The sequence below is a fragment of the Rossellomorea sp. KS-H15a genome (assembly GCF_024195245.1).
GTDB lineage: Bacteria > Bacillota > Bacilli > Bacillales > Bacillaceae_B > Rossellomorea > Rossellomorea vietnamensis.
On sequence record NZ_CP096886.1, the window covers coordinates 3,470,866 to 3,528,536 of the forward strand.

The 57,671-nt window shown below is 45.1% G+C and carries 60 protein-coding genes, 1 other RNA gene and 2 other annotated features (2 of these 63 only partly in view); of the genes, 8 read left to right on the forward strand and 53 right to left on the reverse strand.

Annotated elements, in window-relative coordinates; genetic code table 11:
- The 3 genes from M1J35_RS17790 to M1J35_RS17800 all read right to left on the reverse strand — a co-directional run.
- A protein-coding gene (locus tag M1J35_RS17790) for a DNA internalization-related competence protein ComEC/Rec2 (protein WP_254651840.1) crosses the window boundary here: on the reverse strand, positions 1–1,916 show its 5' portion. It extends 337 nt beyond the left edge of the window; only the first 1,916 of its 2,253 coding nucleotides appear in the window; it begins with the start codon at positions 1,914–1,916; the stop codon falls past the left edge of the window.
- Between the two features lie 16 nt (positions 1,917–1,932).
- Positions 1,933–2,496 carry a ComE operon protein 2 gene (locus tag M1J35_RS17795; RefSeq protein WP_224519481.1) on the reverse strand — a complete coding sequence of 188 codons (564 nt, stop codon included), beginning with the start codon at positions 2,494–2,496 and terminating at the stop codon, positions 1,933–1,935.
- 77 nt (positions 2,497–2,573) lie between these two features.
- Positions 2,574–3,236, reverse strand: a complete 663-nt coding sequence (locus M1J35_RS17800) for a helix-hairpin-helix domain-containing protein (protein ID WP_254651841.1) — start codon at positions 3,234–3,236, stop codon at positions 2,574–2,576.
- 52 nt (positions 3,237–3,288) lie between these two features.
- Between M1J35_RS17800 and comER the strand changes: the two genes are divergently transcribed.
- Positions 3,289–4,110 carry a late competence protein ComER gene (gene comER / locus M1J35_RS17805; RefSeq protein WP_254651842.1) on the forward strand — a complete coding sequence of 274 codons (822 nt, stop codon included), beginning with the start codon at positions 3,289–3,291 and terminating at the stop codon, positions 4,108–4,110.
- 116 nt (positions 4,111–4,226) lie between these two features.
- On the opposite strand, the gene M1J35_RS17810 is transcribed toward comER, so the two are convergent.
- The 8 genes from M1J35_RS17810 to M1J35_RS17845 form a co-directional block, all read right to left on the reverse strand.
- Entirely contained in the window at positions 4,227–4,967 is a 741-nt protein-coding gene (locus tag M1J35_RS17810) for a class I SAM-dependent DNA methyltransferase (protein ID WP_254651843.1), read from the reverse strand.
- Positions 4,968–5,321 (reverse strand): ribosome silencing factor, encoded by a 354-nt coding sequence (gene rsfS, locus M1J35_RS17815; protein ID WP_034757434.1) that lies wholly within the window; start codon positions 5,319–5,321, stop codon positions 4,968–4,970.
- A gap of 4 nt (positions 5,322–5,325) precedes the next feature.
- On the reverse strand, positions 5,326–5,892 hold the full coding sequence (gene yqeK, locus M1J35_RS17820; protein ID WP_224519478.1) for a bis(5'-nucleosyl)-tetraphosphatase (symmetrical) YqeK: 567 nt from the start codon (positions 5,890–5,892) through the stop codon (positions 5,326–5,328).
- Positions 5,885–6,406, reverse strand: coding sequence for a nicotinate-nucleotide adenylyltransferase (locus M1J35_RS17825; protein ID WP_305882319.1), 522 nt, complete (start codon positions 6,404–6,406; stop codon positions 5,885–5,887). Before M1J35_RS17825 ends, yqeK begins: the two co-directional genes overlap by 8 nt.
- A 62-nt stretch (positions 6,407–6,468) precedes the next feature.
- The gene (gene yhbY, locus M1J35_RS17830; RefSeq protein ID WP_034757429.1) at positions 6,469–6,762 is read right to left on the reverse strand and encodes a ribosome assembly RNA-binding protein YhbY; all 294 of its coding nucleotides are present in this window, start codon (positions 6,760–6,762) and stop codon (positions 6,469–6,471) included.
- A gap of 1 nt (position 6,763) precedes the next feature.
- Positions 6,764–7,552 carry a shikimate dehydrogenase gene (gene aroE / locus M1J35_RS17835; protein WP_254653791.1) on the reverse strand — a complete coding sequence of 263 codons (789 nt, stop codon included), beginning with the start codon at positions 7,550–7,552 and terminating at the stop codon, positions 6,764–6,766.
- 52 nt (positions 7,553–7,604) lie between these two features.
- Positions 7,605–8,645, reverse strand: coding sequence for a ribosome biogenesis GTPase YqeH (gene yqeH, locus M1J35_RS17840; RefSeq protein WP_254653792.1), 1,041 nt, complete (start codon positions 8,643–8,645; stop codon positions 7,605–7,607).
- Between the two features lie 56 nt (positions 8,646–8,701).
- Positions 8,702–9,223, reverse strand: a complete 522-nt coding sequence (locus tag M1J35_RS17845; protein WP_224519474.1) for a YqeG family HAD IIIA-type phosphatase — start codon at positions 9,221–9,223, stop codon at positions 8,702–8,704.
- Between the two features lie 437 nt (positions 9,224–9,660).
- Here M1J35_RS17845 and M1J35_RS17850 point away from each other — a divergent pair, with 437 nt between their 5' ends.
- From M1J35_RS17850 to sigK, 3 genes are all read left to right on the forward strand, one after another.
- Positions 9,661–9,801 carry a sporulation histidine kinase inhibitor Sda gene (locus M1J35_RS17850; protein ID WP_034757416.1) on the forward strand — a complete coding sequence of 47 codons (141 nt, stop codon included), beginning with the start codon at positions 9,661–9,663 and terminating at the stop codon, positions 9,799–9,801.
- 318 nt (positions 9,802–10,119) lie between these two features.
- Entirely contained in the window at positions 10,120–10,659 is a 540-nt protein-coding gene (pssA, locus tag M1J35_RS17855) for a CDP-diacylglycerol--serine O-phosphatidyltransferase (RefSeq protein ID WP_034757414.1), read from the forward strand.
- Between the two features lie 413 nt (positions 10,660–11,072).
- The gene (sigK, locus tag M1J35_RS17860) at positions 11,073–11,789 is read left to right on the forward strand and encodes an RNA polymerase sporulation sigma factor SigK (protein ID WP_034757411.1); all 717 of its coding nucleotides are present in this window, start codon (positions 11,073–11,075) and stop codon (positions 11,787–11,789) included.
- 461 nt (positions 11,790–12,250) lie between these two features.
- Here sigK and M1J35_RS17865 read toward each other — a convergent pair whose 3' ends face one another.
- The 6 genes from M1J35_RS17865 to M1J35_RS17890 form a co-directional block, all read right to left on the reverse strand.
- Entirely contained in the window at positions 12,251–12,391 is a 141-nt protein-coding gene (locus tag M1J35_RS17865; RefSeq protein WP_254651845.1) for a YrzI family small protein, read from the reverse strand.
- 365 nt (positions 12,392–12,756) lie between these two features.
- A complete protein-coding gene (locus M1J35_RS17870; protein ID WP_224519473.1) occupies positions 12,757–12,996 on the reverse strand; it encodes a YrhC family protein in 240 nt (79 codons plus the stop codon).
- A 96-nt stretch (positions 12,997–13,092) separates the two neighbouring features.
- A complete protein-coding gene (locus M1J35_RS17875; protein WP_034757402.1) occupies positions 13,093–14,229 on the reverse strand; it encodes a bifunctional cystathionine gamma-lyase/homocysteine desulfhydrase in 1,137 nt (378 codons plus the stop codon).
- Positions 14,230–14,231: 2 nt separating this feature from the next.
- The gene (locus M1J35_RS17880; protein ID WP_254651846.1) at positions 14,232–15,155 is read right to left on the reverse strand and encodes a PLP-dependent cysteine synthase family protein; all 924 of its coding nucleotides are present in this window, start codon (positions 15,153–15,155) and stop codon (positions 14,232–14,234) included.
- Positions 15,156–15,297: 142 nt separating this feature from the next.
- A complete protein-coding gene (mtnN, locus tag M1J35_RS17885) occupies positions 15,298–15,990 on the reverse strand; it encodes a 5'-methylthioadenosine/S-adenosylhomocysteine nucleosidase (RefSeq protein WP_254651847.1) in 693 nt (230 codons plus the stop codon).
- A gap of 15 nt (positions 15,991–16,005) precedes the next feature.
- Positions 16,006–16,644, reverse strand: coding sequence for a class I SAM-dependent DNA methyltransferase (locus M1J35_RS17890; protein ID WP_254651848.1), 639 nt, complete (start codon positions 16,642–16,644; stop codon positions 16,006–16,008).
- A 187-nt stretch (positions 16,645–16,831) separates the two neighbouring features.
- Here M1J35_RS17890 and M1J35_RS17895 point away from each other — a divergent pair, with 187 nt between their 5' ends.
- Positions 16,832–17,038 (forward strand): DUF2536 family protein, encoded by a 207-nt coding sequence (locus M1J35_RS17895; protein WP_034757389.1) that lies wholly within the window; start codon positions 16,832–16,834, stop codon positions 17,036–17,038.
- A 50-nt stretch (positions 17,039–17,088) separates the two neighbouring features.
- On the opposite strand, the gene M1J35_RS17900 is transcribed toward M1J35_RS17895, so the two are convergent.
- From M1J35_RS17900 to cymR, 22 genes are all read right to left on the reverse strand, one after another.
- Positions 17,089–17,802 (reverse strand): YrrS family protein, encoded by a 714-nt coding sequence (locus M1J35_RS17900; protein ID WP_254651849.1) that lies wholly within the window; start codon positions 17,800–17,802, stop codon positions 17,089–17,091.
- 128 nt (positions 17,803–17,930) lie between these two features.
- Positions 17,931–19,688: a peptidoglycan D,D-transpeptidase FtsI family protein gene (locus M1J35_RS17905; RefSeq protein ID WP_254651850.1), complete on the reverse strand. Its 1,758-nt coding sequence runs from the start codon at positions 19,686–19,688 to the stop codon at positions 17,931–17,933.
- A gap of 90 nt (positions 19,689–19,778) precedes the next feature.
- Positions 19,779–20,255, reverse strand: a complete 477-nt coding sequence (greA, locus tag M1J35_RS17910) for a transcription elongation factor GreA (RefSeq protein ID WP_224519467.1) — start codon at positions 20,253–20,255, stop codon at positions 19,779–19,781.
- 171 nt (positions 20,256–20,426) lie between these two features.
- Positions 20,427–21,062 carry a uridine kinase gene (udk, locus tag M1J35_RS17915; protein ID WP_060670737.1) on the reverse strand — a complete coding sequence of 212 codons (636 nt, stop codon included), beginning with the start codon at positions 21,060–21,062 and terminating at the stop codon, positions 20,427–20,429.
- A 5-nt stretch (positions 21,063–21,067) separates the two neighbouring features.
- Positions 21,068–22,345, reverse strand: coding sequence for a peptidase U32 family protein (locus M1J35_RS17920; RefSeq protein WP_254653793.1), 1,278 nt, complete (start codon positions 22,343–22,345; stop codon positions 21,068–21,070).
- Between the two features lie 33 nt (positions 22,346–22,378).
- Complete coding sequence (locus M1J35_RS17925; protein ID WP_254651851.1) at positions 22,379–23,308, reverse strand: peptidase U32 family protein; 930 nt, start codon at positions 23,306–23,308, stop codon at positions 22,379–22,381.
- Complete coding sequence (locus M1J35_RS17930; protein WP_254651852.1) at positions 23,305–23,952, reverse strand: O-methyltransferase; 648 nt, start codon at positions 23,950–23,952, stop codon at positions 23,305–23,307. The genes M1J35_RS17925 and M1J35_RS17930 overlap by 4 nt, the downstream gene beginning before the upstream one ends.
- A gap of 192 nt (positions 23,953–24,144) precedes the next feature.
- Positions 24,145–25,287, reverse strand: a complete 1,143-nt coding sequence (mltG, locus tag M1J35_RS17935) for an endolytic transglycosylase MltG (protein ID WP_034757370.1) — start codon at positions 25,285–25,287, stop codon at positions 24,145–24,147.
- Positions 25,288–25,450: 163 nt separating this feature from the next.
- Positions 25,451–25,741 carry a DUF1292 domain-containing protein gene (locus tag M1J35_RS17940; RefSeq protein WP_034757367.1) on the reverse strand — a complete coding sequence of 97 codons (291 nt, stop codon included), beginning with the start codon at positions 25,739–25,741 and terminating at the stop codon, positions 25,451–25,453.
- Positions 25,742–25,755: 14 nt separating this feature from the next.
- Positions 25,756–26,172, reverse strand: a complete 417-nt coding sequence (gene ruvX, locus M1J35_RS17945) for a Holliday junction resolvase RuvX (protein WP_254651853.1) — start codon at positions 26,170–26,172, stop codon at positions 25,756–25,758.
- Positions 26,173–26,175: 3 nt separating this feature from the next.
- The gene (locus tag M1J35_RS17950) at positions 26,176–26,442 is read right to left on the reverse strand and encodes an IreB family regulatory phosphoprotein (RefSeq protein WP_034757362.1); all 267 of its coding nucleotides are present in this window, start codon (positions 26,440–26,442) and stop codon (positions 26,176–26,178) included.
- An 83-nt stretch (positions 26,443–26,525) separates the two neighbouring features.
- Positions 26,526–29,159: an alanine--tRNA ligase gene (gene alaS / locus M1J35_RS17955; protein ID WP_254651854.1), complete on the reverse strand. Its 2,634-nt coding sequence runs from the start codon at positions 29,157–29,159 to the stop codon at positions 26,526–26,528.
- A gap of 61 nt (positions 29,160–29,220) precedes the next feature.
- Positions 29,221–29,434 (reverse strand) — a binding site (T-box leader).
- 75 nt (positions 29,435–29,509) lie between these two features.
- Positions 29,510–30,589: an AI-2E family transporter gene (locus M1J35_RS17960; protein ID WP_254651855.1), complete on the reverse strand. Its 1,080-nt coding sequence runs from the start codon at positions 30,587–30,589 to the stop codon at positions 29,510–29,512.
- A 131-nt stretch (positions 30,590–30,720) separates the two neighbouring features.
- Complete coding sequence (locus tag M1J35_RS17965) at positions 30,721–30,852, reverse strand: YrzQ family protein (RefSeq protein ID WP_079531766.1); 132 nt, start codon at positions 30,850–30,852, stop codon at positions 30,721–30,723.
- A gap of 15 nt (positions 30,853–30,867) precedes the next feature.
- The gene (locus M1J35_RS17970) at positions 30,868–31,053 is read right to left on the reverse strand and encodes a hypothetical protein (RefSeq protein ID WP_034757353.1); all 186 of its coding nucleotides are present in this window, start codon (positions 31,051–31,053) and stop codon (positions 30,868–30,870) included.
- 194 nt (positions 31,054–31,247) lie between these two features.
- Positions 31,248–32,255, reverse strand: coding sequence for a biotin synthase BioB (gene bioB / locus M1J35_RS17975; protein WP_224519462.1), 1,008 nt, complete (start codon positions 32,253–32,255; stop codon positions 31,248–31,250).
- Positions 32,256–32,270: 15 nt separating this feature from the next.
- Positions 32,271–32,867 (reverse strand): biotin transporter BioY, encoded by a 597-nt coding sequence (locus tag M1J35_RS17980; RefSeq protein ID WP_254651856.1) that lies wholly within the window; start codon positions 32,865–32,867, stop codon positions 32,271–32,273.
- 134 nt (positions 32,868–33,001) lie between these two features.
- Positions 33,002–35,401, reverse strand: a complete 2,400-nt coding sequence (locus tag M1J35_RS17985) for an SF1B family DNA helicase RecD2 (protein ID WP_254651857.1) — start codon at positions 35,399–35,401, stop codon at positions 33,002–33,004.
- A gap of 17 nt (positions 35,402–35,418) precedes the next feature.
- Positions 35,419–36,090: a tetratricopeptide repeat protein gene (locus tag M1J35_RS17990; RefSeq protein ID WP_224519459.1), complete on the reverse strand. Its 672-nt coding sequence runs from the start codon at positions 36,088–36,090 to the stop codon at positions 35,419–35,421.
- Between the two features lie 142 nt (positions 36,091–36,232).
- Complete coding sequence (gene mnmA / locus M1J35_RS17995) at positions 36,233–37,348, reverse strand: tRNA 2-thiouridine(34) synthase MnmA (protein ID WP_034757338.1); 1,116 nt, start codon at positions 37,346–37,348, stop codon at positions 36,233–36,235.
- A gap of 50 nt (positions 37,349–37,398) precedes the next feature.
- Positions 37,399–38,541 carry a cysteine desulfurase family protein gene (locus tag M1J35_RS18000; RefSeq protein ID WP_224519458.1) on the reverse strand — a complete coding sequence of 381 codons (1,143 nt, stop codon included), beginning with the start codon at positions 38,539–38,541 and terminating at the stop codon, positions 37,399–37,401.
- A gap of 13 nt (positions 38,542–38,554) precedes the next feature.
- The gene (gene cymR / locus M1J35_RS18005) at positions 38,555–38,974 is read right to left on the reverse strand and encodes a cysteine metabolism transcriptional regulator CymR (RefSeq protein ID WP_034757332.1); all 420 of its coding nucleotides are present in this window, start codon (positions 38,972–38,974) and stop codon (positions 38,555–38,557) included.
- Positions 38,975–39,178: 204 nt separating this feature from the next.
- On the opposite strand from cymR, the gene M1J35_RS18010 reads away from it, so the two are divergent.
- The gene (locus tag M1J35_RS18010) at positions 39,179–40,453 is read left to right on the forward strand and encodes a replication-associated recombination protein A (RefSeq protein ID WP_254651858.1); all 1,275 of its coding nucleotides are present in this window, start codon (positions 39,179–39,181) and stop codon (positions 40,451–40,453) included.
- 121 nt (positions 40,454–40,574) lie between these two features.
- A complete protein-coding gene (locus M1J35_RS18015) occupies positions 40,575–41,294 on the forward strand; it encodes a protein-glutamine gamma-glutamyltransferase (RefSeq protein WP_254651859.1) in 720 nt (239 codons plus the stop codon).
- A 104-nt stretch (positions 41,295–41,398) separates the two neighbouring features.
- Here the strand turns inward: M1J35_RS18015 and M1J35_RS18020 are convergent, their stop codons facing one another.
- From M1J35_RS18020 to M1J35_RS18065, 10 genes are all read right to left on the reverse strand, one after another.
- Positions 41,399–42,349, reverse strand: coding sequence for an ABC transporter permease (locus tag M1J35_RS18020; RefSeq protein ID WP_061811276.1), 951 nt, complete (start codon positions 42,347–42,349; stop codon positions 41,399–41,401).
- Positions 42,342–43,268 carry an ABC transporter ATP-binding protein gene (locus M1J35_RS18025; protein WP_254653794.1) on the reverse strand — a complete coding sequence of 309 codons (927 nt, stop codon included), beginning with the start codon at positions 43,266–43,268 and terminating at the stop codon, positions 42,342–42,344. The genes M1J35_RS18020 and M1J35_RS18025 overlap by 8 nt, the downstream gene beginning before the upstream one ends.
- Entirely contained in the window at positions 43,265–43,978 is a 714-nt protein-coding gene (locus M1J35_RS18030; RefSeq protein ID WP_254651860.1) for an ABC transporter ATP-binding protein, read from the reverse strand. Before M1J35_RS18030 ends, M1J35_RS18025 begins: the two co-directional genes overlap by 4 nt.
- A 2-nt stretch (positions 43,979–43,980) precedes the next feature.
- Positions 43,981–44,355 (reverse strand): GntR family transcriptional regulator, encoded by a 375-nt coding sequence (locus M1J35_RS18035; protein ID WP_159362285.1) that lies wholly within the window; start codon positions 44,353–44,355, stop codon positions 43,981–43,983.
- Between the two features lie 3 nt (positions 44,356–44,358).
- Complete coding sequence (locus M1J35_RS18040) at positions 44,359–45,138, reverse strand: hypothetical protein (RefSeq protein ID WP_254651861.1); 780 nt, start codon at positions 45,136–45,138, stop codon at positions 44,359–44,361.
- A gap of 160 nt (positions 45,139–45,298) precedes the next feature.
- The gene (locus M1J35_RS18045) at positions 45,299–46,063 is read right to left on the reverse strand and encodes a tRNA threonylcarbamoyladenosine dehydratase (protein ID WP_061811271.1); all 765 of its coding nucleotides are present in this window, start codon (positions 46,061–46,063) and stop codon (positions 45,299–45,301) included.
- 199 nt (positions 46,064–46,262) lie between these two features.
- Positions 46,263–46,452, reverse strand: a non-coding RNA gene (gene ssrS / locus M1J35_RS18050) — 6S RNA.
- A 70-nt stretch (positions 46,453–46,522) separates the two neighbouring features.
- Positions 46,523–48,289, reverse strand: coding sequence for an aspartate--tRNA ligase (aspS, locus tag M1J35_RS18055; protein WP_254653795.1), 1,767 nt, complete (start codon positions 48,287–48,289; stop codon positions 46,523–46,525).
- A gap of 32 nt (positions 48,290–48,321) precedes the next feature.
- On the reverse strand, positions 48,322–49,596 hold the full coding sequence (gene hisS / locus M1J35_RS18060; RefSeq protein ID WP_034757308.1) for a histidine--tRNA ligase: 1,275 nt from the start codon (positions 49,594–49,596) through the stop codon (positions 48,322–48,324).
- Between the two features lie 75 nt (positions 49,597–49,671).
- Positions 49,672–49,901 (reverse strand) — a binding site (T-box leader).
- Positions 49,902–49,971: 70 nt separating this feature from the next.
- The gene (locus M1J35_RS18065) at positions 49,972–50,148 is read right to left on the reverse strand and encodes a hypothetical protein (RefSeq protein WP_034757305.1); all 177 of its coding nucleotides are present in this window, start codon (positions 50,146–50,148) and stop codon (positions 49,972–49,974) included.
- Positions 50,149–50,310: 162 nt separating this feature from the next.
- On the opposite strand from M1J35_RS18065, the gene M1J35_RS18070 reads away from it, so the two are divergent.
- Positions 50,311–52,113 (forward strand): N-acetylmuramoyl-L-alanine amidase family protein, encoded by a 1,803-nt coding sequence (locus M1J35_RS18070; protein ID WP_254651862.1) that lies wholly within the window; start codon positions 50,311–50,313, stop codon positions 52,111–52,113.
- 51 nt (positions 52,114–52,164) lie between these two features.
- Here M1J35_RS18070 and dtd read toward each other — a convergent pair whose 3' ends face one another.
- The 4 genes from dtd to recJ form a co-directional block, all read right to left on the reverse strand.
- Positions 52,165–52,608, reverse strand: coding sequence for a D-aminoacyl-tRNA deacylase (dtd, locus tag M1J35_RS18075; protein WP_254651863.1), 444 nt, complete (start codon positions 52,606–52,608; stop codon positions 52,165–52,167).
- A 13-nt stretch (positions 52,609–52,621) separates the two neighbouring features.
- Positions 52,622–54,811, reverse strand: coding sequence for a RelA/SpoT family protein (locus M1J35_RS18080; RefSeq protein WP_254651864.1), 2,190 nt, complete (start codon positions 54,809–54,811; stop codon positions 52,622–52,624).
- Positions 54,812–55,065: 254 nt separating this feature from the next.
- Positions 55,066–55,578: an adenine phosphoribosyltransferase gene (locus M1J35_RS18085; protein WP_060670793.1), complete on the reverse strand. Its 513-nt coding sequence runs from the start codon at positions 55,576–55,578 to the stop codon at positions 55,066–55,068.
- Positions 55,569–57,671, reverse strand: partial view of a single-stranded-DNA-specific exonuclease RecJ gene (gene recJ / locus M1J35_RS18090; RefSeq protein ID WP_254651865.1) — the 3' portion only. It continues 261 nt past the right edge of the window; 2,103 of the gene's 2,364 nt are visible here — the last part of the coding sequence; its start codon lies off the right edge, out of view; its stop codon occupies positions 55,569–55,571. Before recJ ends, M1J35_RS18085 begins: the two co-directional genes overlap by 10 nt.

A 57,671-nucleotide genomic window follows, 5' to 3' on the forward strand; every position in this document is an offset into this window, starting at 1 on the left:
AGAACAATGGAGTCATTATTCCCTTCATACTCTTTATCAAGGGGGGATACGATATGCAGCCCATCACGGTCTCCACGCCAGTTATCCCGATACATCACTTCTTTGACAGGAATCCTTTTTTCCTGCGCCATCTTAACAATCCGGTCCACCTCCACCTTCTCCCCGCTGCCGGGACTGATCAATAGTTCTCCTACTTTCATTTCGTTTAATACTGCTTCCGCTCCGCCTATATGATCAAGATCTCCATGAGTTAAAATCAATGCATCAACGGTCGTAATTCCTTTGCTTTTTAAAAAAGGCACCAAAATGTCCTCCCCTACCGAAAAACGGTTCTTTTTCTCCTCCCATTCTTCTTTCGGGAACGGGATTTCCCCTCCTGCATCAATTAAATAAGTGCCGTGATTGTATGGCAGATCGATCAGGGTTGCATCCCCCTGACCCACATCAATGAAGACAACTTCTCCATAAGGATGGTAGTTGTTCAAGACGAGGTGTAGGAAGGTAAAAAGAAAAAGCATACCGATGGAAAGGTATTTTCCCTTCTCCATCCCAACGAATACGAAATAAATCAGTATGAGATACCCCAGGAGAAGAAAAACATTCGGCCTCCCCATCACCAAGGTGCTAAATGGTAAAGAAGCAACGGCAGAGGATAACCATTGAATTCCTTCCAGCAGAATTTGATAAGAGAACATGGCCCATCCGGCCGATACTACTGAAATGAAGAGATAGAAGAGGATGGCCATCGGAAGGATGATGATGGAAAAAAGCGGGACGTAAAAGAGATTCGTCAAAAAACCGATCAGAGAGAACTCATAGAAATGATAAATCACGAAGGGAAGTGAAGACAATTGGGCCACCATTGTGACGGTGACCATTTGTTTGAAGGAAGAAGAACTCTGTAAAATGGTCTTGGAAGAAAGCACAAGTGAAAAACTGACGGCGAATGAAAGCTGAAAGCCCACATTGAATACCGAGAAAGGTTCGTATAAGACAATGAGGAGGAATACTGTGGCCAGGCTATCGATTACACCGATATTCCTGGAGGTTTGTTTGCCGATGATGAGGATGATCAGCATGAAGGATGCCCGTACAACAGAGGGAGAGCCACCGGTCAATACGATATAACATAGAAGAAATAGAATGCCTGACAAGGATGCTGCTTCCCTTGTCAGGCCAACCCTTAATAAAAGGTAATGAAGTATCGCAAACAAGAGTCCCACATGAAGACCTGAAATGGCAAGGAGATGAACGACACCGAGCTCCCTGAATGCCTTCATGGTATCCTCTGTAATCATCCCTGTCTCACCGAACAGTAATGCCTGAGTGATACCAACCGTTGAAGGGGGAAACTCCCGTTCAATTCTTTTCAACCCCTGAAATCTAAGCTGTGTAAGGCCATTTTTCCAGGTACTTCGATCCACACATCCCTCGAATCCCTGTACTTCAAGGATCCAATACACCCCTTGATGGGACAGATAGTCTTTATAATCGAAGGAATTTGGATTTTTACCGTGTTGAGGTTCTGCCAGCTGTCCTTTTACTTTGCAAACAAATCCGGGACTCACTTCTGCAAACCGCCTTTTTTCCTCTTCGGTATCAAAATAATAACGAATCAGGATTTTCTCATTTTCTACTTTTGCAAATGAAACAAAGGTGCTTCCGTCAATGGTGGGGATATCATCTATAAATACTTGATGGTTGGACGGTTCAGACTGAGGGGGGAAATTTGATTTCTGGTTTTCCTCATGTAAAAAGGAGTGAAAGAAGGAAACGGTCACCAGGAGGAATGAAACGAAAAGGATGGGTAGGGGCATTTTTCTGAGGAAAAGGGAAAGGAAGAGGAGAACAAGGACGACAGCACCCCAAAGGAATTGAAGTGCCAGCAAAGTCCCTGATAGAACCGACAACGCCAAATAAACGCATAGGCCCCTACTCATTAAAAAGCTTTATGTATTCTTGCTCATAATGACGAATCTTCTCCTCCGGAAGTCCCTGCTGCCGCAGATCTTCTATCAACTGGATCATGAGTGTTGCCTTTTCCTTGTGTTTTACATCGATACTGCTTTCCTGGAAAGGTACTTTTTCCACATGGACGCCTGCCTTCTCGAACAGCTCGATGGCGTAAGGATGATTTTTATAATCTTTTGCATAGTAAACCGTTTTGATGCCTGCCTGGATGAGCGCCTTGCAGCATTGAAGGCAAGGAAAGTGCGTGACATATATGTCCGCATCCTCCGTCCCGACCCCGAACTTAGAACATTGCAGGAGTGCATTCATTTCTGCGTGGATGGTCCTCACACAGTGATTATCAATGACATAGCACCCTTCATCTATACAATGATCTCCACCGGCTATGGAGCCGTTATAACCTCCTGCTATGATCCGCTTATCCCGGACGATGGTTGCTCCCACCGCCAGTCTCGTACACGTGCTGCGGAGGGCCAGCAGTTGACTCTGAGCCATGAAATATTGATGCCATGCGATTCTTTCCATCACCATTCTCCCTTCCTTTGTTCTGCTCTTTATTTTAATGCTTGTTTAAGTGTATAAAGACTTCCTGCCTTCGTCAATCATTGGACAAAAATATGTTCTTTTAATTTCTCGAACGTTTTTTCTCCAATTCCTGAAATGTTTGTTATTTCTTCAATAGAGTTGAACGGACCATGTTCTTCACGGTATTGGATGAAGGTGGCGGCTTTCGATGGTCCTATTCCGGGAAGGGTTTCGAATTCGGCTTGTGAGGCTGTATTGATATTAAGTTTATCCTCGCCCGATTCTGTCCCTTGAGAAACAGGGGCAGGAAGCGACTGCGGCGATGTTTCCATTTCACCGATTTTTGGGACATAGATCATCATTTCGTCCGTAACTTTCACGGCAAGATTCATCAATTTTTTGTCTGCATCCTTTGTGAATCCCCCGGCCCTGTCTATGACGAACTTAAGCCTGTCCCCCTGCTTCACTTCATAAAGACCGGGCTTCACCACCTCTCCCTTAACGTCCACATACACTGTTTCACGACTCTTCTCTATTTCAGGCGTTTCTGGCTTTTCTGGCTTTTCATGCACTTTCACTTCTGCTGCTGCAGTAAAGGAAGGTTCTTCAACATGAGGTTGTGAAGCATTTTTCAATATATACCCAATCAGGAAAACGGCACAAATCGCGAAGATCACAAGGATCGTTCGGTACTTTTCGATTAAGGACTGCATGGAAATCACCTCTGGTGGAATATTCATTGCAAGGAATTCATACCTTTTAGGAGAGAGTGGGAAAGAAGGAGGGCTGAACATGAAAATAGGTATCATCGGAACGGGAAACATGGGGAAAATCATTATTGAAGCTCTCATTGAATCACAGGCGATTTCTCCTTCACATCTTCATATTACGAATCGTTCATTAAAAAAAGCCGAGGATATAAAAGAGAAATTCCGCAACGTGAACATAGGTCGCACGAATGAAGACGTCATTTCTTCATCTGATCTGGTCTTCATCTGCGTCAAGCCGCATGATGTATATGATGTGATTCAAGAGAATAAGAAAAACTTCACGAAGGACAAATGTGTCGTTTCCATCACAAGCCCGGTAAGTGTGAATCAGTTGGAATCCTTATTACCCTGTTCCTGCGCACGATTCATTCCAAGTATTACGAACCGCGCACTGAGCGGTGTGTCCCTTCTAACATATGGAAGTCATTGTTCAGATAAATGGAGACGGGAAGTAACGAAGATTGCCGGACATATCTCTACTCCAGTCGAGATTGATGAAAATGTAACTCGGGTAGCATCTGATATCGTCAGCTGCGGGCCGGCTTTTTTCAGTTATGTGACGCAGCGGTTCATTGATGCTGCAGTGGAAGTGACAGAGATCGATCATGAAACCGCAACTGTCCTCGCATCTGAAATGCTGGTCGGTCTTGGGGATCTGTTAAAGAAGAATATTTATACGTTGCCGACACTTCAAGAAAAGGTTTGTGTAAAAGGAGGGGTGACCGGGATCGGGATTTCTGTAATGGAAAGAGAACTGGGAGATGTTTTCGAGAAACTTTTTGAAGCCACACAAGAAAAATTCGTGGATGATATTGAAGGAACCAAATCACAATTCGGGGTCTAGAGTGACTCCTCTTTTTATACTTCGACATAAATTGATTTATTCCTTCTTTTTTCTATCGTCCTGCCGTAAACGAAGATAAGCCGGGTCGTCCTCATTCTGAGGCGACCCGGCTTTTGTTATTTCTTTTTACACGCAAAGAAGATTCTCTCACTCTTGTCTGTCGGAGATTCTTCCGTAAAATCCGCAGTGATATTCAATACCTCGAAGCCGTTGCCCGCGAGCCACTCCTTTATCATAAGGATTGGATAGGTACGCTGCTTGTGCAGCTCTTCCACTCTCTCGTACTGTCCGGTTTCTTCATCTTCCACGAAAAAAGTCAGTTCATGTTCCACACTATTGGGAACTTCACCGGGGAAGCAATCCCATATATAGGATACATGATCATCCGTAAGGGTAAAGGTTTGGTTCATGAATATCTGCGTCATTTTGAAAATGGAATGCACATCAAAAAGGAATAGCCCATCCTGCTTCAGGTGTCCATATACCCCTTTAAATGTGCTCTTCACGTCACTCTCGTCTTTTAGGTAATTCAATGAATCACAAAAAATCGTAATGATGTCGTATTCACCAAGGGAATCGAGCCTCGACATATCCTGCTGAAACCACTGGATATGGACATTCTTTGCCGATGCCTTTTCCTGGGCGATGGTGAGCATGTCCTGAGACAAGTCGACCCCCGTCACATCATATCCGTCCCGTGCAAGCCTCAATGATAATTCCCCGGTTCCACAAGCGATATCAAGAACCCTCTTCCCCTGGTGACGTATTGCCTGGCGGTTCACATACTCCAACCAGCCATCGTATGGGACGTCCTGCATTAAATAATCGTATACATAAGCAAAACGCTCATAACTCATTTACAGGTTCTCACCTTGTCCAACCTCGACGAATGATGCATCTCCCCATAATCGTTCAAGATTATAGTAACCTCTTTCTTCTTTATGGAATACGTGAGCGACGACATCTCCTAAATCAACCAGGATCCAGCGTGCCTGATCGAATCCTTCCAGTCGTTTCACTGTGTATCCCTTTTCTTCTGCTGCGTCTTTCAATTCACGCGCGATCGCCTGTACCTGTTTGTCTGAATTACCGTGACAGATCAGGAAATAATCCGCAATCAACGAAACACCTTTCATATCCAATACAACAATATCCTCAGCGCGTTTATCATCAGCCGCTTTAAATGCTAATTCTACTAAATTTTGTTCCATTCCTTCATCTCCTCTGATTTAATGTCAGTTCATTGTAAAAGCGAAATGTATCCGGATAGATCGCTTGATTTTTTTTCATAAGAAACGTGATCGTATTCTGAAGAGCTTTTATGAGTGCCAGGTCCAATGATTCCTTGGCAAGCTCCCTCACTTCTTCCACACCTGGGAACCTGCGATTCGGCTCAATATAGTCGGCTAAATAAACCACCTTGTCGAGTACCGTCATCCCCTCTTTCCCGGAAGTATGGAAGCGGATGGCATCCAGGATATCACGGTCTTCTATCCCGATCTCGCGTTCGACCAGGATAGCTCCTACAGGCGCGTGCCATAACTCGCCATTATACAGTAATAGATCCTTTGAAAGATTCTCCCTTTCAATGATCCCCTGCATTTCCTGTTTATCCCGGAACTTTGCATAGTCATGAAAAATCGCAGCTGTTTCAGCCTTTTTCTCATCGGCTCCATACCGTTTCGCAAGCTCTATGCTCGTCTCCATGACTCCACATGTGTGAATGTAGCGATGTTCTGTCAAATGCTTTTTAACCAGCTCCAGCGCTTTTTCCCTATTCATATAACTTCTCCTCCTTGATCAATCGATACACATCGTCCGGAACCAAATAGCGAACCGTTTGTCCCTTTTTTACAGTGTCACGAATGTATGAGGAAGAAAGATCGACGGCCGGCACTTCAATCAATTGTACGTCATAGGGTGTCTCATGGGAATAATCTGGTCGATTGACCCCGATGAACTTCACCATATTCTGCAACTCTTCGATTTTATACCATTTCGGGAGATACTCGATCATATCCCCGCCTATGATAAACGAAAATTGGGTATTCTCTTCTCTTTCCATCAAAAGCTTGATGGTGTCATATGTGTAGGAGGCACCCTGTCTTTCGAGTTCGATCCGTTCAATCGAAAAACGGGGATGCCCCTTGATGGCTGCCTCCAGCATCCGAAGACGCTGGTCCACGGTTACCCTTTCATCCACCTGTTTATGGGGAGGTACATGGTTTGGCAGAAAGCGGATTTCATCTAATTGTGCCTTTTCCAACACTTGATCTGCAATGACCAAGTGACCCATATGGGGAGGATTGAAAGTACCTCCCAGAAGTCCAACCTTTTTTTTTATCATCGTATCGATCCTTATCTTGGCAGGATTAATTGCTTATTTTCTTTCGATTCTTTGTACAGGACAATCGTATTTCCGATAATCTGGACAATTTCAGCTCCTACACCTTCCGAAAGCTCTTGTGCAACCTCTGTCTTATCCATATCACAATTTTGAAGGATGCTGATTTTCATCAATTCCCTCGTCTCGATTGCTTCTCCAATCGTTTTGATCATATTATCGTTGACTCCGCCTTTTCCTACCTGAAAAACCGGATTTAAGTGATGTGCTTCTGAACGTAAAAACCTTTTTTGTTTACCTGTTAACATGTTAACCTCCTAGTTGTTGTAAAACGGTGTCCCTCATAATGGAATAGGACGGAAAGATTCCTGTCCATTTCTTAAATGAGAGTGCTCCCTGATAAACGAACATATCAAGCCCGTTCTGAGTCAGGGCACCTTTTTGCTTCGCCTGTTTCAATAATGTTGTTTCCAGTGGATTATAAATGATATCCGAGACGATGCTTCCCTGCTTTAATTTATTGACCTTTATAGGACTGTCTTCAATATGAGGAAACATGCCGATGGATGTCGTCTGGATGATGACATCATAATCGTGCAATTCGTTCTCAGCAGCTTCAAGGGAAAGGAACGAAGAATCTAACGGAAACGGGCAGGCATCCATCATCTTCTTTGCCCTGCCCGGGGTACGGTTGGTTACATCGATCTTCCCCACACCCGAAGAGGCAAGTGTATAATAGATGGCCCGGGCTGCACCACCGGCCCCGATGATCAGCATCGACTTGTTTTCCAGACCCTCACCGGCTACCTTCTTCAAGCCTTCAACAAATCCAAGACCGTCTGTATTATACCCAATCAGCTTGCCATTTTCATTTGCAATCGTGTTGACAGCCCCGATGGCTTTTGCCAATGGATCAATCCCATCGAGGAGAGACATGACATGTTCTTTATGAGGAACCGTCACGTTCACTCCCTCAATACCCAAAGCTTTGATTCCACGGATGGCGTCGGGTAGCTGCTCTTTCTTCACATGAAATCGAACGTATTCAGCATTGATTCCATTATCTTTAAACGCGCTATTATGCATCAGGGGCGACATTGAGTGAGCAATCGGATCCCCAATCACACCATAAAGAGCCACAGAAACCCTCCTAGATCAGTGATTTTCTTAAGAATACGCTGACACCTTTCGGGACGTGAGCGGCAATCGTCGCTCCAGCATCATTGACGGTGATCCATCCCAAACCTGAGAAAACGATATCCGTTTTCGGTTCTTTGATCCTGAACTCGTGCCTTACAAGTGGAGGGAACGTATCCATATCGTCTTTTCTTGGTGGCTGCAATAATTCCCCCGCATGATTTTTATAGAGTTCTTCCGCCTTTTCAATCTTCGTCCGATGGATGGACAGCTCATTTGAGAAATAGCAGGTAAACGGCTGACGCTCACCCGCCATGAAATCAAAACGGGCCAATCCGCCGAAGAACAACGTTTGTTCCGGATTCAACTGGAACGTCCTTGGCTTGATTTCTTTTTTAGGCGTAATGATTTTCAAATCCTGTTTATCTACAAAGTGGGCCATCTGATGATGATTGATGATGCCGGGTGTATCAATCAATGATTCTTCATCATCCAATGGAATTTGAATCATATCAAGAGTCGTACCAGGGAAATGGGAAGTCGTGATGACATCCTGCTCTCCCGACACATGTTTGATGATGCGATTGATGAACGTGGATTTCCCTACGTTCGTACATCCAACCACGTAAACATCTTTTCCATTCCGATATTCCTCGATCGCTTCGATCGCTTCTCCGATCCCCTGTCCCTTGGCTGCACTCACCAATTGAACATCAATCGGTTTCAATCCAAGTTGACTCGCTTCATGCTTCATCCAATGAATCAGCTTAGAGTGCTTCACCGACTTAGGCAAGAGGTCCACCTTGTTTCCTATCAGAAGAATCGGATTGGATCCTACGAACCTGTGTAGTCCCGGCAGCCAGCTACCATTAAAGTCAAAGATGTCCACCACTTTGACTATAAGCCCTTCAGAGTCACCAAGCTCATTCAGTATTTTCAGGAAGTCATCATCGGTCAACGGAACATCCTGGACTTCATTATAATGCTTTAATCTGAAACAGCGCTGACAGATGATTTCTTCTTTTTGAAGAGCCGAAGGAGGGGCATAGCCCATGCCTTCTTTATTTTCCGTCTGAATTTCAACGCCGCAACCTATACATACAACTCCACTCACTGTTTATCCTCCCACTCAAGCATGCCTTTACGCTTGAAAAACTTCATGATTCTGCGTTCTACCTGACGATTGAATTTTGTAAAAAAACCATCCGATTGAGCCACAGGTACGACCAGTATCGTGTGGAAGCCACTGCGATTTCCACCCAATACGTCCGTTAATAGCTGATCGCCGATGACAACCGCCTCTTCCTTTTTTACACCCATTTGTTTGATCGCTTTCTTAAAAGCACGTCCCATGGGCTTTCGTGCCTGAAAGATGAATGGCACACCCAAAGGTTCGGCGAATGCCCCCACACGGTTTTTATTGTTGTTGGATACGATGGTCACAAGGATCCCCTGCTCCTGCATTTCCTTAAACCACTGGATCAATTTAGGGGTGGCGTTTGGCCTGTCCCACTCCACCAACGTATTATCCAAATCGGTAATGATTGCCTTGATCCCTTTTTCCTTCAGATGTCCCGGGGTGATAGTAAAAATATCCTGGACCTGTTCATTGGGTAAAAACTGCTTGATCACATGCTACACCTCAAATTTCTTTATCGATTATATGATGAACTGCTTTCGATATAGTTTCATTAGATGATATCGAGAAACGATTTCTATAGTATACCTTTAACCTATAACAGATTAATGATAACCAATTTTACATACAGATTCAAAATAAATCATATATATTCCTGTAATTCCAAACATATACCGATAAAAAATAAATATTTTTCGACAAATTTCCAGCTTTCTTCAACCTTGTGGATAACCTTATTCACATTATACAGAACTCAAATAAGCTTTATTTACCAGTTATATACAAGTTAGTCACAACTTATCCACCATGTACTGTGGATAACGGAACGCTTGTTCTGCAAAAAAAATTTTGGTAAAGTTACATTACTACTAAAAAACGTACTTACATTAAGTTTCGAATAAAAAGATGATGAGTAATGGAGGTGGCATTAATGAGGAAATTATCGGACGAACTGTTGATTGATTCTTATTACAAAGCGTTGGAACTGAAACTCAATACAGAATTCATTCGCCTCATCGAAATGGAAATTCACCGTCGATCTCTTACAAATAAAATAAAAGCTACTTCGTAGAATACTAACATGAAACGGGACGGATTTATATAAAATCCGTCCTCTTTTTTATGGAATATATGCTCCTGAAGCATTACATTTCAATTTACTGACCTACTGTCCAGTCAAATGGTCCACTCAATGTAAAAAACGATTAACTTTAACAGTTTAATAAGTATATAATAAAATATAATTATATACTATATGAATAAGGATCTTTTTTCACTGCATAGTGTTAACCATCAACGTTAACCAGGTGAACAGGTACTCGTCAAGGCATATTTCAGCCACGAATCTTGTTCAACAGTGAGCAAACTTAAAAGAAGGAGTGAGTGATGATTGTTTCTCTCCGGGGTACTCGATCAAACGTTCAAAAAGCTTAAAACCCAAACAGCCAACCTGATTACCCTTTCGAATTTATCATTAGGTGGTTTTGCTATTATTTCCGTTCTTCATAACCAATTACATCTTAGCTTGATCCTCATTTTCATCGCTGCCTTGACCGACAGGTTCGATGGATTAGTGGCAAGAAAGTTAAACATCGAGTCGGAATTAGGAAAGCAGCTGGATTCCATGAGCGACATCATTTCCTTTGGTGTGGCCCCTGCATTGCTTATGTATACGGCCGTTCTCAGCCAGTTTGACTATCCCGGCATGTTCTTCACCATTTTGTATGTAGCGTGTGGTGCTTACCGGTTGGCCCGCTTCAACATTTCGGAAAATGACGGCTATTTTACCGGTCTTCCCATTACGGCAGCCGGCTGTTTACTGACCTTGAGCTATCTTCTTATTCCATTTGTCTCAAGTGTGCTGATCGTGTGCATGACCATCACACTATCTGTATTAATGGTCAGCCCCTTTACGTTGAAGAAGATGTAAGGTATACAAGAGAGCCCTGTTCACTTATGAACAGGGCTCTCTTTGTGTATTTATTTCATACCCATCAGGCTAACAACAGTTATAGTTATTGACGTACCACCAGCCACCAAATAGGAAAAGCAAGATTAGCAATACAACGATTAACGCAAAGTAGAATCCCCCGCCGCCATAGCAACCTGGATAGACTGGTCCGTAACAAGGATATCCATAAGGCATGACCATACCTCCTCACTCACTTTTACTATCAGTATATGTACATAGGGAAGGAGCGTATAGGCAGTTTGCATCTTTATTATAGAATTCAACTTGGAAAAAAATGTTCCAATTCCTGATTACTTTCACCGGACATGCAAGGACATCCCCTTATAGACATATGAATGAATATAGGCTCAAGTCATCATGGAGGTGGAAATATGTCTGGAGTTCTAACAGCACTGGGTTATTTCTTTAAGGAGTTAATTTTCCTCGTTTCTTACGTTAAGAATAATGCCTTTCCGCAACCATTATCCGCTGCAGATGAACGAAAATATCTAAAGCTGATGGCGGAAGGGGATGAACACGCCCGCAACATGCTCATCGAACATAATCTCAGGTTGGTTGCCCACATCGTCAAGAAATTCGAAAACACAGGCGAAGATCCAGAAGATTTGATTTCCATCGGCACCATCGGATTGATCAAAGCGATCGAAAGTTATTCTGAAGGAAAGGGAACCAAGCTTGCCACCTATGCGGCACGATGTATTGAGAATGAAATCCTCATGCACCTCCGTGCCCTGAAGAAAACCAAGAAAGATGTCTCACTCCACGATCCCATCGGCCAGGATAAAGAAGGAAATGAAATCAGCTTGATCGATATCTTGAAATCGGAGAGCGATGATGTCATCGATACGATTCAGTTAAGCATGGAACTCGAAAAGGTGAGAAAATATATTTGCGTACTGGACGAAAGGGAAAAGGAAGTCATCGTCGGGCGTTTCGGTCTGGATTTAAAAGAAGAAAAAACGCAGAGGGAAATCGCAAAAGAATTGGGGATATCGAGGAGCTATGTCTCAAGGATCGAAAAGCGTGCCCTCATGAAAATGTTTCATGAATTCTACCGGGAGGAAAAAGAAAAAAGGAATAAATCCTAATAAAGAAAAGCGGTCCCGGGACCGCTTTTCTTTATTTTCTACTCTACACTGACTTCAGCCGAAATGATCAAACCAATTACAGACGTCAGGATAAGACCCATGATCATTGAAAACATTGTCATCCTCTCCCTCATTAAATTGCATTTCCTACTATTAATGTATCACGAAAAAACGGAAATTCCCCTACCATTCGTGAACAACTCTTTACTAAGTATTGACAGATATGTGACCGAAGACAAAAGGAGGACCCCCGTCCATAGGGGTCCTCCTTCATTGGTTATTTGAGTTCACGGGTCTTCTTTCTATGGAAGAAAGCGGACCAAATGACAATATTCAAAAACATCTCTCCACCACCTTCTGGTTCGTTAGGCAGTATCCTTCTCTACCCATAGCGCATTCAGCATTTTCTCCTGTACATAAATCATTTTTCATTCTCCTCTCCATGTGTTGGTTTTTTAGGATTAAAACATTTGAGGCATAGAGTGCTGCTTTGTTTTCGTTTCTTCATAGCTTTTTAAAACCATTTCATGATGAGAAGCTTCTTCAAACGTTTTCTGTTTCTTATTGAAGGTTACCGTTATAAATAAAAGATTCAGTGTCATACAATATCACCCCTTTCAACGTTCCTGCAAGTATGCAGGGCATAGTAAATAGCCACAAAGCGACCGACCCTTGTGGCACAAAAAAACCACAGGGATCTACATTCTCCCTGTGGCTATTATTGAATGAAATTCAAATTAAGCAGAAAACATCCCACAAGCGGTCGAATGATCAAAACAATATGAAGTTGTGTCTTTTTTTCCAATAAGCACGAACATTTTCTTCGACCTCCCTCTTGTGATTTTTTTCTTACATTGGTTAGTATATCCAATTATTGCACCAAAGTAAACTCTTTTCTTCATTCTTTTTTCTACAAATTTCCACATAAAAGAGCGGGTCCTCACTGAGAACCCGCTTTTTTCATCTATTATTCATCCGCTGATTGCAGATCTTTTTTATATTTAATTGCTTTTATGAAGAAGTATAGTGACAGCCCGAGTAAAACAACGGTCCCTGTCATGAGGGGCATCATTTTGCCGGGTGTAACGGTCACTGTCGGAATGATGACACCTAAATACATAAAGACACTCAGTGCAAGTAATGTAAAACCAAATCGTTTGAAATCAACGACCTTATGTTGAATGATCTTTTTGCTTGTGTTCTTCATTGCATTCACCTACTTTTGAACTAGTAAACTCTCATTCTATGGTAACATATGATTCTATACAGCCTACCATGTAATTGATACCAGTTCTGCCAAGGGTTACTTGGAAAGGGCGTTGTCTATATCTTCAATCAAATCCTCCACATCTTCAAGACCGACGGATATCCGGACAAGGCCGTCTGTGATCCCCAGTTCGTTCCGACGCTCCGCCGGAATGGACGCATGGGTCATGCGAGCCGGAACGGAAATAAGACTTTCCACTGCTCCGAGACTTTCAGCCAACGTGAAATATCTCGTATTGGTCAGAAGACGGTCTGCATTTTCCTCACTGCCTACATCAAAGGAGACCATCCCGCCGAATCCTGATGCCTGCTTTTTGGCGATGGCATGATTCGGATGAGTTTCAAGACCAGGATAGTAAACCTTCGATACTTTCGGATGAGCCGTCAGGAACTCGACAATTTTCCTGGTGTTTTCTTCATGCTCCTCCATACGCAGCCCCAAGGTCTTGATCCCGCGAATCAATAACCATGAATCCTGCGGCCCAAGGACACCGCCTGTTGAATTCTGTACAAAGAATAATTCTTCAGCCAGTTCTTCTGAATTCACTACAACGAGACCTGCCACAACGTCACTGTGTCCACCGATGTATTTCGTAGCACTATGAAGGACAATGTCCGCTCCCAGGGCAATCGGGTTCTGCCAGTAAGGTGTACTGAACGTATTATCTACGATGGTCAGCAGATTGTGTTTCTTGGCTAATGAAGCCGCTGCCTCGATATCTGTGATTTTCAGCAATGGGTTGGTCGGTGTTTCAATATAAACCGCTTTTGTATTCGGCTGGATGGCCTTTTCGATAGTGTTTACATCGCTAGTATCTACGAAAGTGGACTCGATGCCGATCCGGTTTAACACCTTCGTCATGACACGGTATGTCCCTCCGTACACATCATCTGTCATCACAATATGATCCCCGCTGTTGAACATCATCATGACTGCAGTGATCGCCGCCATTCCCGAGCCGAATGCAAAGCCTTTTTCCCCGCCTTCAAGATCTTTAATCAGCTCTTCAAGGGCATGTCGTGTGGGATTTCCTGAGCGAGAATATTCGAACCCCTTGTGCTTTCCTACTTCATCCTGCTTATACGTACTCACCTGGTATATGGGAGTGGATACAGCACCTGTTTGAGGATCTGTAGGGATACCACCGTGGATTAATTGCGTTTTCTTTTTCATGATTAGATTCCTCCTTGGTATATTTTTTTGCTTAAATATCTCTCACTTGAATCCGGGAAGATGGTGACAATATGGCTACCCGGTTCAGCCTTTTCTGCTTCCACTAGCGCTGCATGCAGGGCAGCTCCGGAAGAACTGCCTACCAGCAGCCCTTCCAATAATGCAAGTTCCTTTACCCTTGTGAAGGCATCCTCGTCAGTGACGGTATGGATACTGTTAAAATAACTTGCATCCATATATCCAGGCAGGAACTCCATCCCGATGCCTTCTGTTTTATGTGGGCCTGACTCTCCCCCATTCAGGATCGATCCTTCAGGCTCCACGATCACTGTTTTAATCGTGTCCTTCATTTCTTTAAGGTAGCGTGCAGTCCCCATGAAGGTCCCGCCTGTCCCTGCGCCGGCGACAAATGTATGGATGTGACCGTCCATCTGTTTCCAGAGTTCCGGTCCTAATGTTCTGTAATACGTATTCGGGTTGGCTTCGTTCCCGAATTGCTGTGGGGAATACGAGTTAGGGGTCTCTTCTACCAATTCAGCAGCTTTCGCGATGGCACCCTTCATGCCTTCTTCAGTGGGGGTATGGACGATTTCCGCTCCAAGGGCTTTCATCAGTTCCTGTTTCTCCACGCTGAATTTCTCAGGGATACAGAACTTCACTTTATATCCTGAATTGACGGCGGCTAAAGCCAGGCCGATCCCCGTATTACCTGCCGTTGGTTCGATGAAGGTACCCCCTGGCATGATCTTGCCATTCTCCACTGCATCTCTTAACAGCTCAAGCCCCAATCGATCCTTCACACTGCCTCCGGGATTAAAGAATTCAAGCTTCGCGAAGAGGCGGACCCCGTTCTTCAGCGGGAAATGCGTCAGTTCAACAATCGGTGTATTCCCTATCAGGTCATGTACACTTTTATACACGTCCATATATTCAATCCCCTTTCAACCAAAAAAACTGACCCTTTCACCAAACCGTCTTCATTACCAATGAAAAGGACTGTTCGTCTGAACAAGCCTGGTACACACGGTAAGAGGGGTAGATGCCTGGGTCAGCTATATTCTCTTTCTATTAAACAGATTTCACGATATTCATGACCATTTTAGCTGAATGAAGTGCAGCTTTTTCCAGGTATTGATCGAAAGACACATCTGATTCCTTGCCGGCGATGTCGGAAAGGGAACGGATGATGACAAATGGTACGTGGAATTGATGCGCTACTTGGGCGATCGCTGCCGCTTCCATTTCCACTGCCTGCAAATCCGTGAATTTGTCACGGATCGCATCCACCCTCACTGGATCATTCATGAATGAATCCCCAGTAGCAATCAATCCGGAAACCACCTGTGCATCTCCGAGTTCCTTCACACTATTGATCGCTGTTTGCTTCAAGTTCTCGTCTGCCGTAAAAGCTGCCGGAAGCTGGGGAACCTGGCCGTATTCATAGCCAAAAGCCGTTACATCCACATCATGATGTCTTACTTCAGTTGAAATGACTACATCACCGACATTTAGAGAAGGATCGAATCCTCCTGCTGACCCTGTGTTGATGATGCAATCCGGTTTGAAGTGCTGCAATAGGACAGCCGTAGACATCGCTGCATTCACTTTCCCGATTCCTGAACGAAGCAAAATCACTTCTTTGTCATGCATTGTACCGCTTGTATATTCACACCCTGCGATGGTTTCCACTTTCGGGTTTGAAATATTCTCTCTTAATAAGGTTACTTCTTCTTCCATTGCTCCGATGATGGCGATTTTCATTGCTAAAACCTCTTTCTACTGTTTAGTCGCCTCCATGATCCACACAAATGTATTCACTTGCTGAAACTGTACAGAAAACCCATTCTCTCGCAAAAGCTCTCTTAACACTTCGAGAGTCGTGTAATATTCCCGTTTTAAATCTTCAGCCAGATTGACATACTCTTTCTTGATCGCTTGGGATATGGCGGCTTGATGATGCTGATCGGTCTCAAACATTGTATCAGCAAATACTATTTTACCACCTTGTACTAGAAGCTTTCCATAGATGCCGAAAGCTTTTCCCTTTTCTTCATCGGTTAAATGATGAAATGCGTAAGAGCTTACGATGGAATCGGCTTTTCCCTCTAAAGAAAAATCCAGAAAATCGCCGTCCCGGAATGTGACACGATCACCAAGCTTCTGCATTCCAATCGCTCTCATTTCCGGAGAGGGTTCATAGGGGATGACCTCGAGTCCCGCATCCAATAGCTTCTTGGTTAAATTCCCTGTACCGGGTCCAAACTCGACCACCTTCCCCTTTGAACGGGCGACCACCCCGTCAAGAATTGAATCATAGTGTTCGAATACGGCTTGATATTCCACATCTTTTCCTGTCACTGTATCATCATACGAATCTGCCCAGTCACCGAACAGATCTAAAAATTCTCTACCCATGGTTCAGCACCTCAGCTGCATTAAGTTTATAATTCCTATAAACATACTATGAATTAATTTTAAAACTGTTATTAAATTATCATATTCTCCTGATGAATTCAACAATAATTCATTGTCAAAAGGATGGAGGGGCTCTAAAATAGAGGGAGAAAGCCTTTCCGCATCACGCATAATTAGGAGGTTCACCATGAATATTTCATTCGATTTAATAGAAGATAAAGTGGAGTTTTTCGAAGCTGACAATCTCAGGACTTTGGAGAAAAAGGTAGACGAACAGATCCAGCATAATAAAGCCATCATGCTCTCCGTCCATCACGTGGATCATTCCGTTTCCATCGATGAGAACGGCAGAAGATTATACAGTGCCGTGGTTCATTTTAAAGTGAAGAAGTAATTCATGTAAAAAGGCCCTTCCATTTGATTGGAAGGGCCTTTTTATATCCATCAGTCTTTATCATTTTCCTTTAATTCCTGCACCTTCGTCGGCTGCCATCCTTTGCCGTCGACCCATTGCAGATACACCCGGTAAGGGATTTTGGTGTCTTTGGCCGTTACGGTCGCCATGGACTTTTGAGGCCCTCCATTCCCTTCGATATACCAAATGGTCATGTTACTTTCGGGAATGCCCGTTGCATAAGAAGTAGCCTTAACTTTTTCGTTCCAGTCGACGCTTCCTGTATCATAGGAAGAAACGTGTTCACCTGACTGCTCGGTGCCGATAGGCTTCCAGTCAGGATGCACCATCGTTTTTACTACATTGGGGTCGTCACTTTCCTCGACCTTCATCTTACTTTGGTCTTCCCCGTCTAATGCGACAGAATCCTGCTCCTCATCAGAAGACTCGTCTTTCTTTTTCTCATCATCTTTCTTCTTGTCTTCATCTTTTAGTTCATCGTCCGCTTTATCCTTAGAATCGTCTTTCTCATCCATGGAAACGGAGTTGTCTTTTTCTTTCGTCGCCTTATCGCTCTTGTCAGCACTTTTGGTTTCTGAATTCTTCGGGGCGTCTGTCGTTGCCTTTTCGTCGCCGCCCCCTCCAAGTACGATGGTGCCTCCTACCACGACAATTAATAGAAGTACGATTGCAATCATTATGTTTAACAGTTTATTAGTATTCTTTTTAGACCGTTTATCTAATCGAGATTGGTATTTCGCCATTTTGTTCCCTCCCTATTATCCTAAACATTTTAACATGATAAGAGGAAAAGAATAAAGCGAAACATTATCCATCCCGGGATGATTCAGCTATAAAGGGAAAAAGGTCACAGAACGCACGGGACTCCTTCCTACTCATGATCAAGCCGGTAGACAGCATCGACGCTGTCTTTGAAGATCGGGTAAATTCCCCCTTCGCCTATGGTCACGTCCATGTTGACGGCCACCAATGCGTATTTGGGATCTTCGAAGGGAAAGTAGCCTGCGAACCATTTATTATATAATTCATTTGCTTTCACTCTTTCTCCCCGATAATTCCCTGTCTGTGCGGTTCCAGTCTTCCCGGCAATGGTATAGGCCGCGTTTTGCAAATAGGGTGCCGTACCTTCCGGGGAGTTCACCACACCCCGCAGGTACTGCTGAAGCTTCATGGCCGTGAAAGGGGTGATCGTCGCACCCTCGATCTTCTGTTGAGGGAAGGAAAACATGTTGGTGCCATTTTGATACTGCACAGAAGAGACGGCACTCACCTGAAATTTCTCTCCCCCCCTGGCAATCGTGGCCATCATATTGGCGATGCCAAGCGGTGTGACGCGGACTTCCTGTTGCCCGATACCTGTCTGGGCGACCAGTTTAGGTTCAGCCCTGTCCCCGTCAGTAGCGAAGATCCTTCCTTCACTCACCTGAAGCTGAGGAAAGCTTTCGTAATGAAAGACGTTGCCTCTCCATGCAATGTCACCGATCAGTCCGATTTTCTCGGCATACTCATCGAGCAGGTGGTCATCCTTCTCTGTCAGCTCTTTAGCAAGATCCGCAAATGTACGGTTACAGCTGACGGCTATGCTTGTCTTAATGTTAATGGTGCCGTGAGGCTTTTCAGCGCTCCCGCCACGGATGTCTTCATCACAAGGGAAAAGCCTGCGTTCATCTACCATCCCCTCATCCATGGCTGCAGCTGCGACGACGGTCTTGAACACTGAACCCGGTATCAACGCTTTCAGCATGAGATTCCCCGCTCCTCCACTGAATGGATCCCGGCTCTTCATGGCTGGTCTGGATACACTGGCGAGTATTTCACTCTTTTCAATATCCAGGAGCAACAGCCCCCCTTTTTGGATGTTGTACGTATCCGCCACATCTTCGAGTGCCTCTTGCATCCCTCTATCGATGGTCGTTTTCACATTCAGTGGGTAAAAGGGATTGGCAGGTGCCAGATACTTTACATCCACACCGAATAAAGGGCCACCCCTTGCATCGACATGATAGATCAGTTTCGCTTCCTCTTCTGCGACCAGCCACTCATCAAAACTCTCCTGAAGTCCAGACACACCGATTTTCTGATTCGCCCCCTTCACTTTGTCGGGGTAGCGTTCGTGGAATACGTCTGTATTTTCCCCGGTGACCCCTATCAGCTGGGAAGCAGGTACTTCGTCGCTTTTATACTTTTTCGTAAGGGCGAACACTCCCTGTATTTCAAGAGAATTAATTTCCTTCATCTGTTCTTCTGAAAGCCTTAACGGATCCTTCCCGCCGAAAACGATCGGCCCTTTCGCTTCCTCCACTTTCGTTTGGATCGTCTGCTGAGGAACATGAAGGATCTCTGCCACTTTATCCACCGGCCAATCCAGTTGTTTTAGAAACGGGAAAAGGACCAGAACATTCTTTTCTGTATACGTAAGGGGTTCACCGTTCCGATCAAGAAACTCCCCCCTGCCTTCATCGATCACCAATGCTTGCGTCCTTTGTGCGACACTCTCTTCAAGAAGGTTGATTTTGTGTTTGGAATAGGATTCAGTCTGGAATAATTGCAATTGCATCAACCTACCTGAAAGTCCTGAGAGAGCAAGTAATAAGACGATACTGAACAACCTGATTCGTTTCCGTTTCATTTTGTCACCTCGTCCCCATTGTTGACGAGTTTTATGCGAATTAATCATAAAAAAAGAAGAGGCTCTAAATTGGAGCCCCTTCCCGGGTGATCAGCTTACTTCTACAATCTTGACGCTCATTTCCCCGCCTGGAGTCTGAACATTCACTTCTGCGCCTACTTTATGGCCAAGAAGGCTTTTCGCGATTGGTGAATCATTTGAAATCTTTCCTTCAAATGGATCCGCCTCTGCACTGCCGACGATTGTGTATGTTTCTTTGTCTCCGTCAGGCAATTCCACGAATGTCACTTTTTTTCCTAATTGTACTGTATCTGAATTCATGTCATTTTCTTGAATGATCTTTGCATTGCGAATCATGTTTTCCAATGTGGAAATACGACCTTCAACGAATGCTTGTTCATCTTTCGCTGCGTCGTACTCAGAGTTCTCGGATAAATCCCCGAAGCTGCGGGCAATCTTGATGCGCTCGACGACTTCTTTACGTTTAACCGTTTTCAAATTCTCCAGTTCTTTTTCTAACTTCTCTTTACCTTCTGCTGTCATAGGAAATACTTTTTCTGTACTCATGACCCTCTTCACTCCTTTTCTATCTAAGAGCTTCCCATGCTCCATATGTAAATGTGCTACGTATGTAAAGGGAGGGAATGGAGGGAGAATGTCTTCTCCCTCCATTCCCTGCTTCTTTACAATGTGGGAAATGGTAACCTTCGCCTATATGTCTTTATCTATGCTATCGTATTACAAAAATGACTTTTGTTCAAGAATTGTTTGAATTTTTGTTACCATTAAATCGATTGCCACGTGATTATGACCGCCTTCAGGAATGATCACATCGGCATATCGCTTCGTTGGTTCGATGAATTGATTATGCATCGGACGGACGACCGTAATGTATTGATCGATGACAGAATCGATGGAACGCCCGCGCTCTTTAATGTCGCGAAGCATCCTTCTGATGATCCGAAGATCCGCATCTGTATCTACGTAAAGCTTAATATCCATTAAGTTACGCAATCTTTCATCTTCTAATACTAAAATTCCCTCTAAAATAATGACATCTTTCGGTTCAACGAGGATCGTATCATCCGAGCGGGTGTGCATTTTGTAATCATACACCGGCTTATTGACGGGCTGGTGATCCAATAGACCGTGCAAATGTTGAATCAACAAATCATTATCAAAGGCTAATGGGTGATCATAATTGGTTTTCAACCGTTCCTCAAATGGTAGATTCGATTGATCTTTATAATAATAATCCTGCTGCAGCATTAAGATGGAATGACCTTGGAATTGCTCATAAATGGCTTTGGTGACGCTCGTCTTCCCAGAGCCGGATCCTCCTGCTACACCGATCACAACGGGTTTCTGCTTCATAAGTATTAGATGTTCTCCTTTCGCATCATGTTATCAGGGTAAACCCTCTGATGCACCTTGAATTTCACAATTTGTAACGGGTGACGGGCAACGTCAAGCTCATTCCCGCGCTCATCCCACATCTTTTCGATAACCTGCGTAAAATTGGAGATTTCAGGACCGAAAAACTCTACTTCCTGTCCGGCTCTAAAATGGTTCCGTTGCTGCAAGGTGACAATCTGGGTGTCTTCGTCGTAGTCCAATACGAGTCCGACAAATTCATAATTTGTATTCTTCTTGTTGTGGACTCCGAACATCTGCTCCTTGAATCCGGGTACCCCTTCAAAGAACGCCGGGGCCGTTTCACGATTTGCGCACTTCTCAAGCTCCTCGAGCCACTCCCTTTGGATCTTGAAGTTATCCGGGTCTTTACAATATTCATCGATCACTTTGCGGTACACACTTACGACAGTGGCCACATAGTGAATGGACTTCATCCGCCCTTCGATCTTCAAACTGTCGATTCCCAATTCGACCATTCCAGGGATGGATTCGACAAGCTTCAAGTCTTTCGGACTCATAGCGAAAGGTGCATCTTCTTTATCATAAAGGGGATTTTCCCCGTCTTCATTCATTTCATATAAATCATAGTCCCAGCGGCATGACTGACAGCAGCCGCCGCGATTTGAATCTCTCGCGGTCATATGGTTGCTTAATGTACAACGACCGGAGTAGGCAATGCACATCGCTCCATGAATAAAGGTCTCAATCTCTATATCCACTTTCTCTTTCATTTCCTGGATTTCTTTGCCGCTTGCTTCACGGGCAAGCACCACCCGGTCCAGTCCTTCTTCTTTCCAGAATTGGACGGCTTTCCAGTTTGAAAGGGACTGCTGTGTACTTAAGTGCACCTCTACATCCGGGGCAACCCTTCTGCATGTTTCAATGATAAGGGGGTCTGCGACAATGATCCCCGCTACTCCGGCTTTAGTCAGTCCACGAAGATACTCTTCAAGACCATCCATGTTCTCATTATGGGCATAGATATTCGTGGTGACATAGATCTTTGCACCATATTTCCGGGCGAACTCCACGCCTTCTTTCATATCTTCAAAGGTGAAATTACCGGCATTTGAACGCAGTCCATATTCCTGCCCGCCGATATAGACGGCATCTGCCCCATAATGGACCGCAATCTTCAATTTTTCCAGATTACCGGCAGGAGCCAGTAATTCAGGTTTCTTCACAATGACACGCTTCCCATCCACAACCTTTGAGATCGGGTTTTTCACCACCGTGGTCATCATAACTCCTCCGTTCTGATCAATCTATCGCTCTTAATACACGGTTTCTTTAAAGAAGAAACCTGTATCCAACGGGCGATTATCCGGCTGCAGCCTTTTCGCTTCTTCCAGAAACTCGTCTTTCTGTTCGTCATAACTCTCTTCGTCTTCTGCACATAAATCAATGGCCATACGGTACAGTTTCGTCACTTCCAGGATATATTCAGAAGACTTCATCACTCCATCGATCTTGAAAGAGTCGACACCCGCTTCCATCATTTCACCAAGTTCATCGATGATGCACATATCATTCGGGCTCATGATGTGCGTGCCGTTCCCATCTTCAAAGATAGGATACTTATTGTGACGCTCCTCATCGTGAAGGAACATATTGCGCTGTTCTTTCCAATTTTCGATTTCCATCACTTTGCCTTGATATTCAAAATAGTTCCCGAGCAATGAGCGTTTGGATTGAAACATGCAGGTCATTCCATGCACCTGCACCTCGATTTCGACCTCTGCATATTCCTTCATTTCGATAATGCTATCCATGCTTAATTCCCGGGCGAGTACTGCACGCTTCGCCCCTTTTCTGCCCCAATAATTACAAGTGTACCAATTGGTGGCCGTCGTTTCCGTATTCCAATGGAGCTTCATCTCCGGTGCCACTTCACGGGCAGCCATCAATACGGCGGGATCACCGAAGACAATGGCGTCCGCCCCTTGCTCTTTAAGAAAGGCAATATAGTCATCGAGTTCAGCGACTTTATCATTATGAAAGAGGGCATTCATCGCCACATATACTTTCTTATCGTGCTTGTGGGCGACTTTGATGGCTTCTCCCACATCTTCCCTGGAGAACTCCCCGGCAAGCCTCAGGCCGTATCGCTCTTCACCGATCATGAAGGCATCGGCACCCGCAGATGCCAATGATTCAATATCGGATACAGAGGCAGGGGTCACAAGAAGTTCCGGCTTTTTCATCGTTGTTCACCTCTTTTTTTACTGATGGCAATTCCGTCACCGACAGGTAAAATACTTGTATCGAACTCTTCATGATTCATTAGCCACGCATTATAATTCTGCAGCTTCTTGACCATGTTCCTGATTCGTTTCTGTTCGACGTGTTCTTCTGCAACCAGTCCTTTGAATAAGACATTATCCGAGTAAACGACGCCGTTTTCAGACAGCATACCGGAATAGAGCTCAAAGAATTTAAGGTACTGACCTTTGGCAGCATCGATAAAGATAGCATCATATGGTCCGTGCTTTTCCACTTCCTCGGCAAGCTCCAATGCATCACCGAACAGGGTGACGACCCTTTTGCCATCTTCAGAACGGGAGAGGAACCCCTGTGCTGCTTCGAATCTTTCTTCATCCCGCTCAAGGGTGACGACCGTCGCCTCTGGAAGTGCCCCCGCCATGCGGAGGGCAGAATATCCGATGGCCGTCCCGATCTCAAGGATCACTTTCGGCTGTTGGATCCGTAACATCCCCAGGAGCGCTTCGATGCCGACCAGTTCCATGATGGGAACATTGTGTTCCACTGCATATTCCTCCATCTCGGAAATTAAGGCCGGACGTCCTTTCACGATTGATTCTATATAGCCAATCACTTGTTCGTTCATATATAAGCCTCACGATCATGTTCATAAATAGTGCCCGTGTAACGCTTCTTTCTTAACATGAAAAGAAGAAAGCTACAATGAGCTTTCTACTTCACACGTTCATCAAGATAACGCCCGGATATAAAAATAACTTGTACTATTTTACCACACAGAGAAGAGGAAAGCGAATGTTTCTTTCCTCTTCTCACCGAGCTATTCTTCTTTGTTGGTAATATATTTTGCTTTTTTCTCGTTATGTTCATCCAGTGTTTCAGAATAGTATACCGAGCCGTTGGAAGCTGCCAGGAAATAATAATACTCTGTATCCTCCGGCTGCAGGGCGGCTTCAATTGAAGACAAGCCCGCATTCGCTATCGGACCAGGCGGCAACCCCTTCACCTGGTATGTGTTATAAGGCGATTCCACTTCAAGATCTTTATAAACGGTTTTGTCTTTATGCTTTCCTAATGCATATAAGACCGTCGGATCTGTCTGAAGGGGCATACCTTCTTCCATACGATTATAGAACACACTTGAAATTTTCCCTCTGTCCGCTTTTTCCGTCGCTTCTTCCTCGATCAGGGAAGAAAGGGTGAGAAGCTCATGAGGCGTATACTCGTTTGCTGCCATGGCTTCCTGGTATTGAGCCAATACTTCATTCGTTTGCGCGATCATCTTCTTTAAAATCGTGTCTAAAGATGGTTTCTTTTCATAGAAAGGGTACGTCGCAGGATAAAGATATCCTTCCAGCGGGCGTTTGATTTCTTTCTTGAAGATTTCATCTGTAATCAATTCCGGATATTCCTCTTTTAATTGCTCGAGCCATTTCTTATCGTTTAATTTCTTTTCAATCTCATCTTTTTTATATGGGGACTTTTCAGCGATGATCTCTGCGATCTGGTCCAATTGAAGTCCCTCTGGAATGGTAATCTTGAATTCTGCTTTCCTCATGACCTTACCAGTCTTCAAGCTGTTGACGATTTCATTCAAGGTCATGGAAGGCGTCAAATCATAAGAACCTGCCTGGAATCCTGCTTCGTTATTGAATTTCACGTAATATTTAAAGACTGTTGAATTCTTAACGATCCCTTTGTCCTCCAGGATTTTTCCTATACTCGATACCCCGGAGCCAATGGGGATGTCCACTTTCACCGTTTTCGTATTATCAGGATCAACCGGTTTCAGGGCTGAATTCACATAAAGGTAGCCTCCAATGGCCGTTCCCCCTATGATAATGACAAGACAAAGAATGACAAGTCCTACTACTTTTCTAATGACTTTGGCCTCCTCTTGCCTTTCAAGCAATTTCTTCATAAGTGTCTCTTTTATCTTTTTCTTTTCTTCCAACGCTTTCATTTCCCCCCTTCGAGCAAAAAAGCGGGCTATCCGTCATGCGCAATTCGACATCATCTCCACTATTATACAATATTTTGCACAAAGTGAAACAGGGACCTGCAAAAAGGGTGAATTATTTGTCCCTTTTTGCGGTCCCTGTTTCATATAGTCCTATGACGACTGCTTATTCAGCGTCTTCTTCTTCATCAAGGAAAGTGTTTAACATTTCTTCGATCATGTCCCACTCTTCTTCTGTTTCAATCGGCTTTAATTCGCCTTCCTGGCCTTCGTCACCAGGCATGAATGCAGATGCATGAATTTCGATTTCTTCTTCGTCGTTCTCATCTGCCCCAAGTGGATAGTAAAGGACGTACGATTTATTGAATTTATCTGATTCAAATGTGAAAAGGACCTCGCATAATTGCTCATTTCCTTGTTCGTCAACTACTGTAATTTGTTTTTCTCCGTGTTCCATGAACATTCACCTCATTATTTTTGGCTGTCAAGATATCCTTGAAGGATCATCATCGCAGCCATTTTGTCGATCACTTTCTTACGTTTCTTCCTGCTGACGTCAGCTTCTAACAGCACTCGTTCAGCAGCCATGGTGCTCAGCCTTTCATCCCAGTATTTAATGGGAAGGGATAACTCCTGTTGAATCAATTCTCCATAAGCTTTAGACGCTTCCCCACGCGGACCGATCGTGTTATTCATGTTTTTAGGCATTCCAACCACAACGGTATCCACCTGGTATTCATCGGCAAGTTTCTTTATTCGATCCATCCGGAACACACCTTGATCTTCGTCGATCTTAATCGTTTCAATTCCCTGAGCTGTCCAGCCAAGCTCATCGCTGATTGCGACTCCGACTGTTTTAGAACCAACGTCTAAACCCATTACACGCATCTATTATCCCTCTTTGTGTTGTTTCAAATACGATTTGACTAATTCTTCGATGATCTCATCTCGTTCTAAACGGCGGATGATATTTCTGGCATCCTGATGTCTGGGAATGTAAGCCGGGTCTCCAGATAATAAGTATCCTACGATTTGATTGATCGGGTTGTACCCTTTTTCCTGCAGAGCATCGTGAACCTGTAAGAGCACTTCTTTCACGTCATGTTCGAACGGCTCCTCTGAAAAATCAAACCGCATCGTTTTGTCAAAAGAACTCATTTTTAGCACCTCTCTTTAGGCTTGTCTTTTTGACAACCGAATTGTTAATCGTTACCTCCATTGTACACCACTTTCACACGGAGTTAAATGGATTTGACCCATTCTTCTACAAATTGAAGGGCTTCTTCGACTTTTTCCGGATTTTTACCGCCAGCCTGGGCCATGTCCGGACGGCCACCGCCTCCTCCGCCACAGCGGGAAGCGACTTCTTTCACCAATTTGCCGGCATGATATCCTTTTTCGACTAAGTCATCCGTAACTCCTGCAATGATGGTCACTTTGTCGTCACCAGTTGTTGCCAGTACGATTACCCCGGATGAAAGCTTCTGCTTCAGATCATCCATCATCGTGCGCAGTCCGTTGCTGTCACCGGCTGCCACTTTCGCAGACAGGACATTCACACCATCGATGACCTTCACTTGATCCGTCAAGCTACCTGCTTCTATGTTAGACAACTTTGCAGATAAAGATTCATTTTCCCTTTGAAGCTCTTTCATCTCACCTAATAATGAGTCTACTCGATTGACTACTTCTTTCGGATTCGATTTCAGTTTCGCTGCAACCTCTTTCAGTTGAGATACCTGATCATTCAATACTGTATACGCATTTTCTGCTGTAAAGGCTTCGATCCGTCTGGTACCGGCACCGATCCCGCTTTCAGAGAGGATCTTGAATAAGCCGATCTCGGATGTATTGGATACGTGACAGCCTCCGCAAAGCTCCAGGCTGTAGTCTCCAATCGATACGACACGTACTTCTGAACCATATTTCTCACCGAATAACGCCATGGCACCCATCTCTTTAGCCTCGGTTAGAGATTTCAGGGCCGTGTTCACTGACATCGCTTTCCAAACCTTCTCATTGACGATGGCTTCGATCCGTTCCATTTCTTCTGGTGATACAGATCCGAAATGAGAGAAATCAAAGCGCAGACGATCCGGTTCAACAAGGGAACCTGCCTGATTCACGTGTTCTCCAAGGACGTCTTTCAATGCCTGATGAAGAATGTGGGTCGCTGTATGGTTTTTCTCCACTTTTGTTCTGGATTCTCTTGAAACCCTTGCAAGGACCTCGGCCCCCTGCTCCAATGTCCCCTCTTCTACAACGGCCGTGTGAAGGTTTTGTCCATTAGGTGCTTTTTTGACCGTTTTGACGAATACTCTTACGCCATCTGCTTCGATATATCCCTTATCCCCGATCTGTCCACCGCTTTCTGCATAGAAAGGAGTCTCGTTGAGGATGAACTGGCATTCCTGACCTTTACCGACCTGAGGCTGACGTTCATTGTCCACCAATAATTCAAGGACTGTCGAATTACTTTCGAGTGTGTCATATCCGACAAAGCGGCTTTCCACTGTAATATCACTCAGCACTCCACCCTGCACCTGCATGCTTCCTACATCCTGGCGGGCAGATCTCGCTCTTTCACGCTGACCTTCCATCTCTCTCTCAAAACCTTCATGATCAACCGTCAATCCTTCTTCTTCTGCGTACTCTTCCGTTAATTCAACAGGGAAACCATACGTGTCATAAAGACGGAAGACATCTTCACCAGGAATCACGTTACTTCCGGAAGACTTTTGTACCTTGACGATGGATGAAAGGATAGCCAAACCTTCATTCAATGTCTCATGGAAACGGTCCTCTTCATTTTTCACCACTTTTTGGATGAATTCTGCTTTTTGCTTCACTTCCGGATAGAAGTCAACCATGATTTCAGAAACGACAGGAACCAATTCATACATGAATGGGCGGTTGATTTCGATCTGTTTGGCAAAGCGTACAGCGCGGCGAAGAAGTCTTCTTAAGACATACCCGCGGCCTTCATTGGATGGAAGGGCCCCGTCACCGATCGCAAAGGAAACCGTTCTGATATGATCGGCAATAACTTTGAAAGCTACATCCGTATCGTTGTCTTTGCCGTAAGACTTCCCTGAAATTTCTTCCGTTGCAGCAATGATCGGCATAAATAAATCGGTATCAAAGTTCGTAGGGACTTCCTGAACGACGCACGCCATTCGCTCGAGGCCCATGCCAGTATCAATGTTCTTCTTCGGAAGCGGTGTGTACGTCCCGTCAGGATTGTGATTGAATTGTGAGAACACCAGATTCCACACTTCAAGATAACGATCATTTTCCCCGCCTGGATATAATTCTGGATCTTCGGGATTGTCTCCGTATTCAGGTCCGCGATCATAGAAGATTTCTGTATTCGGACCACTCGGGCCTTCTCCGATATCCCAGAAGTTCCCTTCGATACGGATGATGCGTTCCGCAGGGACCCCCACTTTTTGGTTCCAGATGTCAAATGCTTCGTGATCTTCCGGGTGGATCGTGACGGAAAGCTTTTCAGGATCGAAGCCAACCCACTTTTCATCCGTGAGGAACTCCCATGCCCATTCAATTGCTTCTACCTTAAAGTAATCACCGATCGAGAAGTTCCCGAGCATCTCGAAGAATGTATGATGTCGTGCTGTCTTCCCTACATTCTCGATGTCGTTCGTACGAATCGATTTTTGGGCATTCACGATTCGTGGATTTTGAGGGATCACACGGCCATCAAAATATTTCTTTAATGTCGCTACCCCACTGTTGATCCATAATAGGGAAGGATCTTCATGGGGAACGAGTGATGCACTCGGTTCTACTCCGTGTCCTTTTTCCTGAAAGAAATCTAAAAACTTCTGACGAATTTCTGCGCCTGTTAATTTGTTCATATCAAGCTTCCTCCTTTGTATGTATGGTTAAAAAAGAATACAAAAAAGCCCTCATCCCTAAAACAGGGACGAGAGCTGTTTCTCGCGGTACCACCCTGGTTATGAATAAACCTTCGTTCATTCATCCCTCAATGCACCTTAACGCGGCTGGACGGCAGGCTTTACCTGCACTCAGGATTAGCATTCCGTTATCCTTCATCTAAAATCCCTTACACCCTGGGGGATTTCTCTCTGGAAGATGGACTATAACGTACTCGGTCCTTCATTGCTTTCATTTTATGCGAATACTTGTATATGTTGGATTATAGAAATATTCATCGTATTTGTCAATGATCATTCCCATTTTTCAGCTATTCATCGATCTTTGTATGAAGAAAATGGGTCCTTCCGTGTAAAATGGCCACTTTAATGACGGCAAGAAAGGGAACTGCTACAATCATGCCGATCACACCGCCTACCTCGCCTCCCAGGATTAAAGCACCCATGATGAATAAAGGGTGCATATGAAGACTTTTACCGACGATGAGTGGTGATAGGATGTTACCCTCCAAGAACTGCAGGACCACCACCATAATGACAACATAGATCACCATATTCGTGGAGATCGTACTTGCGATGATGGCTGCCGGGACAGCCCCAATGATCGGGCCGAAATACGGGATCACATTCGTCACGCCAATGATCAAGCCGAGAATGAGGGGGTATTTCATACCGATCAGCCATAGGGTGGCGGCTGAAATACCACCGATGATCAAGCAAACCAAGAGCTGCCCCCGGATATAACCACCGAGGGATTCATCCACATCATGTGAAAATGATATCGCACTCTGCCTCCACTGTTTCGGGGTAAGCTGCCACATGAACGCCTTTACTTTTGTAATATCCTTTAATAAATAAAAGGATACGAAGGGAATGATGGCCACGATGAGCAGACTGTTCATGAACTTCATCACCGTCGCCAGCACCAAAGCCACAAGGCCCGTCACCCACGCTTCGAGTCCGTCTATTCTCTTCTCAAGCTGTGACTGGATTCCGTCCGGCCATGTGGAAGTCTCACTCTGAACAACCTTCAGCCAGCCCTGGTACTGCTCTGTGAAAACCGGCGCGTTCTCCGATAAATCCTTCAGCTGATGAATGACGGCCGGGGTCCCTTTATAGATGGCATAGCCCAATCCCCCAAAGAAAAGGAGGTAGATGAAGAGGATGGCGATCCCCCTGTGAATACCTGCTTCATGCAGTTTCTCCACTACAGGATGAAGCAGGTAGGCAATGAACCCGCCTATGAAGAAAGGAAGCAGGGAAAAGAATAAGACCTCTAATACCGGATGCCATACAGGCTTCAATAAATAGAGTACATATAAAAATAATGCAAGAATGAGGGCCATCGAAAGCCTGTATATCCATCTTGTATAAGATTTTCTTTCCACCATCCACACCTCCCTCTTTTCTCCTCTAGTGTTTGAAGATAAGAGGTGGTTTTATTCATGGGGATTCATTCGCCCTCCTTTATTAAAGAACAAAAAAAGAGACTGACCCACAATGAGCCAGTCTCTTTCGGCTGTTAAAAAAGTTTCTTTACTTGTTTACGGATTCGTTTCATTTGTCTCTGACTCATCATATTGGACCTTTGAGAATAGATGGAAGCCGCGACTCCTGCTCCAAAACCAACGATGGATGCAAATGTTTTATTCAAGAAAGACACCTCTTCCTAGCTTAGTCGGCGTTCTTCCTCATCAAACAAGTCATCTAAGGAGCTGAGTGATCCATCCTCTTCCACCTGGTGAGTGTGAATGACTCCCTTAGACAAGGAAAGTTCAATATAACATCCCCAACAATAGTATTGGTTGATGCCGATCTTTCCGATATCTTTACTCTGACAATTTGGACACTTCATCGGTACGTTCACCTCAGGGCTTCACCGGATAATGGTGATTATTCCCTACCATCATGTCCAATCAGTGCATGTTTTATACTTGTTTAATGAGTTCTGACGCCCAAACATTGATGCAATATCAACGTTCTTATATAGTGTGGGATATTTTCCTGAATTCATAAGGAGTAACCTTTTCCATAGCATCCATTGAATTTTTATGGAGTGGTGACGGACTGCCCGATTTCTTCTTTTACATAATCAATTTCAAATCCGAGATCTTCAAGCATTTTATGGTCCGCTGTGCCGTCCTGTCCGGCTGTCGTAAGGTAATCCCCGACAAAGATCGAGTTTGCAGGATAAAGGCCCAGTGGCTGAAGGCTTCGCAGGTTCACTTCACGCCCACCGGAAATCCTGATCTCTTTCGTTGGATTGATGAAGCGCATCAAGCAAAGGACCTTTAAGCAATACCTCGGGTTCAGTTCATCCGTTCCTTCAAGAGGTGTCCCATCGATGGCATGAAGGAAATTGACCGGTATCGAGTCAGCATCGAGGACCTTCAGGCTATGTGCCATATCCACCACATCCTGCAGCGTTTCTTTCATGCCGACAATGATTCCGGAGCAAGGGGAAATACCTTCTGCTTTTGCCTGCTCTACGGTATTCACCCTGTCTTCATATGTATGGGAAGTGGTGATGTTTTCATGATGATTAACGGACGTATTGATGTTATGGTTGTAGCGGTCCACCCCTGCTTCCTTTAACCGTTTCGCCTGGTCACCCTTTAATAATCCTAGACATGCGCATACTTTCAAATTATACTGTTCCTTGATTTCTTTAACGGCCGATACAACATGATCCACTTCCCGATTGCTCGGACCACGGCCACTTGCCACGATGCAGTAAGTGCCGACATTCAGTTGATGAGCATTTTCGGCTCCCTTCATGATGGTTTCTTTATCCACCATGCGGTACTTCTCAATCGGTGCATCAGAGACGCTTGACTGGGAACAGTACCCACAATTCTCAGGACACAGTCCCGATTTTGTATTAATGATCATATTTAATTTGACCTTATTTCCATAATAATGTTTCCGGATCACGTACGCGCTGTGCAACAGCTCCAGAAGCTCATCATCCGGACTTTTCAGGATGGCTAAAGCTTCTTCGTTCGTTAGTTCCCTTCCCTCGATGACCTCATCTGCAAGTGTTTTCCACGTTTTCATCTGACAACCTCCCCATTAAGCGGCACGCTTCAAATTTCTAAATGTACTTTTTGACAGAACCGATTTTTCTAAACGATGGGCCATGACACCAGCACAGACGGCTAAAATGATGTCCTTCGGAAGCGGAACCACCATCCATGCCCATGCGAGCTTATAGGTGAATCCTTCCGGAGCTTGTGCCCAGAACTTATATGCAGCGTACATCCAGTTTGTTCCGACTACATAATTGACGGCCATCCCGACCAGTGCGGCGAAGATATATACTTTGATCCCTTTATGTTTTTCCACGATTTTACCGGTAATGTAAGCTGTGAAGATAAACGAAACGATAAATCCGAATGTCGGGCTTACTATAGAAGATAACCCTGCTCCAAATCGGGCAAATACCGGGACCCCTACAAGACCGACCAATGCGTACACTGTCATGGAAATCGCCCCGACCCTGCTTCCAAGGATCGCCCCTGCTAAAATGGCGAAAAACGTCTGTAAAGTAATGGGCACACCGCCTACTACCATAAAAGGTACGAATGTGGTGATGTTGGCACCGATCGCCATAAGTGCAACAAACATCCCTGCCAGTGTAAGATCGATTGTCCTTAATTTTCTGCTCATCTGTCTTCCCCCATCTGTCATTTTTTCTACAAGATAAGGATATCGCTTTCATTAAATATATGTCAACTTAAATTTTGTTTTAGTTGACAATAAACTTAAAAAAAGTTGATGAATGACATCTTCATTCATCAACTTTATGCCTTCATGAAATCGTAAGGGCTGATCCCTTCCATTCCAATCATCGGGTCTTCATTCAGAAGGACTTCTTCAATGGGTATGTCCCCTTCTGATAAATCTTCTTCCACACGACGCCCCTCGTGATGCAGTATGCCTCTCAGCTTCTCACTCAAGGTCGTTTTCCTGAGAAAATCATCTTCCCTCTCCACTCCAAGCTTGAAAGCATCCAGCTCTCCGCAGAGAATGAGAAATTGCTTGCTCCTTGTAATGGCCGTGTATAGGAGATTTCTCCGTAACATCCGGTAATAGCTCTTTACGACGGGTAAAATGACAATGGGAAATTCGCTTCCCTGGGATTTATGGATCGAGCAGCAATACGCATGGGTGATTTGCATGAGGTCCTGCCGTGTATACGTGACCTCATTGCCTTCATACGAAACGATGATCATGTCCTGTTTCTCGGTGTTTTCCTTCGCATAAAAGATCGAAACGATTTCACCTATATCCCCGTTGAAAACATTGTTTTCAGGCTGATTGACAAGCTGAAGGACTTTATCACCGATCCGGTATTTCACGTCCCCGAAGGCGATTTCTTTCCGTGTCCCATCGTTACTATTAAAGATTTCCTGAAGAAGTTCATTCAAGCGGTCGATCCCTGCAGGGCCCCTGTACATTGGGGCAAGGACCTGTATATCTTTAGGTGAGTAGCCCTTCTTCTTGGCATTTTCCACCACTTTCTGAACGACCTCTGAAATCTGATTCGTCCTGCAGGGAAAGAACGAACGATCTTTTTGCTGTTTGGTCAAATCGGCGGGAACCTGTCCCCTTTTCATATAGTGAGCAAGTTCAATGATCGAGGAACCCTCTTCCTGCCTGTATATATCCGTCAACCTGACAGTCGGCACGCTTTCCGAATTCAACAAGTCCTTCAGTACCTGACCCGGACCGACGGACGGCAATTGATCTTCATCCCCGACAAATATCACTTGAATATCATCAGGCAGAGCCTTCAGCAATTGATGGGCCAGCCAAGTGTCGACCATGGACACTTCGTCCACAATCAACAGCTTGCCCTCGATGGCCCGTTCTTCATCGCTCTGAAATCCTTCCTGACCATTCCATCCGAGGAGTCGGTGGATCGTCATGGCCGGCAGCCCCGTAGATTCTGTCATCCGCTTAGCTGCACGTCCTGTAGGGGCCGTGAGCAATACCGGGAACGGTTCATCTTTGTAATCCTTGGGATCCAAAGAACACCCGTGAAGATCGGCGAACAGTTCGACGATCCCCTGAATGACAGTGGTCTTCCCCGTACCCGGTCCACCCGTCAACAGGAGCATGGGAGACATCAATGCCGTCTCGATGGCTTCCTTTTGAGAAGGCGCATACTGTACCCCTAGCCTGTCCTCCAGGGCACCCAGTGACAGAAGGAATTCAGACTGGGGGAATTGATCTTTATACTGTGTCTGGGACAATATCTTTTCGATATTCGTCACAATCCCCTTTTCAGAGAAATAGAGGGAAGGAACATACACCTTCGTCCCTTCACCGATGACTTTGCTTTCTTCCTCCAAGGAAACCAATTGAGTGGAAATGTCCGTGTATTCGATTCTTTCTGGCTGACTTTTCTCAAGGAGCTCTTTCACCGTAACAATGAGTTCTTCCGCTTCAAGATACACATGACCCTGCTTGACACATGTTTGTTCCAGGGTATATAAACAGCCTGCTTTGATCCGGTCCGGGTGACTGCCTGTCAAACCAATCTTGGACCCCAATTCATCTGCCCGGGTAAAGCCGATCCCTTCAATATCTTCCACAAGCTTATAAGGATTCTTTTGAATGATTTCAAGTGCCTGCTCTTTGTAAGCCTGATAGACCTTCATGGAAATCTGAGGACCGAATCCAAGCTCATTCAGCATGATCATGACCCGCTCGAGTCCCTGATGCTCAGATAACGTATCATAGATACTCTTAGCCTTTTCCTTTGGAAGCTTTGGAATTTCATCTAAAAGGCTTGGATTTTCGAGTATTTTACTGATCGCATTTTCCCCGATATGCTCAACGATCTTTTCAGCTGTTTTTTTCCCGATCCCTTTGAAGAGATCACTTGATAAATAATGGACGACACCCTGTGTGGTTTGGGGTATTTCTTTCTTGAAATGATTGGCATGAAACTGCATGCCGAATCTTGGATGCTCTTGAAATCTACCATAAAATATATAGGTATCATCTTCATGTATCTTAGGGAAATTCCCGGTTACGACCGCTTCTTTATCCTCATAAGAATCATTCGTTTCATCCACACGGATTCTGACCACCGAATAAAGGTTCTCCTCATTATGAAAAATCGTGACAAGATGCCTTCCTTTTATATATATTTCTTCCTCACCAAACAGCTTTAAAGAGTCTTGCTGGCTCAAGGCAGTGAACCCCCTAACTATTCACTTTGTTCATTTTTAAGCTTTTCGATCATCTTGATTCCATAACCCGCCAGCATATGATCAGGTTGAACGTCAATGGCTTTGTTAAAATACATGAGTGCCGTATCCGCATCATCCTTATGCCCAGCATACGCAACCCCCAGATTGTAATAGGCATCTGCATGCTCAGGATCCGCTTCCACCACTTGGGATAATTGAGTGATCGCTTCTTCATATGCTTCCACTTTCGCAAGACACAATCCTAATTGGAAACGCGCTTCGATGTCTTCTTCATTCAATTCAACGCTTCGCTGAAAGTACGGTAGTGCAAATCTTGGCTGATCTAACTGGAACAGACTCATCCCAAGCATGAAGAATACGTCGCTATTCTCCATTCCTTTGGAGATGGCCTTTTCAAATTGATCTTTTGCTTCGTCAAATTTATTCTCATTGAAGAACAGATTTCCGAGAGAGTAATAAGCGGCTCCTGCGTTTTCATCAACGGAAATCGCCCGTTCAAAAAACTTCTTCGCTTTTTCATTGTCACCAACCGACATCAATACATTACCGAAATTGATATACCCTACCGGTTCCTTCGGATTTTCTTCGATGGCTTCTGTGAAGAGTTTTACCGCCTCTTCTACTTTTCCTTCTTGTAATAATTCAATGCCTTTTAAATTCTTATCCAATGTAAACACCTCTATATGGTCTAATATTTATGTATGTACTTCCTTTTATCGTTACTAGTATAACATAAGGGACATCCTTCCGTGATGAAAAAAAGGACTGAGAGAAAAGAGATTCCCTTCTCCTTTTCCCAGTCCTTTTGCTTTATCCGACGTACGTCAGTTTTTTCTCATCTTTAAAGATGGTATCGATCGTTCCTCCACCAAGGCACTCATCCCCGTTGTAGAAAACGACTGCCTGTCCCGGCGTTACCGCGCGAATAGGTTCATCAAAGATGACTTTCACCTTGCCATCTTCCAATGGAATGACTGTGACCTTATTATCATCCTGACGATAACGGAATTTTGCCGTGCATGCGAACTCAGACGATTTCTCTTCATTCGATGTCCAGTGAACATCCGTCGCAAGAATCGAATCGGAATAAAGGGCAGGGTGCTCAAAGCTTTGACCTACGTAAAGGACATTCCTTTCCAGGTCCTTCCCGATGGCAAACCACGGCTCACCTGCACCACCGATGCCAAGGCCGTGACGTTGACCGATGGTATAGTACATCAATCCATCATGTTTCCCCATCACTTTTCCATCCAGGGTCTCCATCTTTCCAGGCTGCGCCGGAAGATAGTTACTCAAGAAATCCTTGAAGTTACGTTCACCGATGAAGCAGATTCCCGTACTGTCTTTCTTGGTTGCAGTGGCAAGGCCCGCTTCCTTGGCAATTTCACGTACCTTCTTCTTATCGATGCCGCCTAGGGGGAACATCACTTTTTCAAGCTGTTCCTGCCCGAGCTGATTGAGGAAGTATGTTTGATCCTTATTGTTATCGACCCCGCGCAGCATTTTGTATTCGCCATCACGGTACTCGACCTGTGCATAGTGACCCGTGGCCAGATAGTCTGCACCTAACTTCAATGCATGATCAAGGAATGCCTTGAACTTGATTTCCTTATTGCACATCACATCCGGATTCGGGGTCCTGCCGGCTTTATATTCATCCAGGAAGTACGTAAACACTTTATCCCAATATTGTTTTTCAAAATTCACAGCGTAGTAAGGAATCCCAATTTGGTTACATACCCGAATCACGTCGTTGTAGTCTTCGGTTGCCGTACATACTCCATTTTCATCGGTATCATCCCAGTTCTTCATGAAAATCCCGATGACTTCATAGCCTTGCTCTTTCAATAATAATGCAGCTACAGAAGAGTCCACTCCACCGGACATCCCAACGACCACTCTCGTATCCTTTGGTTCTTTTTTCACTAACGCCACCTCCTTGTTTCCGTTCGATCGCCTCATGTAAGACGACCCTCTTATGTTGTTAATCTCTTCACGATGTTTGCGACTTCATGGGCCACTCTCTCAATCTGTTCCTCCGTATTTCCAAGGCCGAAGCTGAAACGGATGGAGTTCCTTGATTGATCGGACTGTTTCCCATACATCGCCACGAGTACATGTGATGGTTCTATCGATCCAGCCGTACAAGCGGAACCGCTTGAAACGGCGATACCTGACATATCCAGATTCATCAGCATGGATTCTACATCCGTGCCGGGAAAGCTTAAGTTTAGCACATGGGGTAATCCGTGCTCAAGGGATCCGTTCTCTTCGAATTGGGTCCCCTTATCAGCCAACGTCTGTCTAAGCAGATTCTTGAGACCGGAGAGAGACGCATGCTTCTCCTCAAGAGAATGCCGTGCAATCTCCACTGCTCTCCCCAGACCCACGATGGCAGGGACATTCTCTGTTCCCGCACGGCGCTTGCGTTCCTGTTCACCGCCGTATGAACCAGGCTGAAGATCCACCCCTTTGTGGGAATAAAGAAATCCAATTCCCTTGGGACCGTTGATCTTATGCCCTGAAACCGAAAGCAGATCGACCCTCAGGTCCCGGACATCGATGCTGGTCAATCCGAAGGCCTGTACAGCATCCGTATGAAAATAGGCCTGGTGATCCTGTAATAATTCACCGATTTCTTTAATCGGCTGCAGGGTCCCCACTTCATTATTCCCGAACATGATCGTGACGAGAATGGTATCATCACGCAGCTCCTTTTCAAGATCCTGAAGCGCTATCCTTCCTGATCGGTCCACAGGCAGGTACGTGACCTCAAAGCCTTTTGATTCCAGGAATTCACATGCATGCAATACAGCATGATGCTCGGTCTGTGTCGTAATGATGTGGGTACCCTTTTCCTTATTGGCTTCGGCCGTTCCGATGATCGCTAAATTATCCGCCTCAGTTCCACCACTGGTGAAAATGATTTCATTGTAATCGGCATGGATGCTAGCTGCAATGATGGTCCGTGCATGATCCACAAGATGACGAGATGCACGTCCAAATGAATGAATGCTCGAGGGATTGCCAAAGTCCTCCTTCATCACGGCTGTCATTTCATCAATCACTTCAGGATGCATGGGCGACGTTGCAGCATGATCCAGATACACTCTTTCCATTGATTGTTACCTCCTAGATATAGAACATATACGCATCTGATTCACCATCATCAGAGTGGCTGGCCAAATCTTCAATTGTTGTATTGTCGAGTACTTCTTTAACGGCATCCCTGATCCTGATCCACAGTTCACGCTTTGCCGGTTCCTCGTCCTCGATTCCTTCCACAGGACTGATCGGACCTTCAAGGATCCGGATAATATCCCCCGCTGTAATGTCAGATGGCTCATGGCCCAATACATAACCACCGTACGCACCCCTGATACTTCTGACCAGACCGCCGTTCCGCAGTGGAGCGACAAGCTGCTCAAGATAATGTTCAGACAGCTCATGCTGCTGTGCGATGGTTTTCAGTGAAGTCGGTCCTTCACCATGTCGTTTTGCAAGTTCTATCATAATGGTTAAACCGTAACGGCCTTTAGTTGAAATCTTCATGTCCAGCACCTCTATTATATTTAATAACGTCACATGTTGAGACGGGACGTTTTTCTCCTTATTGACTTTTGTTATTATAGCATATTCGCGCCCTCACTGTGAAAGGGGCGGTTTCATTCTCATTGTGCATCCACAATATTTCCTTAATGCTGCCTCCTGTGATAAAGTGAATGGTACTAGAACGTCAGTTTGGAGAGATGTTTCATGTCGATAAAACCACTTGCCTTTAAGATGAGACCAAGGACAATCGAGGAAATCATCGGGCAGCAGCATTTAGTCGGAGAAGGAAAAATCATCGACCGGATGGTGAAGGCGAAGCAGCTATCATCCATGATCCTGTACGGCCCTCCCGGCATTGGAAAAACGTCCATCGCAAGTGCCATAGCCGGAAGTACAAAGTACCGTTTCAAAACCCTGAATGCCGTGACGAATAATAAAAAAGATATTCAGATCGTAGCGGAGGAAGCGAAGATGTCAGGTAAGGTGATCCTCCTATTGGATGAGGTTCACCGACTGGATAAAGGAAAGCAGGATTTTCTCCTTCCTTATTTAGAGAACGGGATGATCACCTTGATCGGGGCTACAACAAGCAACCCCTATCATGCCATCAATCCCGCCATTCGAAGCAGATGCCAGATTTTCGAATTAAAGCCTCTTTCCATAGAAGAAATGAAAATCGCCCTGACCCGTGCCATTGAAGATGAAGAACGCGGCTTGGGCGGATATTCACTCGATGTAACCGACGAAGCGATTGAACATTTTGCAAGCAGCAGTTTCGGAGATGTAAGAAGTTCATTGAATTCATTGGAGTTGGCTGTACTGTCCACTTCCCCTGGTGACGATGGGGTCATTCATATTGACGTCTCCATAGCAGAAGAGTGCCTACAGAAGAAAAGCTTTTCTCACGATAAAGATGGCGACGCACACTATGATGTTGTCAGCGCATTTCAGAAATCGATCCGCGGGAGTGATGTGAATGCAGCCCTCCACTACCTTGGAAGACTCGTGGAAGCAGGAGACTTGCCGAGCATTGCACGGAGACTATTGGTCATTGCCTATGAAGATATCGGACTTGCCAATCCCCAAGCGGGACCACGGACACTCGCGGCAGTTGAAACAGCAGAGAAGATCGGGTTTCCGGAAGCCAGGATCCCGTTGGCTAATGCCATCATCGAACTTTGCCTTTCTCCTAAGTCGAACTCTGCGATCACCGCCATCGACCTTGCCCTTGCAGATATCCGGAAAGGCAAGAGCGGCGAGGTGCCGGATCACCTGAAAGATGCACACTACCAAGGAGCCAAGGAATTGGGCAGAGGTGTGGAGTATAAATATCCCCACAGCTATGAATCGGGATGGGTGGCGCAAACCTACCTCCCGGATAAACTGAAGAAGGCTCACTACTACACCCCGAAAGCCACAGGGAAGTTCGAACAGGCCATCGCTGGGGTGTATGAGAAGATAAATAAGCAAAATAAATAACCTGCAAACTTAATGGAAGGAGAAACGGAAGGGTTTCGTTTCTCCTTCCATTTTTTTCTGTGTTAATACCATATCCCCCCTCCCAAACATACATTATTAAAAAGGCCTGGAGGTGTATGGATTGATCATCATCGAAAATGAATCCACCCCTAAGGAATTACCGAACCTGACTGCTGTCGAAGAAAACATATTTACTACATTGAAAGAAAGCCCCACCGACTATCGGTATCGGAATCTTCCAGAGCTCAAATATGAGCTGAAAGTAAGAGAAAGAATCATTAGCAATGCGAAAAAAATGAATGAAAGTGACGCCACTTTTTCAGCCTTCGAACATTCGAAGTTCAACCCGACATTTTGGACCAAGACCCCTTATGGATACCAGCTGAAGCAATCCAAGCTTCCATCAGATGCCATTGATGATATCTTCACCAACAGTTCTGCGTACAGCTTCGAATGTGTCACAAGTATTGTACTGCTTTACTATAAATCCATCCTCGATACGATCAAACCTTCCTATTTCAATGAACTCTACTCACATCTCCTTGTATGGGGCCACAACTATGATGATGATCTTCCCATGGTCACATACAAAGGGCTGGATTATATCCCCGGGGATGTTTATTACTTCTTCAACCCCGATTTCGAAGATCCGATCTGGATGGGTGAAAACTCGGTCTTTATAAAAGAAGATCAGTATTTCGGTCACGGGGTTGGCCTCATGACACATGACGAAATGATCGAAGCCCTGAACACGCTTCGCAAAAAGGATGCAACGAAGTCCGCCTACCTCCTTGAACAAGTGACACGACTGAAATTTTCTGATTTATATCGATACACATAAAAAATGACGGACTCAGATGAGTTCGTCATTTTTTGGGATTTTTCATTATTTTGTCCACTCCGGCTGCTAGACCCTAAAGGACTGTTCGAGCCGCCTCCGCTTTTCTAGGCCGCTACGTCCCTCTTGTTGAATACCAGGAAGGCAAGCAGCTGGAAGATGATGAAATAAATGATCAGCATGGTGATGGAGAAGCCCATGGTCATGCCGTCGACGAGTGGCGGTGTAAAGCCTGTGTACTGAGTCAGGTCTGTATTGGCGAACAGACTGTATTTTGCCCAGTCGAATTTAAGGGCGAGCAGGCTTGTTGCATTGCCCCCGACGAATAGCAGGAATAAAGAAATTCCGATTGCCAGTGAACTGCTTCTGAACACAGCTGAAATCATGAAGGCCATAGTAGCCATCATCACGATATTGACGGTTTGTAATAAGTACGTCTTGATCAAGTATCCAACGATATTCTGTTCAACCACTTTCCCATCGACAAATGCCAGGTGAGTGGACTGATCTGTCCCTCCGAACAGTAAAAGCCCAAGAAGGAGAGATACGACGAATAATAATAACAACATACTCATGCCGTACAAAATGACGGTAAAGTATTTAGAAAGAAGGATCTTCGTGCGTGAAATCGGACGGATGAGCAATAACTTGATCGTCCCCCAGCTAAATTCACTTGCGACGATACCTGCTGCCACAATGATGGTAAATAATCCGACTACCAGGACGATATTGGCATTCGTTTCTACGAACGTCCAAGCCGTTTCTTTCACCTTTGGTTCGATATCGTTCTCAATGCGGTATTCGTTAATTGCGACTCTTCGTTCAGTGTCTTTTTTAATAAATTTATTCAAATTTGGAGTTTCAGCCAGCATTTGCTTATCTGATTCCACCTGGGCTGATAGTTCCTGTTTCCAGTTATTCATTTCTTTCGCTTTCGAATCACTATACTTGGTGAATGCACCAGTCACTCCAATAATGAGAATCAACAGTCCAAGCATGACAAACGTTCCGACCCGCTTGAAGATTTTGGTCCATTCATTTCTAATAAGACTAAGCATGCATGACCTCTCCTTTATCATTTGTAATTTCCAGGAACCTGTCTTCCAATGTTTTGGCTACAGGCATGACGCTGTAAATTTGGACATCGGCTTCAACAAATGCCCGGATGACACCAGGTACTTGTTCTTTTGTCAGGGCCACTTGCACTTGTTTTCCTTGAGCTTCAAATTTGATGCCAGGATCGAATGATTTAAGGACAGCCTTCACTTTATCCACTTCCTCGATTTCGAAGTGATAGACCTGTTCAGATCCTTCTACAAAGTCCCTTACTTGTTGCACATCGACAAGCTTACCGGACTGGATGATCCCGATTCGGTCACACATCATTTCCATTTCGGATAATAAGTGACTTGAAACGATGACCGCCATTCCCTCTTCCTCGGCAAGCTTCCTGATGTAGGCCCGGATTTCGCGGATTCCCGCAGGATCGAGACCATTTGTCGGTTCATCAAGGATGAGGAGCTTTGGCTTATGAAGAAGGCACTGGGCGAGACCCAAACGCTGTCTCATTCCAAGAGAGTACGTTTTTACCTTGTCATTGATTCTGTCTGTCAGCCCGACCAGTTCAATGACTTCTTTCATTCGTTCATCGGTAATCCCTTTTTGCATGCGGGCAAAGTGCTTTAAGTTCTGATAACCGGACATGAACTTATAGAGCTCGGGGTTTTCAACGATGGCCCCCACATCCTTGATGGCGCCTTCAAAGTCTTTCTTGATGCTTTTTCCTGATATGAGGACATCTCCTTTTGAGATATTCATCAATCCCACGATCATGCGGATCGTCGTCGTTTTCCCTGCTCCATTGGGTCCAAGGAAACCGAATACCTCCCCTTCATACACGTCAAACGTTAATTGATCAATGATGGTCTTGCCTTTGATGACTTTGGAAACACCTTGTAATTGCACAACCGTTTTCATCCGTTCATCTTCCCTTCTGATTTTGTTGTCTTCTTCAACCACTGCAGGACAGATAAGCCTTCTGTTTCTCTCAGTTCTTCCACCCGGCAATGCCCTTTTATTTCTCCATCCGAGATGATATAGGCCTCATCCAGGATCGCTTCAATTTCATCGATTTCATGGGTGGCAATGACCACTGTTTGATTCCCGAAATCAATATAGGAGAGGAGGCCTTTTACGATGGAGTCCCTTACCATGGGATCAAGCCCTGAGAATGGTTCATCGAGAAGCAGTACCTCGGTGTTCCGCGACAGGGCGAGGACGAGTTTCAGCCTGCCCCGGTTCCCTTTGGATAAATGCTTGATTTTCTTCCCGCCATCAAGTTCCATAAACTCCACCAGTTCATTGGCTCGATCTGTATCGAAGTCAGGGAACTGCGAGGCATAGAAGCGGATCATCCCATCCACGGTGAATGCTTCATAAAACATATCAAGTTCCGTCAAATAGGCGACTTCACTAGCCATTTTCCGTGAGACCGGCTTTCCGTTCATCGTGACGGTTCCTGAATTTGGAAGCACAAGCCCTGCAATCATCTTCAATGTAGTTGATTTCCCGCTGCCGTTCGGACCAAGCAGACCATATATCTTCCCCTTTTGGAATTGAATGGAGGTATCGTTCAATGCTGTTTCCTTCCCATATTTCTTGGTGACACCATCAAATGTCACAACCATCTCTACTCCCCCTCTCTTCGACTCAAATAGTTTTCAACACCCTGGATCATTTGTTCTTTTGTGAGTCCCAATTCTTTCATGTTTCGGATGAAGGACTCAATCACTTCCTCCTGGACCTTTTCATTGAGTATGGTCAGGACATCTTCCTTTTCTGTCACAAATGTTCCTTGCCCTCTCCTCGTCTCCACAATGTCCATCCTTTCTAATTCACTGTATGTCCGCTGAATGGTATTCGGATTCACTCCTGATTGAACGGCCATTTCCCGGACGGAAGGCAATTTGTCACCAGGGGTCAATTCCTTCCTCACGATTTCACGAATGATGCGATCGGCTATTTGCAGGTATATGGGCTTTGAGGCTGTATATTCTTCTGTCATGCCTTACACCTCAACCTTGCGATCTAATAACCTGCAGGAAATGAGGAAGACGATGATCATGATCATTCCTTCAAACAGGAATGGCATGACCGGGAATGGAATCATCTCGGGATCGAAGCCTGCCTTCGCCTCATTAGCACCCACAGAGAAAAAGAATCCGGTGCTCACCTTCACGGTAAGAGTTTCAAAGAAGAACTTCTCCACCCATTCAATGCTCGTCAGGAAGGCTACCACACTTTGATACACAATGATGAATCCCGCAATGAAGATCCACCGTATGTTCTTAATGGAGGGATATTTTGAAAGAGAATGGTAAAGTGTCCACAAAAATATCGTCCATCCGGAAAAGTAGATTCCAACGACCGTCACACCCAGGTTGAAAAGAATGCCTTCTTTAATGGGCCAATAGGGGAATAACGCGTCTTCCTGAAACATGGCCATGGTCAGCATCCCCAATCCATCGACTAACAAAAGCGACAAGGTGGAGTACATAAAGGCAATGGTGAGTTTTGATAAAAGCAGCATCAACCCGCTGTAGGGACTATGAAGCCACAGTTGCGTTTTTCCTTCCAACCGTAACATGGAGCAGACGATTCCCGGAAGAAAAGCTACGTGGAAAATACCGATCATAATGAGGAATATTTGGGAAACCCCCGGCTCTTTGACAAAATTACCGATCACCAGTCCAATGATAAAAATCAGGAAAACAATGGCGATCCAGCCATAAAACCAAATGCTGGAGGTTTTGAAATCTTTCCAGAGAAGACCTTTATACGCGTGCATGATTGCATTCCTCCGTAATGTGTTTTAGTGTTCTAGTTAGATAGTACACTATGACACATTGAAACGTCAATCCTTTTTTAGCCATTTATTGGAATTCTCTTTATGCATAAAAAAAGACCGAATCCCTTATGAGATTCAGTCCTGTTTCCGCAAACGTCGCTTATTTATCTTTCACCCTTTTAATTTCAATGTCTTTCAGCAATTGGTTCATGACATGGCTCGCTGCAATCAGCCCGGCCACGGAAGGAACGAAGGCGTTGGATGACGGAGGAAGCTGTGCTTTACGGATCTTCGCATCATCTTTTCCTACTTCCTTCCTGATCTCTTCACGGATGACGATAGGGCTCTCATCAGAGAAAACCACCGTCACACCTTTTTTGATTCCTTCTTTTTTCAGGCGGGTACGGATCACTTTGGCAATTGGGTCTGTATGCGTTTTGCTGATATCAGCAATTTTGAAGCGGGTCGGATCGGTTTTATTCGCCGCTCCCATGCTCGCGATCAATGGAATATCACGCTTCAGGCATTCTTTCATTAAATGGATTTTGTAGGAAATCGTATCAGAGGCATCAATGACATAATCGAGTCCCTGAGCAAAGAATTCCTCATAGGTTTCTTCCGTATAGAACATTTTTAAAGCGATGACTTCACAGTCTGGATTGATGTCCATAATGCGGTCCCTCATCAAATCAACCTTTGGCTGACCCACAGTAGAGAGCAATGCATGCACCTGACGATTTACGTTGGTGATGTCCACATCGTCTTTATCCACTAACACTAAACGACCTACACCGGAACGGGCTAACGCCTCAGCTGCAAATGAACCCACTCCCCCGATTCCGAGTACGGCCACTGTACTATTTTTAAGGGTTTGGAGACCTTCCTTACCGATCGCTAGTTCATTTCGAGAAAACTGGTGTAGCAAAATAATCAACTCCATTATAAGTATTCAACTAGGTTTATACTGAATTAGAATAAAGGATAGGAGACCGAAAATCAACATGAAATGTTGCCCTTCTCTTTCGTTTACCCCATTAAGGGCAGATTTAGTCCCAACAAAAAAGCCAGGCTGTTGTAAGCCTGGCTCTTCACTTTATTCGATATTATTTATTGGATTTGTTTGGACGAGTCCCAATCGTGCCGCCGCCATCATTTCCTTCGTTTTGAACCCGCTCTCGGCAGGTGGGTGCTTTATTCCACTATTTGTTAGTCCCCGGCACGGGGCATGAACGCCTAGCGGAAACATCAAGCTCCCGAAGTTTGAATTGTTCGGTCAAAACTGTTAGGTAAAAACGTCGTACACATCAGGACTCGTTTGTGATTGTCTAAATAATATCATACCACCAGGATGATTTCAACGAATGACCCCCGGTATTTACTTACATTATTCTACATCAAGTGACAAAGATAATTCTTTCAATTGGGCTTCACTTACCCCACCTGGTGCGTCTGTCAGTACGCAGCTTGCACTTGCCGTTTTCGGGAACGCAATCGTATCACGGAGATTCGTGCGGCCTGCAAGGAGCATCACCAAACGGTCCAGCCCAAGGGCGATTCCGCCATGTGGAGGCGTCCCGTATTCGAAGGCTTCCAATAAGAAACCGAATTGCTCTTCCGCTTCTTCTTTCGAGAATCCAAGCACTTTGAACATTTTTTCCTGAATGTCACGCTCGTATATACGGAGTGATCCGCCTCCAAGTTCGTATCCGTTCAAGACAAGGTCATACGCTTCTGCGCGAACAGATGCAGGGTCGGTTTCGAACAGTTCAAGATCTTCCTTCACCGGCATCGTGAATGGATGATGGGCTGCATAGTACCGGTTCTCCCCTTCGTCGAACTCAAGGAGCGGCCAGTCCGTCACCCAAAGGAAGTTAAATACCGTTTCATCAATCAGCTTCAAGTCCTTCCCTAATTTCAATCGAAGGGCTCCAAGAGCGTCTGCTACGACTGATTTCTTATCTGCTACAAATAGCAGCAAGTCTCCGGCTTCCGCATTTGCAGAGGTTGAAATCGCCGAAGCATCATCTTCGCTCACGAATTTGGAGATCGGGCCTTTCAAGCCTTCCTCTTCAACCTTCAGCCAGGCCAATCCTTTTGCTCCGTAACGTGAAACGAACTCAGTCAAGCCATCAATGTCTTTACGGGAATACTGTGATGCGCTGCCTTTCACATTGATCAGCTTCACTTGTCCACCGTTTGCAACAGCGCCGGCAAATACTTTAAAGCCTGAATCCTTGACGATTTCGGATACATCGATCAGCTCCATAGCGAAGCGTGTGTCAGGTTTATCAGAACCATAACGGCTCATGGCATCATCATATGTCATTCTCGGGATAGGCAATGTAACGTTTATGCCTTTCACATCATTCATCAGTTTCTTCATCATATCTTCAACAAGAGAAATGATTTGTTCTTTATCCATGAAGCTCATTTCCATATCGATCTGCGTGAATTCAGGTTGACGGTCAGCACGAAGATCTTCATCACGGAAGCAACGGGCGATTTGATAATAACGGTCGAATCCGGAAACCATCAACAGCTGCTTAAAGATTTGTGGTGACTGTGGCAGGGCATAGAATTCCCCTTTATGAACCCGGCTCGGAACGAGATAATCACGTGCCCCTTCAGGCGTACTCTTTGTTAAGATCGGCGTTTCCACATCCAGGAATCCGTTATCGTTCAAGAAATTACGGAAGGATGTCGTTACATTATGACGCATCTTGAAGGTTTCCATCATCGCTGGTCGACGAAGGTCTACGTAACGATATTTCAGGCGGACATCTTCCGACACTTCCATCTGGTCATCAATCATGAACGGTGGGGTTTTCGCTTCATTGATGATTTGAACCTCTTCAGCGTGGATTTCCACTTTTCCGGTTTTCAGATTCGGGTTCACCGTTCCTTCTCCCCTTGCCACGACCGTACCCGTTACACTCAGGACATATTCATTACGGATTTTCTCTGCAAGGGAAAGGGCATTTTCCGATAAATCCGGGTTGAACACGACCTGTACGATTCCCTCTCTGTCACGTAGGTCTATGAAAATCAAGCCTCCCAGGTCCCTTCTCTTTTGCACCCAGCCTTTGATCGTGATTTTCTCACCGATGTATGTTTCTGTTATGTCTCCACAGTATGCGGTTCTTTTCGTCATCATGTTCTCCTCCTAATAAAAATCAATGCGTTCTATTTACCGAGCTTGCTCTTTACATTGTCGACAAACTGATCCAGGCTCACTTCTTCCTGTTCACCGGTAGCCATGTCTTTCAGATTGATTTTATTTTCTTGTAATTCATTATCACCGATGACAGCCACATATTTTGCTTCATAACGGTCAGCCGCTTTGAATTGGCCTTTCACCTTGCGATCCAGATAATCTTTCTCTGAAGAAATCCCTGCAGCTCTAAGGTTGTGAAGAAGCTTGACAGCATGATCTTTCGCGTCATCACCCAATGATACGATGAAGCACTCGACTCCCTGTTCGATCGGGAGTTCGACCCCTTCTGCTTCCAGGGCCGAGAGCAGCCTTTCGATACTGAAGGCAAATCCGATTCCAGGAGTCTCAGGACCACCGATCATTTCAACCAGTCCGTTGTAGCGTCCACCGCCACAAAGAGTCGTAATGGCCCCGAAGCCTTCTGCATCACTCATGATTTCAAAGGCTGTATGGTTATAGTAATCAAGCCCCCGTACAAGGGTTGGATCAACTGTGAATTCCACGTCCATGTCTGAAAGGTGAGTCTGGACCTTTTCAAAATACTGCTTCGATTCGTCATTTAAGTAGTCAAGAATCGATGGTGCTGTAGACATCAACTCATGGTCGCGGTCTTTCTTACAATCAAGGATTCTGAGCGGATTTTTCTCCAGGCGATTCTGGCAATCGCCACAGAATTCATCGATCCGCGGTTTAAAGTGATTAATCAATGCCTCTCTGTGTGCATTCCTGCTGCCGGCATCACCGAGACTATTAATGACAAGCTTTAATTGAGTCAGCCCCAGTTTCTTGTAGATTCCCATTGCAAGGGAAATTACTTCTGCATCAATGGCAGGGTCTTCACTTCCAAGGGCTTCGACGCCAAATTGGACAAATTGACGGTACCGTCCGGCTTGAGGTCTCTCATAACGGAACATTGGACCCGAGTAGAAAAGCTTCGTCGGCTGATTCGGGTGCCCGAACATTTTATTCCCTACAAAGGAGCGGACAACAGAAGCGGTCCCTTCAGGTCTGAGCGCCAGGCTTCTGCCTCCCCTGTCTTCGAACATATACATTTCTTTCTGGACGATATCCGTCGTATCCCCCACTCCACGGGTGAACAGTTCACTCGCCTCGAAAATCGGGGTGCGGATTTCTTTATACTGATAGTTGTGACAAAGGGTCTTTGCCACTTCCTCTACATACTGCCATTTTTCCACTTCACCAGGCAGGATGTCCTGTGTACCTCTTGGAATCTGAATGGACAAGATGATTTCCTCCTTTTATCGTGCACGGTTGATCTTTATGTACATAAAAAAAGCCCTCAGTCCCTTGTATATCATACAAGGGACGAGAGCTGTTATTCCCGTGGTGCCACCCTAATTGAAGTCTATGAAAGACCTCCACTTAGCCAGTTAACGCCTGGTACGTTCATCTCCTACTAACGATCGTTTTCAGAGAGAAACCTCCTGAGTGTTCATTCACTAAGTCACATTGTAGAAATGCTCTCAGCCAAGGCATTTCCTCTCTTTACACGCGGGGGTTAGCTACTATGCTCGATCAACGGTTTTTGTAAATGTTATTTTATTTGTATAATGATACGGTTGGCGCAGGTACATGTCAAGAGGTTAAAGAAAATTTCGTCAGGATCTCTCCATTTTCTTTTTTAACAATTTCACTTCCCGTAATGACAATCCGAATTCGGAAGCAAGTTCCACGTTCAACGCATCTTTTTCACGTTCTAAAAACTGATGGAAATCCACTCCAAATAACTGGTTATCCCCATTTGCGCTCATGAATCCTTTTTCACTCGACCTCACGTACACTCATCCTTTCAAAAACATTCCTACCCTTATCATTTCCAATTACCTATTTTTCTTTCGTTTTAGAGGGATTTTATTTTTTTTATCGTATTAAAACCATAAGGATTTCTTCCGGAACCCCCCTTCTTCTAAAAAAATTTGACAGATGGGGTTCAACACTTGAGCAGGAAAATCCGATATTACTATGGGTGTTTGTATTTCTTACAGGAGGTGACGAAGATTAAGAAAGTAATCGCAGCGATGTTGATTGTGTTCCTGATGTTCCCGATGCAGCCCTTCATGGATCAGGTACAGGCTGAAACCGGAAAGGTCACGATCAGCGTCTCGACCCTTAATGTCCGGACAGGACCGGGATTGAGCTTCCCCGTATTGGCAACGGTACATAGGGGGGAAGAGTACAAAATAGTAGACACGCAACAGGATTGGTATAAAGTCGAGACAAACAGCGGGGACGGCTGGGTGGCCGATTGGCTAGTGACAGTGGATAAGTCTGTTTCCGATGATTCGTCTCCTCGAGATGGCCAGGTGAACACAGACGGTCTCCGCGTCAGAAAGGGCCCCAGCACTTCAGACGACGTTGTGACGGTATTGCAAAATGGAGATACGGTGTCCGTTATGAAAGAAGATGGAGACTGGCTGAACATTGAATCAGGAAGCACCAGGGGATGGGTCCACCGTGATTACATAACGGGATCAAAAGCCGCCCAAGGGAAAAAAAAGGTGAACCAAAAAGGGATCATCACAGATGACGCCTTGAATGTCCGAACATCACCATCCCTGCAGAGCTCCGTCCTTGGCGTATTGAATACGGGGGATGAAATAGAGGTCACCGGGAGTGTTTCCGGTTGGTATGAGATCCGGTTCGGCGACGAGGTTGCATGGATCAGTGATTCATACGTAGAGTTCTCTACCGGTTCTGATGAAGCTGAAACAAGCCCATCTGAAGAGGAATCACCCTCCGATGGAGAGATGATCGGGATCATTTCGGTACACGGTCTCAACGTCCGTGATGAAACTTCCTTGAATGGCCGAGTCGTCGGTAAAGTATCCAAGGGTGAGAAATTCACATTGTTAAAAGAGAAAAATAATTGGTATCAAATCAAGCTCCCGAATGGGGATAAAGGATGGGTTGCCGGGTGGTATGTTCAGAAAACGGTGACAGCCGCAGCCCATGAAAGCAACAGTTCAAATGAAAACATCACGATTCTTTATAATGGCACGAATATCCGCAGTGAAGCAAACACCCAGGCAAGTGTAGTCAAACGGGCTTCAAGTGGAGAATCTTACGGGGTAAAGAGTAAGGATGGAGACTGGTATGAGGTGGAATTAGCCGATGGCAGTGCCGGGTTTGTGGCCGGCTGGGTCGTTTCGGTCCGCTCTGCATCAGGTGAAAACACGACGCCAGACCGCAAGAGAAGCGGTGGTCTCGAAGATAAAGTGATCGTGATCGACCCCGGACACGGAGGAAGGGACAGTGGTACGACGGGAGCAAGTGGTACACTTGAGAAGCTTCTTACCATGAAGACAGGCGAACTCCTTGCCGAGAAGTTGAAAAGCGCAGGCGCAAAGGTCAAATTAACAAGAAAAACCGATGAATATTTATCGTTGCCATCGAGGGTATCATTATCCCATTATAATCAGGCAGACGCCTTTGTCAGCATACACTTTGACAGCATTATGGATTCTTCCATTGCGGGTCATACGACTTACTACTATCAGGACCAGCAAAAAGAGCTGGCAGAAGAGATCCACGGTAGTCTCTCGGATCGATTACCCACATCAGACCGGGGTGTCCGCATCGGGGATTATCATGTCATCCGTGAAAACAACCGGCCAGCCGTCCTGTTGGAATTAGGATTCCTCAGTAATCCATCAGAAGAAGCCAATGTTAATACTCAGTATTTTCAAGATTTGGCCGCGACGGCCATCTACCATGGTTTAAGTGATTATTTCTCAGAGTGATGTCCATTATAAATAAAAAGGCTGATTCCGGTAGTGGAATCAGCCTTTTTATCAGGTTTTACTCTCGATCAAGAGTGTAACAGGACCATCATTCGTCAGATTTACATCCATCATTGCACCGAATACGCCTGTTGCCACCCTCACTCCTTTTTCCTCAAGGATCTCATTGAAATAGTCATAGATCACTTCTGCATGGTCTGGTTTGGCTGCATTCATGAAATTCGGCCTTCTTCCCTTACGCACATCGCCATACAGGGTGAATTGGGATATGGACAGGATCTCTCCCCCGACATCAAGGAGTGAATGATTCATCTTTCCCTCTTCATCTTCAAAAATGCGAAGATTGACAACTTTGTCTGCCGCATAACGGGCATCTTCCTGTGTATCTTCATGGGTGATCCCCACAAGCAATACAGCGCCTGATCGGATTTCTCCCTTTACTTCTCCATCGACCGTGACGGAGGCTTCTTTACTTCTCTGCAGTACTACCCTCATAAAGAAATCTCCTTTAGTTCATGATTCTTCTTACGGCATATATATCTGAAATCTGTTTGATTCTCTCTACCACTTTGTGCAAATGGGAAATGTTTTGAATCGAAATGGACATATTGATGGTGGCCACTTTGTTCCGGTCCGATTTCCCGCTTACAGCCGATATATTCGTCTTCGTTTCATTCACCGCCTGAAGCACTTCATTGAGGAGCCCTCTGCGATCATATCCGGAGATTTCAATATCGACATTGTATTCTTTACGGTCATTTCCGTCACTTTCCCATGATACGGGAATGAGGCGCTGTTCCACTTCATCCGCCATGACATTCGTACAATCCGCACGATGCACTGAAACGCCGCGGCCCTTTGTAATGAAGCCGACGATTTCATCCCCGGGAACCGGACTGCAGCAGCGGGACAGGCGGATAAGGAGATTGTCGATGCCCTCAACCTGTACACCCGCATCTTTTTTTCGCTTGACGGGTTGAGCATTCAATTCTTTCATCGTTTCTTCCAGGTTATCTTCCTGTTCCCGCTTCTTCCGGTGTTTTTCCGTCAGCCGGTTGGCGATTTGAGCCGCTGTGATCCCGTTATACCCCACGGCTGCATACATATCATCTTCATTGGAGAAATTGAATTTCTCCGACACACGCTTGATGTTTTCTGGATTCAGGATTTCCTTCACATCGAAATCCTGATTCTTGATTTCTTTTTCGACCAGCTCACGGCCCTTTTCAATATTTTCTTCCCTGCGCTGTTTCTTGAAGAACTGCTTGATTTTATTCTTCGCCTGGGACGTCTGGGCAAGCTTCAGCCAATCCTGACTCGGGCCATACGAATGTTTGGACGTAAGGATCTCGATGATATCCCCTGTTTTCAGCTTGTAATCGAGCGTGACCATCTTCCCATTGACCTTGGCGCCGATCGTTTTATTACCGATTTCCGAGTGGATCCGGTAAGAAAAATCGATGGGGACGGATCCTGATGGCAATTCCAATACGTCTCCTTTAGGTGTGAATACAAAGACCATATCGGAAAACAGGTCGATTTTAAGAGATTCCATGAATTCTTCAGCATTGGCCGATTCATTCTGGAACTCGAGTATCTCCCTGAACCAGGAAAGCTTCTTCTCGAATGAAACAGGTTCATTCGCTTCTTTCCCTTCTTTATATGCCCAGTGTGCCGCTACCCCGTATTCAGCGATCTGGTGCATCTCAAGCGTCCTGATCTGAACCTCCAGGGGATCGCCTTTAGGACCGATGACCGTCGTATGAAGGGACTGGTACATATTCGGTTTCGGCATGGCAATATAATCCTTGAACCTTCCGGGCATCGGTTTCCAGCATGTGTGAACGATTCCGAGTACAGCATAGCAATCCTTGATGCTGTCTACGACCACCCGTACAGCCAGGAGGTCGTAAATTTCATTGAATTGCTTGTTCTGCAGGGCCATCTTACGATAGATGCTGTAAATATGCTTAGGGCGTCCGGAAATTTCAGCCACGATTTTCACATCGCCGAGCTTATCTTTCACTTCATTGACGACTTCCTCTAGATACTGTTCACGCTCCGCACGCTTCTTCTTCATCAAATTGACGATACGATAATATTGTTGAGGATTTAAATACCGGAGCGACGTATCTTCCAATTCCCACTTGATCTTTGAAATCCCCAACCGATGGGCCAAAGGAGCGAAGATTTCAAGTGTCTCATTTGCTATTCTCCGCTGCTTCTCCTGTGGTAAATGTTTCAGGGTTCTCATATTGTGGAGGCGGTCTGCCAATTTAATCAGGATGACCCGGATATCCTGAGCCATCGCCACGAACATTTTCCGGTGATTTTCAGCTTGCTGCTCTTCATGGGATTTGTATTTAATCTTCCCTAGCTTCGTGACCCCATCAACGAGCATGGCCACTTCGGCATTGAACGCCTCTTCAATTTCACCGAGGGAAATGCCTGTATCCTCCACTACATCATGAAGAAACCCTGCAGCAACGGTTGCCGGATCCATCTCCAGGTCCGCCAGTATCCCTGCCACCTGGATGGGATGGATGATGTAGGGTTCACCAGACTTCCGGTACTGCTCACTGTGGGCATCCCTTGCATACTCGTATGCCTTCTGGACCATTTCAACATGCTCATCGTTTAAGTATGCTCTTGTTTTATCAATAACCTGTTCCGGGGTTAGTACTTGATCTTTAGCCATGATCAAAATCACCTTTGTATTTTAATATAGTTCACGATTGTTCGATTTTAATGATTGTTACTATTATCAAAAAAAAAACAGCTTCTGTAAAGTGTTTCGCAGAAAATTCTCAGAATCCAACTGTTTTTGTCGATAAATGTCGATTCTATTCTTCTTGAAATTAAAAAAATAAGGGCTGACACGTTAACCAGTTGTCAGTCCCTTATTTCAGTATATCACACATTTCATATGTTTATCAGAATTGATAAAGGTAATTAGTATTGCATCAATGTCATAATATCGTAGTTCTCAAGTTTGTCGCGGCCGTCAAGGTACGTAAGTTCAATTAAGAACGCAGTCCCTGCAACGATTCCACCCAGTTCTTCCACAAGCTTGATCGTTGCTTCGATCGTTCCACCTGTTGCCAGTAAATCGTCCGTGATCAGGACACGCTGGCCGGGCTTGATGGCATCTTTATGGATGGTCAAAGCATCTTTACCGTACTCAAGGCCGTATTCCTTCTGGATCGTTTCACGTGGCAATTTACCAGGTTTGCGGACAGGTGCAAAGCCTACTCCAAGTGCATAAGCGACTGGGCATCCGATGATGAATCCACGGGCTTCCGGTCCTACAACCAGGTCGATCTGCTTTTCTTTTGCATATTCGACGATTTGGTCTGTAGCATATCTATAAGCATCACCATTATCCATAAGGGTCGTGATGTCTTTAAACTTAATCCCTTCTTTTGGCCAATTCTCAACGATTGTAACATATTGTTTTAAGTCCATGCTTCTACTTCCTCCTCAATTGTAACAGACTCTTCTATCCTTTCATTAAACCAAGTCTTCAACTCTTGATAGGAAGAATATAACAATTCGTTTTCAAGCTCGTATTGTTGTTGTTTCTTCTGATATGTTCGAGATTCAGAAAGATCTTTCTTGGTTTTCGCAGGATTAAGAGAAATAAATCCATTGTCTATTGTAACAAACTTCAAATCAAAAAACACCTGTGACATGAAATCGATTGTTTCTTTTGACCAGCCTTTGTATTTTGCGAGATCATCGCCATGCTTTTTGATATCGAACGATCCACGTTTGGTTAAAAAGCCGTAGTACCATTTGAAGTGGTCCCGGGTCGGCATCGTACTGAAGAAATGATCTTCTTCCTGGAAGAAATGAGCATAGATCCGGTGAGGACGCCCCTTCTTCAAAAGCTCTTCAAGTAAAGGCTTGGAATTCGGCAGATCCAAGAGCACAAGGCTCGCTTTCTCCGTTGATAACCCATCAAGAGTCGAGCTTCCCTCCAGGAGGATGACTTCATCTTTCGGCAGGTTCAGTTTGTCCAACGTGGATGGATGAAAACAAATCAACTTCTTATTTTCTTCTGGGATGAGTCCGTTCCATTTATGGACCTGCTTGATTCCCCGCACATCGAATAATTGCCAATGATCGATTTTCACATCATGTAAAAACACCTGGGGCTTCTTGCGGTTGTTCCACTCATTTATGGATAGTTCACCAATGACGGACGCATTGGAAAAAGGTGTCATGTGGTCAGCCAATTCACCAAGCCCGAAGCCTACACCATCCAATTGAATACCCTCGTCCCCTAAAACGAGCTTCAGGTGATTTTGTGCAGAGCCGATTTTTTTATAGTGCTCGATGCTCACATGATCGATGATCCACTTAGGCTTTGGATTTTTCATTCCAAAAGGCGCCAAAAGCTGAAGCTTTTCAATCGACTCAACAGTGATTTCGTCCACAGTCACAGGAGCATCGAGTTGTGTGACAGGGATGAAGTCTTCGGATGTCAGTTCCGTGCCGGCCAGTTCATTCAACCGGCTTCTCAAGTGAGATACATCGTCTAATTGCAGCGTCATTCCGGCAGCCATCGGATGTCCTCCGAAGTGGGGAAGGATATCCCGGCAGGTTGATAGATTTTTAAATAGATCAAAACCAACGATGCTTCTCGCAGACCCTTTCGCCGTCCCTTTTTCAGAGTCGTAGCTCAGCACGATGGTCGGCCGGTAAAATTTGTCGACAAGGCGGGAAGCCACAATCCCGACAACTCCTGGATTCCAGCCTTCTTTTCCGATGACGAGTACATGGTTATCCTTAAGCGGGAAGTCCCGCTCCACCATCTCAACGGCTTCCTCGGTCATCTGGGCGACGATCGCCTGTCTTTCTTTATTCAAGCCGTCAATTTCCTCTGCCAGTGCCTTGGCCTCTTCTTCGTCTTCTGTAAGCATGAGGTCAACGGCAGGATCGGCATCACCTAAACGACCGACGGCATTGATCCGTGGAGCGATCATGAAGCCGACTGTCTCTTCGGTAATTTCATGCTGCTTCGCATTGGCGATTTTGCATAAAGCTTTGATCCCCAGTCGGTTTGAACCCCGGAGCTCTGCAAGACCCCGTTTAGCCAGAAGTCGGTTCTCCCCTCTCAAGGGAACGAGATCCGCAATGGTTCCAATCGCAGCAAGATCCAGTAGATGGGTAGGCAATTCACCGTACAAGGCATGGGCCAATTTAAATGCCACTCCTACCCCGGCAAGTTCACCGAACGGGTAGGCTGCTTCTCCCACTTTCGGATGGAGTAGAGCGTAGGTTTCCGGTAATTCGGGTCCAGGTTCATGATGGTCTGTAATGATCAGATCCATCCCGAGATCTTTCGCGAGTTTAGCTTCGTTCACGGCAGAGATCCCTGTATCGACCGTGATGATGAGTGAGAACTCCTCATCCTTCGCCCAGCGGAACGCCCCTTCATTCGGACCGTATCCTTCGCTGAAACGGTTTGGGATATAAAATTCCACTTCAGCGCCAAGATCTCTCAGGACCGTCATCATAACAGACGTTGAGCTGACACCGTCAGCATCATAGTC

Bases quoted from the DNA above. Each gene is read 5' to 3' on its own strand.
- M1J35_RS17870 (WP_224519473.1), bottom strand. From the start codon at position 12,996: ATGAAGAACACAAGCAAAAAGATCATTCAACATAAGGTCGTTGATTTC.
- M1J35_RS17825 (WP_305882319.1), bottom strand. From the start codon at position 6,406: ATGGGTCACTTGGTCATTGCAGATCAAGTGTTGGAAAAGGCACAATTA.
- greA (WP_224519467.1), bottom strand. From the start codon at position 20,255: ATGAGTACAGAAAAAGTATTTCCTATGACAGCAGAAGGTAAAGAGAAG.
- aspS (WP_254653795.1), bottom strand. From the start codon at position 48,289: ATGACGAAAAGAACCGCATACTGTGGAGACATAACAGAAACATACATC.
- dtd (WP_254651863.1), bottom strand. From the start codon at position 52,608: ATGAGGGTAGTACTGCAGAGAAGTAAAGAAGCCTCCGTCACGGTCGAT.
- M1J35_RS17905 (WP_254651850.1), bottom strand. From the start codon at position 19,688: ATGAAACGGAAACGAATCAGGTTGTTCAGTATCGTCTTATTACTTGCT.
- yqeK (WP_224519478.1), bottom strand. From the start codon at position 5,892: ATGAATAGGGAAAAAGCGCTGGAGCTGGTTAAAAAGCATTTGACAGAA.
- M1J35_RS18080 (WP_254651864.1), bottom strand. From the start codon at position 54,811: ATGGCTAAAGATCAAGTACTAACCCCGGAACAGGTTATTGATAAAACA.
- yqeH (WP_254653792.1), bottom strand. From the start codon at position 8,645: ATGGGCTATGCCCCTCCTTCGGCTCTTCAAAAAGAAGAAATCATCTGT.
- M1J35_RS18010 (WP_254651858.1), top strand. From the start codon at position 39,179: ATGTCGATAAAACCACTTGCCTTTAAGATGAGACCAAGGACAATCGAG.
- M1J35_RS17810 (WP_254651843.1), bottom strand. From the start codon at position 4,967: ATGAGTTATGAGCGTTTTGCTTATGTATACGATTATTTAATGCAGGAC.
- M1J35_RS17880 (WP_254651846.1), bottom strand. From the start codon at position 15,155: ATGGACGTGTATAAAAGTGTACATGACCTGATAGGGAATACACCGATT.
- mltG (WP_034757370.1), bottom strand. From the start codon at position 25,287: ATGAAAGCGTTGGAAGAAAAGAAAAAGATAAAAGAGACACTTATGAAG.
- M1J35_RS17875 (WP_034757402.1), bottom strand. From the start codon at position 14,229: ATGAAAAAGAAAACGCAATTAATCCACGGTGGTATCCCTACAGATCCT.
- ruvX (WP_254651853.1), bottom strand. From the start codon at position 26,172: ATGCGTGTAATGGGTTTAGACGTTGGTTCTAAAACAGTCGGAGTCGCA.
- M1J35_RS18000 (WP_224519458.1), bottom strand. From the start codon at position 38,541: ATGGAAAGAGTGTATCTGGATCATGCTGCAACGTCGCCCATGCATCCT.
- M1J35_RS17800 (WP_254651841.1), bottom strand. From the start codon at position 3,236: ATGAATATTCCACCAGAGGTGATTTCCATGCAGTCCTTAATCGAAAAG.
- M1J35_RS17980 (WP_254651856.1), bottom strand. From the start codon at position 32,867: ATGAGCAGAAAATTAAGGACAATCGATCTTACACTGGCAGGGATGTTT.
- M1J35_RS17865 (WP_254651845.1), bottom strand. From the start codon at position 12,391: ATGACACTGAATCTTTTATTTATAACGGTAACCTTCAATAAGAAACAG.
- M1J35_RS18020 (WP_061811276.1), bottom strand. From the start codon at position 42,349: ATGCTTAGTCTTATTAGAAATGAATGGACCAAAATCTTCAAGCGGGTC.
- M1J35_RS17900 (WP_254651849.1), bottom strand. From the start codon at position 17,802: ATGGCGAAATACCAATCTCGATTAGATAAACGGTCTAAAAAGAATACT.
- comER (WP_254651842.1), top strand. From the start codon at position 3,289: ATGAAAATAGGTATCATCGGAACGGGAAACATGGGGAAAATCATTATT.
- bioB (WP_224519462.1), bottom strand. From the start codon at position 32,255: ATGAAAACGTGGAAAACACTTGCAGATGAGGTCATCGAGGGAAGGGAA.
- M1J35_RS17925 (WP_254651851.1), bottom strand. From the start codon at position 23,308: ATGAAAAAGCCGGAACTTCTTGTGACCCCTGCCTCTGTATCCGATATT.
- M1J35_RS17930 (WP_254651852.1), bottom strand. From the start codon at position 23,952: ATGAACGAACAAGTGATTGGCTATATAGAATCAATCGTGAAAGGACGT.
- M1J35_RS17890 (WP_254651848.1), bottom strand. From the start codon at position 16,644: ATGGGTAGAGAATTTTTAGATCTGTTCGGTGACTGGGCAGATTCGTAT.
- M1J35_RS18035 (WP_159362285.1), bottom strand. From the start codon at position 44,355: ATGACAGAAGAATATACAGCCTCAAAGCCCATATACCTGCAAATAGCC.
- cymR (WP_034757332.1), bottom strand. From the start codon at position 38,974: ATGAAGATTTCAACTAAAGGCCGTTACGGTTTAACCATTATGATAGAA.
- rsfS (WP_034757434.1), bottom strand. From the start codon at position 5,321: ATGGAACAAAATTTAGTAGAATTAGCATTTAAAGCGGCTGATGATAAA.
- M1J35_RS17850 (WP_034757416.1), top strand. From the start codon at position 9,661: ATGAGGAAATTATCGGACGAACTGTTGATTGATTCTTATTACAAAGCG.
- M1J35_RS17795 (WP_224519481.1), bottom strand. From the start codon at position 2,496: ATGGAAAGAATCGCATGGCATCAATATTTCATGGCTCAGAGTCAACTG.
- M1J35_RS18030 (WP_254651860.1), bottom strand. From the start codon at position 43,978: ATGGTTGTGACATTTGATGGTGTCACCAAGAAATATGGGAAGGAAACA.
- aroE (WP_254653791.1), bottom strand. From the start codon at position 7,552: ATGTCGCCCCTGATGCATAATAGCGCGTTTAAAGATAATGGAATCAAT.
- M1J35_RS17940 (WP_034757367.1), bottom strand. From the start codon at position 25,741: ATGGAACACGGAGAAAAACAAATTACAGTAGTTGACGAACAAGGAAAT.
- yhbY (WP_034757429.1), bottom strand. From the start codon at position 6,762: ATGTTAACAGGTAAACAAAAAAGGTTTTTACGTTCAGAAGCACATCAC.
- udk (WP_060670737.1), bottom strand. From the start codon at position 21,062: ATGAAGCAGAAACCCGTTGTGATCGGTGTAGCAGGAGGATCCGGCTCT.
- M1J35_RS17960 (WP_254651855.1), bottom strand. From the start codon at position 30,589: ATGGTGGAAAGAAAATCTTATACAAGATGGATATACAGGCTTTCGATG.
- alaS (WP_254651854.1), bottom strand. From the start codon at position 29,159: ATGAACAAATTAACAGGCGCAGAAATTCGTCAGAAGTTTTTAGATTTC.
- M1J35_RS17950 (WP_034757362.1), bottom strand. From the start codon at position 26,442: ATGAGTTCTTTTGACAAAACGATGCGGTTTGATTTTTCAGAGGAGCCG.
- M1J35_RS17895 (WP_034757389.1), top strand. From the start codon at position 16,832: ATGAATATTTCATTCGATTTAATAGAAGATAAAGTGGAGTTTTTCGAA.
- M1J35_RS18025 (WP_254653794.1), bottom strand. From the start codon at position 43,268: ATGAAAACGGTTGTGCAATTACAAGGTGTTTCCAAAGTCATCAAAGGC.
- M1J35_RS17970 (WP_034757353.1), bottom strand. From the start codon at position 31,053: ATGAAGTGTCCAAATTGTCAGAGTAAAGATATCGGAAAGATCGGCATC.
- M1J35_RS17920 (WP_254653793.1), bottom strand. From the start codon at position 22,345: ATGACCACGGTGGTGAAAAACCCGATCTCAAAGGTTGTGGATGGGAAG.
- M1J35_RS18040 (WP_254651861.1), bottom strand. From the start codon at position 45,138: ATGCACGCGTATAAAGGTCTTCTCTGGAAAGATTTCAAAACCTCCAGC.
- mtnN (WP_254651847.1), bottom strand. From the start codon at position 15,990: ATGAAAATCGCCATCATCGGAGCAATGGAAGAAGAAGTAACCTTATTA.
- M1J35_RS18085 (WP_060670793.1), bottom strand. From the start codon at position 55,578: ATGGACTTAAAACAATATGTTACAATCGTTGAGAATTGGCCAAAAGAA.
- sigK (WP_034757411.1), top strand. From the start codon at position 11,073: ATGTCTGGAGTTCTAACAGCACTGGGTTATTTCTTTAAGGAGTTAATT.